Below are 56,988 nucleotides of genomic sequence, written 5' to 3' on the forward strand. Positions count from 1 at the left end.
GACCCCGCACGACGGCCCAGGCCGTCGTGCGGGGAGAGGCAAAAGCCGACGCGCCCCGCGAACCGCGCGCAGCCCGTCCCACACACGAAGGAAGGGACATGGACATGTCCGATGAGCCCTACGGCATGTCGGTGACCGACAAGGTCCTCGCGTTGCTCGGGGCCTTCACCCCCGAAAACCCCGCGCTCACCCTCACGGAGTTGTCCAGGCGGACGGGGCTGTCGTTGCCGACGGTTCATCGTCGTGCTGCCGAACTCGTCGCCTGGGGAGCCCTGGAGCGCGGGCCCGACCGGCGCTACCGGGTGGGCCTGCGGCTGTGGGAGGTGGCCACCCTCGCGCCTCGCGGCTTCCCGTTGCGCGATGCGGCCCTGCCGATCCTGTACGACCTGTACGACGTCACGAAGGAGCAGCACATCCATCTCTCCGTGCGGGACCACCTGGACGTCGTCTTCCTGGAACGTCTGAGCACGCCGGGCGCGCCGCAGGCCGACAGCCGGGTGGGAGGCCGCTTCGGCGCATTCGCCACGGGAGCGGGACTCGTCCTGCTCGCCCACGCGCCTGGCGACGTTCAAGAGGAGTATCTGAGCACCCCACCGCGTCGCTACACCAGTAACACGGTCACCTCCCCCGCCCGGCTCCGCTCCCTGCTGGCTGATGTCCGCAGGGAGGGGTACGCCAGCAGCGACAGAATGGTGGGGCCGGACGTCCACTGCGTCGGAGCGCCGATCCACGGTGCGGGCGGCTCGGTCGTGGCGGCCATTTCGATCGCCTTCAGGGCGGGCAGCCAATCCCCCCAGACGCTCGCTCCCGCCGTTCGCGCGGCGGCCCGAAAGGTTTCCCGCGCGTTGCGCGAGTGAACACGTCCCGGGCCGGTCGACGGCCCGTACGGTGCCCCGGACAAGCACCGGTTCGACTGCCGGCGGGCTCTGGGGGCCTCAACTCACCCTTCCATACCGCGATGGCACGAAAGCCGCGCCATGTTGATACGACACCTTGCTTCCAGGAAAATCCGGCCGCTCCCCAGACTCGTGATACCGCACTGCCCGCGCACTCCCGTTTCCGCGCCTGCGGCCGATGACGGAGCCCGCTTGCTCCAAGCGTCCGGCCCCGGAAGCCCTCAGCGGCCGAAGGCCCATGGCCGCGGCACCGGGCCCTTGGGCATGCGCGGCCACGCTGTGCCTCCGCTCCTGCTGATCGTGGCCGTCACCTTGGGTGCGTCGTTCGCCCCCCTTGCGGTTCACCTGTCCACACTGCTCGTGGCGGCCCCCACGTGCACGGGAACATTCGCACGGCCACGCTTCACGGCCGCCGTCGCGCTCACGGCAGCCGCGGCAGTGCTCCTCGTGGACCGCCACGACGGCCTGCTCCACTCACCGCTGCTGCCCATTCACATCGGAGCAGTGCTCATAGTCTCCGCGTTCGTCATCGCCGCCCGGGCGCTCCATGACCGCGACTTGCAGGAACTGGCCCAAGTACGGGCCGTCTCCGAAGCAGCCCAACGGGTACTGCTGCGGCCGATCCCTGGGGAGCTGGGCCCCTTCCGTGTCGCCTCGATGTACCGCGCCGCGGCGGCACACGCACTGGTGGGCGGTGACCTGTACGCGGCCGCCCGCACCGGCCGGACCACGCGCCTCCTCATCGGAGACGTCCGCGGAAAAGGCCTCCCGGCGATCGATGACGCCTCCGCCGTCCTGGGCGCTTTCCGTGAGGCAGCCCAGCAGTGCCGCACACTCCCGGAACTTGCGGCCTCCCTGGAACGCAGCGTTCGCAGGCACCTGTGCGAGGTGCCCCCCATCGTCCCCGACAGCGGCGAGCGGTTCATCACCGCCCTGCTGATCGAACTCCCCGACGACGAAGAGATCATCAGGGTGGTCAGCTGCGGGCACCCGCCACCTCTGCTGCGCCAGGGCAACCAGGTCACCCCGCTGACCGTCACCCGGCCCGCCCCGCCACTGGGGCTCGCAGCGGACACGCCCAACGCCTTTCGCCTCGACACCGTTGCCTTCGGCCCCGGAGACACGCTGCTCCTCTACACCGACGGCCTGGCCGAGGCCCGCGACTCCGCCGGCGACTTCTTCCCCCTCCTCGACCGTGCCGATACCTGGACCTGGGACTGCCCCAGCCGTCTCGTACAGCACGTCAGCCTCGATGTGGACCGGCATGTCGGCAAGAACCTCCAGGACGACCTGGCACTTGTCGCGGTCCATCACCCCCGTACCCCGTCCACGCAGGACAGCCGCCACCGTGAACATCCTCAGCCCGAAGACCCGCACACCCGCGCATTGCCCCCTCACCCATGCGCCACCGACCACACGCGCATGAATGCCACGCGCTGCGCACCACACCAGAAAGGACAGTGACGAGAATGACGAGAATGGCCACATCCAGGCTCCTCCTGCTCCGGCACCCGAGTGCACTGCTCGCCGTCTATCTCGCTGCGGCCTGCGCTCTGCAACTGAAGGCCTCCGCAGGCGGCCTGGTCCGCTGGTCGGACTACTCGGTCCTCGCACCCGTGATGGCGGCAGCCCTGCTGCCCCTCCGGCACACCCTGATCGTCGGAGCTTCCACTCTGGCGACCAGTGTGGTCATCTACGGTTTCGTCATTCCAGGCGTGTCGGAGGGCGGCCGCACGGTTGTCATCACCGCCGCCCTCCTGTCACTGGGCATGAGCCTGCTCATCTGCCGAATCCGGGGCCGCCAGAATACGAGGTGCGCCTTCGCCGCACCTGCCCCGAGCGGTGAGCAGACCGGCCGCCGGATCGCCTCTGCACCACGTCAGGCACCCGGCGATCTGTGCGCCTCCCTGCCGGCGGGTGGACCACCACCCGGGCGCCTGCCGCAACCCGCGGCCGTGGAACTCGCATACGGCGGGGCCGATGGCGGAAGGCCGCAGGCCCATTGGCTGGACGCCATCCCACTGCCCGGAGCCCGGGTGGCGCTGGTAGCCGGCAGCGTGACCGAGGACGGAGAACCGGCCCCCACCCTGGTGCACGAACTCCGCGCCGCGGTGCGAACGCTGGCGGACATCGACATGCCACCGGACGAGACGCTCACCCACCTCCAGGACGTCCTCCACCGGCTGCAACCGGACGACGCCGTCCACGACGTCATGGCAAGCTGCCTGTACGCCGTCTACGACCCCGTCACAGCAGACTGCACCCTCGCCTGCGCCGGCCACCCCGCCCCCATCGTCATCAGCCCCGAAGGTGTGACCATCGCCGTCGACCTTCCCTCCGGAACACCGCTCGGACGCGCACGAGCACAAGTCACGACCACCGAAATCCGGCTCGGCAAGGGCAGCGTGCTCCTGCTGCATGCGCACTCCGCGAAGCCAACCGGTTCCGAGACCAGGACCGATGGATCCACCGTGCCCGAACGACCCATCGGGCCGCAGTCCTCGCTCACCGACACCTGCCATACCGCCCTGCAGGCCCTTGCGACAGAGGGTGGCCCCCGTCAACTGCGTGTGCTCGCCGCACGAACCCGCACATTCGACACCACCACCGTGGCCACTTGGGACCTCACCGCCGATCCAGCGGCGGTCTCCGCCGCGCGCAAACATGTCACCGCCCAGCTGACGGCATGGGGCCTGGACGAGGCGGCATCCACCACCATCCTGATCGTCAGCGAACTGGTCACCAACGCCATCCGCCACGCGCAGCCACCGCTGCTTCTCCGCCTGATCCGCTGCGACACCAGCCTGACCTGCGAGGTCACCGACGGCAGCACCATCACCCCTCACCTACGCCGCGCCAGCACCCTCGACGAAAGCGGCCGGGGGCTGTTCATCGTCGCCCAACTCACCTGCCGCTGGGGCACCCGCCACCATCCACAGGGCAAAACCATCTGGGCCGAACACATCCCGCAACACGAAACAGCGTAGAAGGAGACACGCTTTTTCAGAGAGCCATCTCCTCGCGGATCAGGCGGGCCAGTTCCGCCGGGTGCGAGAGGAACGGCGAGTGCCCGCTGTCCATCAGACGCACGCGGTCGGCTTGCCGGGCCATGGAGTGCTGGAACGCGGCGGGAATCGCGCGATCCTGCTCGCAGACGATGTAGGAGCTCGGTACGTCGTGCCAGATGGCCCGGGTGAGAGGCTGGGTGACCGAAGCGAGGGACTGCGAGCGCAGAGATGCCGCGACGGACTCCGCCAGTTGTGGGTCGACGCCGGTGTACAGCACTTCCACCGGATCGGACACTCCGAAGTAGCCCGGACGGTCGCCTTCCTTTTCATGGACGTCCCAGTACGCGGGATGGACGCCTCCTGTCGGTGTCAGCACTGTGTCACCGACGTCCTGCATCATCGCTGCCAGGTAGATCACCCGCACGATGCCGGGCCCCGCCGGCGTCTGCGACACGGGCGCTCCCCCGTAGGAATGGCCGAGAACCACCGCCGGTCCTCCGATTTCCCCCAGGACCGCTTCGATGCGAGCCGAATCCGCGTACAGGTCCCCGAGGAGTTCGGGGTTCTCCCCGGTACTGGGCAGGCGAACGGTCCTCACGTCCACATCGGGGAGACAGGAGGCAAGGAGTTGCCAAGCAGGGGAGTCGTGCCAGGCGCCATGGACGAGGAGCAGAGCCGGAAGTGACATGAGAGAGCTTTCGGGTAGGCAGAGAGATCAGGCGGGCCGCGCCGATCACAGGGCGACCGAGGCCCATACCAGCGGGTAGTCGATGAGTTCACTTCGAATCGCTGGGCAAGCGGCACCCGTGACGAGACGTCCTGGCCACGCCCTGGCCGGGTTTCGTCAGGGGGCGCAGGTGGAGGCCCACAGGATCTGCCTCAGCGCCGCCGCGGACACCGGAGCCGCCGGCTGCTGGCGGACATCGTCCGCGCCACCCGCGCCGTAGGGGATGTGGCAGGCCGGCATTCCTGGCTGGAAGCGCCATCCTTCGCGGAGCGGACCGACGTCGACTACGTCGAAGCCCAAACGCCCGAGCAGCCACGAGACGTCCGCCTTGGCCGACTCGTCATCCCCGGCGATGGGGAGGGCAGTTCTGTTGTCCGCTGCGTGCGGCCGGGCAAGGTCCCTGAAGTGCTTGTAGTCGATGTTGTTGATCGCCTTGACGACCTTCGCCTCCCTGAAATGCCGCTGAATCAATTCACTGCTCGTCGTGGAGGCGCCGGCGATCTCGGTGACGCCCGGCAGTTGCCGCGCATAGCGGTTCGCCATGTCGATGATCGACTTTCCGGATCCCAAGTTTCCCGGAAGCGACCGGTGTTCCTCGAAAGGCATCAGCAGGGTCAGCCACTCCCCCTCCTCCGCGGCTTCCTCGGGGGTTACTATCCGGACGCGACCCGGAAAAATCTGCTCCAGATCTGTGAACGGTTCGTGATCGCCCACCACGCTGTAGGCCACATCGATTCCGGCGGTTATCACCATTTCAAGCAGAGTGCGCTCACCGACGTGGCCGCACCCGACATACCCGAATATTCGCTTGGTGCCTTTCAACAGGGATGACTCTTTCGTCTGTCACGGACCTGGCCGCCCGTCACGTATTACTCGTACAAGTCGGCGGCCGAGCCGCCCGCGAGAAAGGCGAGTCCAATCGGAATGCGAACGTCCGGATGCTACCTCCGCGACTCGGGATGCCGAGCCAAACTTTCATTCAATGAAAGTTTTTTGCTGCCCGCTGGTCCGGAGGTAGCATCCGGACGTTCGTATTGCAATGGAGAGCGGAGCCGGGCTTCAGTATGGAAAGTATCGTCGTGCAAACGATCCAGGGCGCCGTGCGAGGCGTAACGGACAAGGGTGTCAGCGTGTTCAGGGGCATTCCGTACGCCGCGCCTCTCGACGGCCCCCGGCGTTTTCAGGCGCCGCAGCAGCCGCAGCCATGGGACGGTGTCCTCGACGGTACCGCTTTCAGTGCCTCGCCCCCGCAGGCCCAGATGCCTCCCTTGCCGGCGCTGTGGCACCCGGGTGACGATGCCGACTGCCTCACCGTGAATGTCTGGACGCCCGATCCCGGGGCAGCCGGTCTCCCGGTGATGGTCTGGCTTTACGGGGGAGCATTCATTTTTGGTTCCGCGAGCCAGCCCGAGTTCGATGGCGCGAATCTGGCCCGCTCGGGCGTCGTGCTGGTGACCTTGAACTATCGCACTGGCTTCGAGGGCTTGGGCTGGCTGCCGGACGCGCCGCAGAACCGGGCACTGCTCGACCAACTCGCGGCCCTGCGCTGGGTGCAGGAAAACATAGCGCGATTCGGCGGGGCCCCGGGCAATGTGACGATCTTCGGGCAGTCGGCGGGAGGCAGCGCCGTGGCGGCACTGACGGCCGCCGAGGCCGGCCGCGGGCTGTTCGGCCGGGCCATTGGACAGAGCGTCACAGCGGCTTTTCTGCCTGAAGAACAGGCGCGCGGCACGGCAGAGCGGATCGCGGCGGCGCTCGGTGTCCCGCTCACTTCCGAGGCCTTCGCGGGCGTGGCGTCCGAGGCGATCCACGCCGTGCAGTCCAGGGAGGGCGAGGTCACTCCCTACGGACTGGTGGTGGATGGGGATGTGGTGCGCGACCAGCCCTGGCGCGGCCTGCGTGCGGAGGTCGACCTCATGACCGGGTTCACCCGCGACGAGTACCGGTTCTTCGCCATGGCGATGAGCGAGAACCTGTCCGCCGTTGACGTCGCTGGTGTCGCGGCGGCGCACGGCGTTCCTCTCGACGGCTACCGAGCCGCGTACCCCGGCGCCTCCGATGCCGATCTGTACATCCTCATCCAGTCCGACGCGTTCTTCCGCATGCCGTCGACGTGGTGCGCTCAGGAGCACTCCGGCCGCAGCTGGTGTTATGAGGTGGCCTGGCCGACCCCGGTGTTCGGCGGGGCGCTCGGCGCTTGCCACCTCCTCGACGTACCGCTGGCATTCGGCAACTTCCACGGCCCGATGGCGGCCATGCTCTTCGGCGACTCACTCCCGCCGGAGGCTGTCGGCCTGGCGGAGGAGTTCCGCAGGTCGTTGACGGCCTTCGCCGCCACCGGCGACCCCGGCTGGCCGCAGTACCGGAAGGGTGAGGCGCTCACGCGGATCTGGGACGTGCCCGTCTCGGTGGTAGCCGACCCCGTGTCGGCGTCCCGACAGATCTGGGCGGACAAAATGTGAAGCCCTCGGGAGCCTGCCCGCGGGTGTGAGTCCACTGGACCGGCATCCAACATTAAGGAAGAAGCGATGCCTGAGCGCAAGACCGCGCAGGGCGCGGACCCTGAGCGGCCCGGCAAAGCGATTGGCGTGAGGCGCCCGTGGTGGCGGGAGCTACCCATACTGGTCGGCGTTGCTCTACTTCTGTCGCTGTTCATCAAGACGTTTTTTGTGCAAGCTTTCTCGATCCCTTCTGATTCGATGCAGAATACGCTGCAGAGAGGCGATCGGGTCCTGGTGGACAAGTTCACGCCGTGGCTCGGCACGACACCGCAGCGCGGTGAGGTTGTCGTCTTCCGTGATCCTGGTGGTTGGCTTCACGAAGGAGTCCCGAAGGAGGACAATTTCGCTCTGCGAGGGCTGCAGAAGGGATTGACCTTCATTGGTCTCATGCCGTCGGTCGAAGAAAAAGACCTGATCAAGCGGGTGATCGCGGTCGGCGGTGACACCGTGGAGTGCAATCGAGGGGAACCGCTCAAAGTTAACGGAATCCCGCTGAATGAGCCGTACATCTATCCGGGTTCCACCCCGTGTGACGACATTCCCGTCGGCACGATCAAGGTACCCAAGGACCACTTGTGGGTGATGGGAGATCACCGCGACGACTCCTGGGATTCCCGCGCCCACGTCCACGATCCCACCGGCGGGTTCGTACCAGTGAAGAATGTGATCGGCCGCGCTTTCACCGTGGCTTGGCCAATCCCCCGGTGGGCAACGCTGCCGGTACCCGCAACTTTTCATCGCGAGTTCTGATTGCTGCTGCGCGCACCTGTCCATGCGTTGAATTTGGCCGGAAGCGCGGCAGGACGGGGAGTGCGATGGCTCCGGTGGCGATGAGGGCGACGGCGGCTCACAGGGCGTGGCCTCGCTGACCGGCATCCGTGCGCCCCGCAGAACGCCAGGCGCGCGAGGGAGCGCGCAGGGGGCGCGTGCGTGATGGCGTGCGCACGTCCCGGTGAAATTGTTGGGGTCGGGCGTGCACACTTGCGGGTCTCGTTCGCTTGGCTGGGACCAAGGCAAGAGGCGCTCGGTGCCGAGCGGGGGCGGCACCGGGCCGGCGAAAGGACTCCAGGCAGTGGATCTCGAAATAGCTGCGCGTCTGCTCAGTGCCTGCGTGCGGGTCGGGGCGGCCCAGTCGGCCGCGCAGCACCGCCCTTTGGAGCGCGGCTGATGAGCGGCCACCGGCCCGACCCGTGGGCCGACCAGGTCGTGCGGGACGATCTGGCGGCGGTGCTCCCGGACACCTTCACCGCGTTCTACTCCCTGCACCACAAGGTCTACCTGCGGTACGCACACCTGCAGCTCGACAGCCGGCCCGAGGCCGAGCTGGTCGTGGAGGACGTGTTCGTGCAGCTGGCCACGATGTGGCCGCACGTCCTGCAGCAGCCGACCGTGGACGGCTACGCCTGGGCGGTGTTGAAGGAGGAGGTCGCCCGGCGCCTGGAGGTGCAAGGCCGCGGTGTGGCCCTGGTGGAGACGGCGGCGTTCGCCGCGGCCCGGCGGGAGAGCCGCGGCACCTTCGCGGTGCTGGAGTCCAGCCTCGGGCTGTATGCGGCGATCGCGCGGCTTCCGGAACGGCAGTACGACGTGATCGTGCTGCGATTTGTGCTCGGCTACCCGATGCGGCAGGTCGCGGCGCTGATGGGCGTGACGTACGGGACGGTACGCAGCCACGTCCGGGGCGCCCGCCGGCGACTGGCGCGCGATCTGGGGATCGACTGGGCCGCGGAAGAGATGAACGAGGAGGACTGATGACCCGGGGGAACAAGCGGACCGATCCCATCGACCAAGTGCTCGCAGGCGCCGAGGTCCTGGCCGACGCATACGACGACTTCGACGAGCGGGCGGCCCTGGACCGGATCGCACGACGGGTGGTGTGGCACCGGGCCGTGTCCATGGAGCACCGGGCCCGCTCGATCCGCACCGAGTCCGGTGCGGGCACCCAGCCCACGGACGCCCACGACGGCCTGCCCGCCGCGTTGCACGAGCAGGCCGCCGACGAACTGGGCGTGCTGTCCTCTCACGTCGTGCGGGATCCGGCGGCGATCGCCGCCATGGCCCTGCTCGTCGACGACCGGGCCACCATCGAACCCACGGGCGCGCTCGCCTTCGCCTGCCTGCTGTATCTGGCCGACCGTCACGACGCGGCCAGGTTCTGGTGGCAGTTCGCCGCAGGCGCGGACTCCCCGACCGCGGCCCACTGCCTGTTCCTGCACCACCTGCAGCACAGCGAGCTGCGCGACGCGCAGCACTGGCGGACCCAGGCACACCTGCCGCGCCAGATCGGCCAGGACCCCTTGGCCAACACCTCGTGGTCGCCGGGGACCGACCAGGCACTGACCCACCGGCTGTGGTCCCCAGCCCGGACAGAAGGCGCTTCCACGACCGTCACGGTCGACCTCGTCCACCGCACACGCCGGCCCGCGACATCCCCGCCGCTGTCGAACTCGATCGCCAAGGCCGTGCAGCGCCTCGAGCAACACAGCGACGAGGACTTCGGCACGATCCCCAAACCCGACCCCGAACTCGCCGCCGAACTCGAGGACTGCGCCGCCTCACGGTGAGCGAGGCACCCCCCGCCGGTCGCCGGACCGGTTCGCAGGTGGCCGACGGTGGCCCGGCCGGCCACGCGGCGCGAGGCGACGGCGAAGACGGCCTTCCGAGTGACGCGCCGCGCCGCCTCCACGCGCGGCGTGCCCCGTCACCCGAACCCGTCCGCGCATCGCGCTTAGGGTGACGCCAGGAGGTGACGGATGCGAGTGGGGCTGCACGCGCTCGGCATCGGCGACGGTGCCCGCCCAGAGATCATCGCGGCGGTGGCCACCGCCGCCGAGACCCACGGCTTCGCCAGGCTCTGGTGCGGCGAGCACGTGGTACTCGTGGACGCGCCCTCCTCCCGTTACCCCTACTCCGCCGACGGCCGGATCGCCGTGCCCGCGGACGCGGACTGGCTGGACCCGCTGCTCGCGCTGAGCTACGCGGCAGCAGTCACCAGCCGGATCGAACTCGCCACCGGCGTGCTCCTGCTGCCCGAGCACAACCCGGTCATGGTCGCGAAACAGGCCGCCACACTCGACGTGCTCTCAGCCGGGCGGTTCTGCCTGGGGATCGGGACCGGCTGGTCGGCCGACGAGTTCTCCGCGCTCGCAGTCCCCTTCGCCGGGCGCGGGCGACGCACCGAGGAGTACCTCGCCGCGATGCGCACCCTGTGGACCGAGGATCCGGCCTCCTTCGCAGGGGAGTTCACCCGCTTCGACGCCATCCGCGTCAACCCGAAACCTCTGCGAGGTGGCCGGCTCCCGGTCGTCGTCGGCGGCAACAGCGACACCGCCCTGCGCCGCGCGGTCAGGCACGCCGACGGCTGGTACGGCTTCAACGTCCCGGCGGCCGACGTCCCCTCACATGTGGCCGTCCTCACCGACGAATGCGCCCGCCACGGCCGCGCCTTCGACGAACTCACCGTTGCCGTCGCCCTGAGCGACGGCACACCACGACACCTGCCCGCCCTCGCCGCAGCGGGCATCACGGAACTCGTCATCGTCGGCGCACCCCCGCCCGATCCCCACGCGGCAGCCACCTGGGTCGCCGAACTCGCCCGGACGTGGATCACCCGGAAACCGTGACCGCGGCCGGCCGGCATCACGGACTCAGCGCCCCTCAGTGCTGAAGGCCCGCCATCACGTCCCATGAACACGAGGTCCCGCCGAAACCAGGACGGCCAACCTTTCCCGCGGGGCCCGATCCGTGTCTGAAAATCGCTCAACTCCCCCTGGTTCGGGGCCCTTTCGGACGGACACGGGCGACTGTACTGTGCCCTGCGGCAACAACGGCAGTTCCCCAACCAGGAGGTCGGAGATGAAGAGCACGATCGCGCGCATCTGGCGTACGGCCCGCATTGCATCGGTATTGGCAGTGGTCGCCGGCGTCGCGCCCATCGTGATGAGTCCCGCCGCTCATGCCGCAGCCTACGACGGCCAGACGGCCAGCAGCACCAGTTGCTGGAACGACCGGCGGATCGTCGCCTCCTCCTACCTCTATGCGGGCTCGTACAACTCCGGTGCCATCATCGACCTGTACTACAGCCCGTCGTGCCGCACAACCTGGGCCCGTATCGAGCACGGCACGATCGCGGCCCCCGGGGACAACGTCGGCGGGATCGCCCAGATCATCCGCAACAGCGACGGGCGCACCTACACGTGTCATGTCACCAGCAGCAGCGGCACGTGCTACACGGCGATGGTCAACGACGCGAACGTCACCTCGTACGCATACGGCATCGAGGACGGCGGCGCCTTCTACGCCGAGGGCCGGACGAAGAACTACTGACAGGCCGGCTGCGGTCGCGGGCAGCGGGCAGCGAGCGACACCACTCCGGCGCGCCTGCAGCCACCGCACCAACCACGCCCCCACGGCTACCGCCTGAGCAATTCAGCGTCCCGGCGTCGTCACTTCCGACGGTGCCGGGACGCCTGCTTGCTTCCGACGGTCAGGACACTGTGCCCAGCCCCGCCAGAGCCGCGCGCCGGCCGGCGCTGAGCCGATGCCGGGGGCAATCAGTGCGGGTCGCCCTTCCCCCTTTTTTCCTTGCTTGACAAAGCATCTAGCGGCCTGGGCATAATCGATTCCGACCCGTCCGGCGTCACGCCCGGCACCCTCACGCCCGCCGCAGGACGACCGGGTGCCGTTGGCGCACAGTGTTTCCCACAACCGGAGGCCCGCATGAAACTCGGCATGGCGATCGCGGATTTCACCCGGCCCGATGGCCCGGCAGGCATCGCCGCTCACGTAGGCCGACTCGCCCGGACCGCCGAGGAGTTCGGCTTCACCCGCATCGCCGTCATGGACCACCTCTTCCAGATCGGGATCGTGGGCGCGTCCGAGCAGGAGATGCTGGAGGCGTACACCACGCTGGGCTTCCTGGCGGCTTCCACCGAGCGCGCGGAGCTTCTCGCCCTGGTGACCTCGGCCGGCTACCGCGAACCGGGACTGCTGGCCAAGATGGTGACCACGCTCGACGTCCTGTCCGAGGGCCGGGCCGCCTTGGGCATCGGCGTCGGAGCGGGTTTCAACATGGCCGAAGCTCGCGGCCTGGGCCTGCCCTTCCCGCCCGTCGCGGAGCGATTCGAGCGGCTCGAGGAGACACTGCAGATCTGCCTGCAGATGTGGAGCGATGACGAGAAGCCCTTCGCCGGGCATCACTACCGGCTCGAACGCACCCTCAACTCGCCGCAGGCGCTGCGGCGCCCCCATCCGCCGATCCTGATCGGCGGGTCCGGCGAGCGGAAGACGCTCCGGCTCGTCGCGGAGTACGGGAACGCCTGCAACCTCTTCCACGGACCGGACCTTCAGCACAAGCTCGACGTGCTGCGGGGACACTGCGAGCAGGTCGGGAGGGACTACGACACGATCGAGAAGACCGTTCTGCTCCCACTCGACCCCGGTCCGCGCGGCGAGCACGTCCCGCGCCTCCTCGCCGAGTTGCAGCGCCTGCAGCGGATGGGCTTCGACCACGTCATCGGGCCCGTCCGTGGAGCCGACCAACAGGCCGCGCTGCAACTGCTCGGGGAGCGCGTCGTACCCGAAGCGCTGAACTTCTGATCAGAGCCTGTCGCCATCCACATAATTGCTTGCTAACGCACATACATGGAGGAACCCGTGAGTACCGGCACCGAATATCCGGGCCACCAGGCGGACGTCATCGTCGTGGGGGGAGGCTCGGCCGGGGCGGTGCTGGCCGCCAGACTCAGTGAAAACACCCAGCGCACCGTCCTGCTGATCGAAGCGGGCCCGGACTACCAGTCGGGGCAGTTGCCCGACGGGCTCACGTCCCCGCACCTGCTGGCCGACCCGGATCACGACTGGGGCTACACCGCGCGGGCCACCGACCGCGCCCCGAGCATCCCGGCACCGCGCGGCCGGACCATGGGCGGCAGTTCGTCGGTCAACGCCGGCGTGGCGATCCGCGCGCGGGCCGTGGACTTCGCCGCCTGGGAGGAGCGTTACGGGATCAAGGGCTGGTCCTACGAGGAGGTACTCCCCACCTTCAGGGCCATGGAGAACACCCCGACCGGTGAGGACGCCTACCACGGGCGCACCGGTCCCTTCCCCGTCCGGCAGTGGGCCTACGAGGATCTCACCTCCCCGATGCGGGCCTTCGTCGACGTGTCCGCGGACCGGGGATTCAGCCGGGTCGAGGACTTCAACGGCGCCGAGCAGGCGGGCACCGGCGGCTACCCGGTCAACATCGTCGACGGGGTGCGCCAGAACACCGCCCTGGCCTACCTCACGCCTCAGGTACGGCGCCGCCCGAACCTGACGGTGCTCAGCGGCATCACCATCGACACGGTGCTCATCGAGAACGGTTCGGCGCGCGGCGTGGTGGACGCCTCCGGCACCGTGCACCGGGCGGCCGAAGTGGTGCTCGCCGCGGGCAGTTACGGCAGCCCGGCCATCCTGCTGCGCTCCGGCGTCGGCCCGGCCGAGGACCTGCGGGCACTGGGCATCGACGTGGTCGCCGATCTCCCGGTCGGCCGGAGACTGCAGGATCATCCGTTCTTCCACTCGCTGTTCGCCCTCGCCCCCGAACACCAGACCATGACGCCCGCCTTCGGGGCGCATCTGTGGTGCGCCTCGACCGAGGCCGGGCCCGGCGAACTGGACCTCGGCATCGTCGGCACCCACCTGGCGGACGTTCCCATCAGCCCCACGGGCGGCGCGATCCTCCTGGCCACGGCCGTCACACGGCCGGAGTCACGCGGCTCCCTCACGCTGGCCGGCCGCGACCCGCACGCCGCCCCGGTCATCGACGACAACTTCCTGGCGACGCCCCGGGACCGCCGCCGCTTGCTGGAGGGCGTGAAGCTGGTCCGCAGCCTCGTGCGCGCAGAGCCCCTGGCCCGAATGACAGCGGGCGAACTGGTACCCGGCGACGCCGTTCAAGGCGACGAGGAACTGGCCGAGACCATCGCCTCCACCATCGCCACCTACGGCCACCCGACCTCGACCGTGCCCATGGGCGGGCCCGAGGACGAATGGGCCGTCGTCGACGAGTCGGGCGCCGTCAAGGGGGTCGCGGGACTGCGTGTCGTGGACGCCTCCATCCTGCCCGAGGTCCCGTCCGCCCCGACCAACGCGACCACCATCATGATCGCGGAGCACATCGCCCGCCGCGTGTACCGGGGCTGACGGATCCCCCGGCATGGGCGGGGGGGGGGGGGGGGGGCCCCGCGGGGCGCGCGCGAGGGGGTTGGGGGACCCCCGCCCCCCCCCCCGCGCCCCGGGGGGGCGCGGTGCCCCCCGCCCCGCCCGGCCGTCTGTGGTCGATCGACACCTGCGCCCACGGCGCGGACCGGCAGTGCGCGGCAACGCCCTGGCCCGGCTTCGCGTTACCGCGGAATCGCACGCCGCGAGAACCTCAGGTGCGCAGCCCCTCTGCCGCGGTCGCCTCCAGAGCCGCTGTCCACCGCTGCGGCAGGTCCGCCAGTCCGGGCAGAGCCGCGTCCGTCACGAAGTGGACGCTGGTGGTGCCCGCGTAGCTGCACGAGATGAGCGACAGCGGATGGTGCGGCGGAAGCCAGGTGAACATCCGGACGGAGGTCACCGGCGCATCCCCGTGGCGCAGCGGGTGGTGGAAGGCTACGTGTGACGTGTCCACCGTCGCCCGCTCGGGGGTCGTCAGCTTCTGTGCCGCCGCGTAGAAGGCGCGCACCGGGGTGCGTTCCATCAGCGCGCGCAGGGCACGGCGCATGGGCGGCTGCTTCACGGGGCGGGTCGCCGCAACCACTGAAGCCAGTTGCTCGCCGAAGGTCGGCAGATGGCAGGGCAGGGCGATCGGGGCGAAGGCGAAGTGGTTTCCAGGCCGGTTCCACTCCTCGGAGCGCCGGCCGTCCACCATCACCACTGTGCTCATCCGCTTGCCCCTGCCACGCGGCCAGTGCTCGGCGGCCCACTCGCGCAGGGCATGTGCCAGACAGGCAAGGGAGGCATCGTTGCTGCTGCCGCCTGCCGCTGTCGCCACCTCACGCAGCCGTTCCGTGGGGGCTTGCGCCCAGCCCCGCATCCGCTCGCCGGTCAGTGGTGTGGCGGGATCGTTCCACACGTCCGCGCGGGCCAGGGAGCCGAGTTGGGCCCGCAGCGCGTGAACGTAACTCGCCAGGGTGGCGCGCGCCGAATGGGCGGCGTCCGGCACCGTGCCGCCGAAGAGGGCGTACAGCGTGTTGCGCACGCCGACACCGTCGTGTGTGGTGTGCGCGGCCCGGTAGCAGAGCGTGTAGGTGCCGACGGCGTGGCCGCGCAGGAGCCACAGATCCCACGGCGGACCCTGCTGCGGCAGCGGGAGCGCGATCAGCTCGTCCAGGGCGTCGTCCAGCCCGGCCGGTGCGACCACCCGCTCCCGGACCCGAAGCTCCAAATCCGGGAGAACGTCACGCACCCACCGGGCCCGCAAGCGGGGGCCCGCGAGGTGGTCTGTCAACGCGGGAAGCCGGGAGAGGCATGCGGCAATGTGCTCCCGCAATTCCCCCACGGAGGGCACGGCACCCGTCACATCGAGGACGGCTCCGATGGTCAGCGGGATCGACGGCATGTCGCGAGCCGACGCGTCCATGCTCAAATCCATGGGATTGGGACCGAGAGAGGGCGCCACGCTACTCCTTGGGCTGATCGTTTGACTACGCAGTCCGGCACCGGGCCGTCGGCCTTTGCGCGTCGGCCCCAACCGTCAGCCGAGCTTGTCGACCACCGATTCGAACTCCCTCACCAGCACGGAGAGCGACCGGCCGTCGAGCTGGTCGACGACCCGCTTTCGGGCGCTCGCCACGTGCACCGGGTGTGCGGCCTGAAGTCGTTTCAGCCCCTCCGGCGTCAAGGTGGCCACGTTGCCCCGGCCGTCTCCTTCGTAGCGCCGCTTGACGACCTCTCCCCGGCCTTGCAGCACCTCCACCACACGCGAGATGCGGCTTGCCGACAGGGCCGTCGCCGCGGCGAGATCCGCCATCCGGAGTTCCTGGTTCTCGGCCTCCGACAGGTTCATCAGGACGACGTACTCGGTGAGCGTCAGCCCTGTCGTGCGCAGCAGGTCATTGTCCAGTGAGCGCGGAAGGGCCACGACGACACGCATCAAGGCGCGCCAGAAGCGCTCTTCCTGAGCGGTCAGCGGGGTGTCGTCGGTCATTCGCCAACATTAGCGTGCTCAAGCAAAGAATCTCAAGAGGTGAACAACCACCGGTCGACCTCACACCGCACCGGCCGGCCGGGTGCCCCCCGTCCGCCTCGCACACGCGGGGCGGACGGGGGCACCCTGCACGCCGATCGCCGGTGATGGGGGCCGGGCTTCATCGGTGCGCGTGCAGCGGCTTGCCCGCAAGTGCGAGGAAGGCCTCTCCCAATGCCTCGTTCTGGGTCGGATGGGCGTGCGCCAAGGGGGCGACGTCGCCCGGATGGGCCTCCCACGCGACCGTGAGCTGTGCCTCCCCGATGAGCTCGCCCACTCTCACGCCGACCATGTGGACACCCACTACGGGGCCGTCCTTGTCGCGAACCAGTTTCACGAAGCCGGACGTACCGATGATCTGGCTCCTGCCGTTGCCGGCCAGGTCGTACTCGACGCACTCCACGCGGTCGGCACCGAACTTCTCCTTGGCCTGCGCTTCCGTGAGGCCGACCGACGCGACCTCCGGGTCGGAGTAGGTGACGCGGGGGATGTGGGCGTCGGCGACCGGGGTGGGGGCAAGACCCGCGATCTCCTCCGCGACGAACATCCCGTGCTGGAAGCCGCGGTGCGCGAGCTGGAGACCGTCGACGATGTCCCCCACGGCGAAGACCCCTGGCACCTGGGTGCGGAGGGTGTCGTCGACCCGGACGAATCCGCGGTCCAGTGTCACACCGATGTCCTCGAAACCCATGCCGGTGGTGCGAGGTCCGCGCCCGACGGCGACGAGCAGGACCTCGGCCTCCAGCGGCACGCCTGCCTCGAGGCTGACCGAGACCCGGCTCGCGTTCTGCTCGACGGCGTCCACCCGAACGCCGGTGCGCACCGTGACCCCGCGCCGCCGGAACGCACGTTCCAGGGCCTTGCCGCAGGACGGGTCCTCGTTCGGGACCAGGCTCGGCAGCGCCTCGACGATGGTGACGTCGACTCCGAACGACCGCCACAGGCTCGCGAACTCGACACCGATGACGCCACCGCCCAGGATGATCGCGCTGCGCGGAAGCTCGGGCAGGGAAAGCGCCTCCGTCGACGACAGGACCCGTCCGCCGAACTCGAGCCCGGGCACGCTGCGGGCAACGGACCCGGTGGCCAGGACGACGGCCTTCCTCGCGGAGCAGGTCACCTCGCCGACCCGCACGGCCGTCGGCGACACAAGGCGTCCGCGGCCGTGGACCAGCGTCACGTCACGGGCGGCGACAAGTCCTCGCAGGCCCTTGTACAGGCGATCGACGACGCCGTCGCGATACGCGTACAAGCCGGCCAGGTCGATGCCCTCGAAGGAGGCGCGGACGCCGACCGACGCGGCCTGTCTCGACACCTCGGCGACTTCGGCGGCGTGCAGCAGAGCCTTGGTGGGGATGCAGCCGCTGTGCAGACACGTTCCGCCGAGCTTGCCCTCTTCCACAAGGGCGACGCTGAGGCCCAGATCCGCGGCGCGCAGAGCGGCCGCGTATCCGCCTGATCCCCCGCCGAGGATCACCACGTCGTAGGTGCTCCCGGTCATGGTGCGCTCTCCTTGTCCTCGTCCTCGCGTTCGCCGGCCACTCACAGCAGGATCCGGAGCGGGTGTTCGAGCACGTCCGTGAAAGCCTGCATCCACTCGGCCGCGGTGGCACCGTCCACCGACCGATGGTCGACGGCGAGAGTCAGGCGCAGAACGGACGCGATGACGACCTCGCCCTCCTCGACGACCGCCTCCTGCCGCACCGCGCCGACGGCCAGGATCGCGGCCTGCGGCGGGTTGATGATCGCCGCGAAGTCCTCGGTTCCGTACATGCCGAGGTTCGTGATCGAGATCGTGCCGCCTTCGAGTTCGTCCTGCCGGAGCCGGCGCTCCTTCGCGCGGGCGATCAGGTCCTTCGTCGCCGTGGCGACGCCGCTCATCGACAGGGAGTCCACGGCGCGGAGCACCGGGGTGAGCAGACCGCCGTCGGTGGCGACGGCGACGGCGATGTCGACGTCCGAGAAGTGCCGGATCGAGGTGCCGTTCCACTGCACGTTCATCGCGGGGACGGCCGCATGCGCGGAGGCGACCGCCTTGACGAGCATGTCGTTGATCGACACCTTCACGCCCTGGCCGGCGTTGATCTGTCGCCTCAGCTCGAGCAACGCGTCGACGCGTGCGCCGCCGCGCAGATAGAAGTGCGGGGTGTTCTGCTTGCTCTCCGTCAGCCGGCGGGCGATGGCAGCCCGCATCCGCGTGTTGGGCACGTCCACAAAACGCGCATCGGCCACGGGAGTCCGGGTTGCCCGGTTCTGCGTCCCGGCGTCCTCCGGCTGCGCCGCCTCCGGCTCCGCTCGCCTGGCGGCAGCCGCCTCGACGTCGGGCCGCCGGATCCGTCCGCGCGGACCGCTCCCCGACACGGTGTCCAGATCGACTCCGAGCTCGCGCGCGAGACGTCGCGCCAGCGGGCTCGCGAAGAGGCGCACGGTCGTGTCCTGCGCCGCCCCGGCGGGCACCGGCGCCTCCGACACCGCATCCGCGGAAGCAGAAAGTGAAGCCACCAGTGCGTCCACCTCGGACGCCGGCTCGTCCGGCGCCCCCCAGACCGCGATCGGGGTGCCCACCGCCACTGTCGTGCCGGCGTCCACCAGGAGGCGCAGGAGCACGCCGTCGTTCTCGGCTTCCACGTCGACCACGGCCTTCTCGGTCTCCACCGTGACGATCGGATCGCCCGCCGCATAAGGGGTGTTCACCCCGACGTTCCAGGACTCCAGGATCGCCTCCGCGGTGTTGGCGGCGATCTCGGGCATGCGCAGCAGCTCAGCCATTGTTCTGCTCCCGCGCGAACTCGCGCAGCTTGGCGACGACTTCCTCCGTGGAGGCGAACGCGGCACGCTCCAGCACCTTGCTGATGCTCGGCGACGCCTCGCCGCCCGTCACGCGCTCGATCGGGGCGTCGAGCCAGTCGAACAGCCGTCGCTGGGTCTCGTCCGCGAGCCAGCCGCCGTAGGAGGTGCCGACGGCGCCCTGCTCGGCGATGAGCACGTTGTTGGTCTTCATCACCGACTGCGTGATGGTGTCCCAGTCCAGGCTGGCCCGGTCCAGCCAGCGCAGGTCGATGACCTCGGCGTCCACCCCTGTCTGTTCGACGGCGGCCAGGACGGCCGGCGTCATCGCCAGGTAGGTGAGGATGGTCAGGGCCGCGCCCTCACGGCGTACGGCGGCCTTGCCGACCGGCAGGTAGTGGTCGTGGTTCTCCGGCAGTCCGGGACCGGTCGAGTTGTACAGATCCACGTGCTCGAGGACCACGACCGGGTCGTCGCAGGCCAGGGCCGTGTTCATCAGGCCGACGTAGTCGAACGGCGTCGACGGGGCGACGATGCGCCACCCTGGCGCCGTCGCGAAGATGCCGGCCGGATCCATCGAGTGCTGTGATCCGTAGCCGGTGCCGGTGGCGACCTTGCTGCGCAGGACGAACGGCACCTTGCCCTCGCCACCGAACATGTGGCGGGCCTTTCCGATCTGGTTGAACAGCTGGTCTGCCGCCACCCACATGAAGTCGGCGTACATGAACTCGACGATCGGGCGGAACCGGCCGTCCAGGGCCAGGCCGCCGCCGAGGCCGGTGAACGCGTTCTCCGATATCGGCGTCCCGATCACGCGGTCGGGGAACGCCTCGCTCAGGCCGCGGGTGGCGCCGTTGGTGCCGCCGTTGAGCCGGTGCACGTCCTCCCCCATCACCACGACGCGGGGGTCGGTCTCCAGCCGGCGTCCCATCACGCCGGCGACGGCGCCGATGAACTTCACGTCGGTCATGTCGTCCGCGAAGTCCTCGGTGTCGGTGAACTCGATCCCGGCCAGCTCCGACAGGTCGCCCCGGACGCCCTGGTCGACGAACGCCGGGTCCGGCCACTCCGAGGGCACGATGCGCCGCTCCCCCGGCTTGCCGCCCGGCCGTGCCTCCAGGAGGACGTCGCCGAGTCCGGACATCAGCGCCTTGGCGCGCTCGATCGTCTCCGCGACCGCCTTCTTGGTGAGGATTCTCCGTCGCACCAGGTGCCTCACGATGGTGTCGATCGGGTCGCGGGCACGCCACTGCGCCTCCTCCTCCTTGCTGCGGTACCTGAACGCCGAGCCGGCGAAGGGACCGTTCTGGTGGAAGTAGCGGTACACATCGGCTTCGATCACCGTCGGACCGTCGCCGCGGCGCATGTGCCCGAGGGCCTGCTGCGTCACGAGGTACACGGCCAGCGGATCCATGCCGTCGACCTTCCAGCTCCGGATGCCGAAGCCCGGGCCGCGGCCGGACAGCCGTGGCTCGGCGGTCACTTCGGACACGTGGGTGGAGACGGCGTACAGGTTGTTCTCGACGAAGAAGCACATGGGCAGCGACCAGGCCGCCGCGAGGTTGAGGCTCTCCAGCGTGGATCCGATGTTGATCGCGCCGTCGCCGAAGAACGTGAAGGCGACCGCGTCGGCGCCGGTCTTCTTGTGTGCCCACGCGGATCCGGCCGCCAGCGGTACCCCGCCGCCGACGATGGCATTGGTCCCGATGGCTCCGGCCTCGTGCCACTGGAGGTGCATGCTGCCGCCCCGGCCGTGGCTGAACCCCCGGTCCAGACCGCATATCTCACGCAGGCTGCGCAGCAGCACGGCGCGCACGTCCTCGGGGAACGGCTTCGTGGGATCGATGCCCTTCGGATGCAGATGGGCGAGCACCTTGGCGAGGAACTGGTGATGGCCGCGGTGCGACCCGTTCACGGTGTCCTCCGCTGTCAGCGCGAAGCACGCACCGACCGCGCCGCCCTCCTGGCCGATGCTGGAGTGCGCGGGACCGTGGATGAGCCCGTCCGCGGCCAGCTCCAGGACGTACTCCTCGAAGGTCCTGATCAGCACCAGTTGGCTGAACATGCCCGTCAGGAGGTCCGGAGCCGCGGCGTCCCAGTCGTCCTGGGTGACGACGAACTCCGACCACGCGGCCTTCGCTTCGAGTCTGTTTTCCGCAGGCATCGGGTGCCCCCTTCCATCGACCAGAGTGGACCGACGCGGCCGACCCTGCCACATGGTTGGATCCAATTTCAAGAGTCCACTCGACTTACGGCCGTACGGAAGCCATCATCGTGAGTACTTCGGATCCAAAGGAGGAAGATCATGGCTCTGCCCGGCCTCATGCGCCTCGATCACATCGGATTCACGGTGCCGGACCTGGAGGAGGCGCACGCGTGGCTCGTGGACGTCCTGGGCTGCGAGTACCTGTATTCGCTCGGCCCGTTCAGCGCCGCGGACAACTGGATGTCGGAGCACCTGAACGTGGACGCGCGCACCGTCATGCGTCAACTGCGCTTCTACCGTTGCGGCACGCAAGCCGTGTTCGAGGTCTTCGAGTACCAGGCGGCCACGCGGCGGACGATCGCCCCTCGTAACAGTGATGTCGGCGGCCACCATGTCGCGCTGTACGTCGAGGACCTGGACGCGGCCGTGTCGTATCTGAGGGCGAGGAACGTTCCCGTGCTCGGCGACCCGACCACGAGCGCCGGACCGTCGGAGGGACAGCGGTGGGTCTACTTCCTCTCACCATGGGGAATGCATTTCGAGCTGGTGTCGTATCCTGACGGCAAGGCCTTCGACCGCACCCCGTCCCAGTTCACAGGTGACCGCCCTTGACTCCCACACACGCTCGCGATGCGGGCGGGTCGGACAGCGTCAGGAGTCAGCACATCGCGGGCGTCCTGCGCGAGGAGATCCTCGCCGGCCGGCTGACACCCGGCACGTGGTTGCGCCAGGACGAGATCGCCGCGCGCCTCGGCACGAGCCGGATCCCGGTCCGCGAAGCGCTGAGGATCCTGGAGTCCGACGGCCTCACCGAGTCGTTCCCCAACCGCGGGTCGCGGGTTCCGATGCTCAGCCTCGACGAGGTGAACACCTACTACCGGATGCGCGAGCGGCTCGAGCCGCTGACGCTGAACGTGAGCCTCCCCCATCTCACCGATCAGCACTTCGAGCACCTCGAGCGCGTCCAGGACGAGATCGAGAACCAGAGCGACGTCAATCGCTTCCTTCTCCTGGACCGCGACTTCCACATGACCACCTACGCGGGGTGCCCCAGCGACCATCTGCTGGCCATCACGGAGCGGCTGTGGAACTCCACCCAGCACTATCGCCGTGCGTTCATGGTGCTCGCCGACCCCGACCGGGCCACGATCGTCAACGCCGAACACCGGCTGATCCTCGACGCCGTGCGGCGCCGCGATCCCGAAGACGGTGAGCGGTACCTCACGGGGCACATTCGCCGCACCAGGGTCGAACTCACCGCTCACCCGGAGCTCTTCGCCTGAAAGCAGGGAACGGGCGCGGCGCCCATGTCGCGCCGGGCGCGCCGACTCTCCCGCCGTACCGCTACCGGCTCGCCGGCGGGCACACACCACACCTCGGGATGGATCCATTCTTCCGTTCCGTAAGGCATGCGCACCGCATGTTCACTGGTGCACCATCACAGCGAGTCCTACAATGGATCCAATCCCGACTCATTCGAAGCCCTCCCCCAGAGGAGAACGCCGTGCCGATCGCCACCGTGAACCCCGCCACCGGTGAACTCGTAGAAGAGTTCGCTCCCCTCACGAAGGATCAGGTCAACCGGCGCCTGACGCGAGCCGAGGCCGCAGCCGCGACGCTCCGGACAACCGACTTCGACACCCGCGCCCGGTGGATGCGTGCGGCCGCAGACCTGGTCGAGGCCGAGGCGGCCCAGACGGCGCACACGCTCACGATCGAGATGGGGAAGCCGATCGCGCAGGCCCGCGCAGAGGTCCTCAAGTGCGCGCACGCGATGAGGTTCTACGCCGACAACGCCGAAAGCCTGCTGGCCGACCAGCCGCTCGCCGACCCGAGCGCGGTCAGGGCTTCGGCCGCCTACACCTCCTACCAGCCTCTCGGCGTCGTTCTCGCGGTGATGCCGTGGAACTACCCGATGTGGCAGGTGATCCGCTTCGCCGCGCCCGCGCTGATGGCCGGCAACGTCGGCCTGCTCAAGCACGCCTCGAACGTGCCGCAGTCCGCGCTGTACCTCGACACGCTCTTCGAACGAGCGGGCTTCCCCGTCGGGTCGTTCCAGACGCTCCTCATCGGAGCGGCCGACGTCGAAGAAGTCGTCCGCGACCGGCGCGTCGCCGCCGTGACGTTGACCGGTTCCGAGCCGGCCGGGCGGTCCATCGCGGCCATCGCGGGCTCGGAGGTGAAGAAGGCGGTGTTGGAGCTGGGCGGGTCCGACCCGTTCATCGTGCTGCCGTCCGCCGATGTGCGCGCGGCCGCCCGAACCGCCGTGACGGCTCGCACGATGAACAACGGCCAGTCCTGTATCGCGGCCAAGAGGTTCATCGTCCACACGGAGGTGTACGAGGAGTTCGTGGAGGCCTTCGTCGCCGGCACGAAAGCGCTGAGGGTCGGCGACCCACTCGACGAGGAAACCGAGATCGGGCCGATCGCCACGGAGTCCGGCCGACGCGAGCTCGCCGAACTGGTCGACGACGCCGTCACGAAGGGTGCCGTCCTGCGGTGCGGTGGGTCGGCGGTCGGCACTGAGGGGTGGTTCTTCGAGCCGACGGTGCTGGAGGAGGTCACCGCCGAGATGCGGGTGTACCGGGAGGAGGCCTTCGGCCCGCTGGCCGCGGTTTACCGGGTCGATGACGTCGAACAGGCCGCGGCGCTCGCCAACGACACTGCCTTCGGCCTCAGTTCGTCGGTGTGGACCACCGACCCGGACGAGGAGCGGTTCCTGATCACCCGCCTTGAGGCCGGTGCCGTCTTCGTCAACGGCATGAGCGTCTCCTACCCCGAGCTGCCGTTCGGCGGTGTGAAGGACTCCGGTATCGGCCGCGAGCTCGCCGCGGAAGGCATCCGCGAGTTCTGCAACCTCAAGACGGTCTGGAAGAGCTGACGGGAACCGCCCCTTCCATCGGTCCGTGCGCGAGGAACTCCGCCGGCGCAAGTCGGCGCCTCGCGCACGGTCACAGTCAGCAACGCCTGCGTGACGGCGGGCCGTACGAGGACTCGGCTGAAAGGGAGTTCAGTTCTCGAACAACTCGGTGAAACGTGGCAGCGACGCGTCGAGCGCGTCGTCGTACGACATCGATGCGAACTCGTAGAGGGAGCGACGGCCAGGGGCACCCGCGCCGGCCGCCCTCAGTGCTTTGTCGAGCCACTCCCGGGCGACCTCAGCCGCTCTGCCGGGCTCGACCACCGCCTGTACGAGACCGACTTCGCGGGCCCTCTCGGCGGTGAACGGCTCGCCGGAACCTATGTTCTCGATCGCCCGGCGCGGCCCGATCCGATGGATGACGGGCACTTGCGCGATCATCGGCCACATTCCGGCGCCGACCTCCACCGTGCCGATGCGCGCACTGTCCACTGCGACGGCGAAGTCGCAGGCCGCGACGAAGGAGGCACCCCCGGCGAGCGCGTCGCCGTTGACGGCGGCCGCGACCGCCACACCGAGACGAGGGAAGATCCGGAGGGTCTCCAGCAATGCCTCGCCGAGTGGAGCCGGGTCCGCACCCGCCTTGACGGAAGCGATGTCGAGACCGCCGCAGAAGGTCTCACCTGCGCCGGTGAGCAGGACGCCGCGGATGTCCGGGTTGTCGTCGCACTCCTGCAGCCGGGCGCGGAGGTCGGTGAGGATGCCCGGGGTCAGCAGGTTCCGCTCGCCATTGTGAATGGTCAAGACGCTGACGGCACCGACCACTTCCTGCTCCACGCCACCGCTCCTGCCGCTGTCCACGCTGTGCATCGTCCGAGTCCTCTCACTTCGTTGGGGCCGCCGGCTCTGCTGCCTCTCGATGCGTCAGTACTGCGTCCTCACCCTGGCATCACAGGACGCGGAGGATGTCCTCGACGCGGTCCTTGGCGTCGCCGAAGAGCATGGCGGAGTTCTCGCGGTAGAAGAGCGGGTTCTGGACGCCGGCGTAGCCGGAGGCCATGGAGCGTTTGAAGACGATGACGTTTTCGGCGTTCCAGACCTGGAGGACGGGCATGCCGGCGATGGGTGAGGCCGGATCCTCCGCGGCGGCGGGATTGACGGTGTCGTTGGCGCCGATGACGAGGACGACGGTGGTGCCGTCGAAGTCGTCGTTGATCTCGTCCATCTCCAGCACGATGTCGTAGGGGACCTTGGCCTCGGCGAGCAGGACGTTCATATGGCCCGGCAGCCGGCCCGCGACCGGGTGGATGCCGAAGCGCACGTCGACGTTCCGGTCCCTGAGTTTGCGGGTCAGCTCGGCGACGCCGTACTGGGCCTGGGCCACGGCCATTCCGTAGCCGGGGGTGATGACCACCGAGTCGGCCGAGCCGAGGAGTTCGGCGACCCCCTCGGCGGTGATCTCGCGGTGCTCGCCGTAGTCCTTGTCGTCGGCCGGGCCCGCCTCGATGCCGAACCCGCCGGCGATCACCGAGATGAAGGACCGGTTCATCGCCTTGCACATGACGGAGGACAGGTAGGCACCCGAGGAGCCGACCAGGGCGCCGGTGATGATCAGCAGGTCGTTCTCCAGGAGGAAGCCCGACGCCGCGGCCGCCCAGCCGGAGTAGGAGTTCAGCATCGAGACCACGACCGGCATGTCACCGCCTCCGATCGAGGCGACCAGGTGCCAGCCCAGGGCCAGCGCGACGATGGTGACGGCGATCAGCGGCCACAGCGCCGGGTCGATCACGAACCACGTGGTGAGCACGGCGAAGGCGGCCAGGGCACCGAGGTTGAGATGGTTCTTGCCCGGCAGCATCAGCGGGGACGACTTGATCCGCGCCGAGAGCTTGAGGAACGCCACGATCGAACCGGTGAAGGTGACCGCGCCGATGAAGACGCCGATGAACACCTCGGCGGAATGGATCCCGAGCAGGTCCTGGGCCCGGAGTGCCGCGGCCTCGGCACCGCCCGGGCCGTCCGGGGCCGCCTCCACGTGCAGATAGCCGTTCCAGCCCACCAGCACCGCCGCCAGACCCACGAAGGAGTGCAGCAGGGCAATCAGCTCGGGCATCCCGGTCATCTCCACCACCCGGGCCCGCCACAGCCCGATCGCGGCACCGACCGCCATGGCGCCGATCAGCAGTGCCAGACCCACTCCGGAGATGTCATGGTCGACCGCCAGCACGATCGTCGCGGCCAGGGCCACCGCCATGCCCCCGACGCCGAAGGTCTTGCCGGCCTTGGCGGACTCGTGATGGGTCAACCCGGCCAGCGCCAGGATGAAGAGCAGGGCCGCGACGATGTAGGCGGCCGCCGCGCCGGTCTCGACAGTCATCAGATCGGACATCGCAGAGCCCTTCAGCTTCTCGAGAACATGGAGAGCATCCGGCGGGTCACCGCGAAGCCTCCGAAGACATTGACGGAGGCCAGCAGGATCGCGATCGTCGAGAGCACCGTGACCGCTGCGCCGTGCGGGCTGTCACCATGGCCGATCTGCATCAGGGCGCCGACCACGATGATCCCCGAGATCGCGTTGGTCACGCTCATCAGGGGCGTGTGCAGGGCGTGGTGCACCTGGCCGATCACGTAGTAGCCGATCACCACCGCGAGCGCGAACACCGTCAGGTGTCCCAGCAGGCCCGGCGGTGACATGGCCGCGAGCAGGAACAGCGCCGTGGCGCCCATTCCGACCGCGGCGAACCGCCTGCGGGCCGGCATCGGCGCCTTGGCCTGGGAGCCGGCCGGCTTCGCCGCACGGGCCGCGGAGGCGGGAGCGGCTGTCGGCGCGGCGGACACCTGGACCGGGGGCGGCGGCCAGGTCGACTCGCCGTCGCGCACCACGGTCATGGACCGCTGCACCACGTCATCGAAGTCCAGCACCAGCCGCCCGTCCTTGCCCGGGGTCAGCAGCTTCATCAGGTTGACCAGGTTGGTGCCGTACAGCTGGGACGCCTGCGCGGGCAGCCGGCCGGGCAGGTCGGAGTAGCCGATGATCGTCACACCATTGGCCGTGACCACCGCCTCGTCCCTGACCGTGCCTTCGACGTTGCCGCCGTTCGCGGCGGCCAGGTCCACGATCACGCTGCCTGCTCTCATGGACGCCACCATCTCGGTGGTGATCAGCGTCGGCGCCGGCCGGCCCGGGATCAGCGCTGTCGTGATCACGATGTCCGTCTCCGTGATCTGGTCCGCGTACAGCCGGGCCGCGCGGGTGTTGTAGTCCTGGGACATCTCCTTGGCGTAACCGGTCGCCGACACCTCCACCTCACCGGCGTCCCCGGCCTCGACCGAGAGGTACTCGCCCCCCAGCGACCTGACCTGGTCGGCGACCTCCGGACGCGGGTCGGTGGCGTACACGACGGCGCCCAGGCTTCCGGCCGCGCCGATCGCGGCCAGGCCCGCCACCCCCGCGCCGCAGACCAGCACCTTGGCCGGCGGCACCTTGCCCGCGGCCGTCACCTGACCGGTGAAGAACCGGCCGAAGACATGAGCGGCCTCCACCACCGCCCGGTAGCCCGCGATGTTCGCCATCGACGACAGCACGTCCAGCGACTGCGCCCGCGAGATACGCGGCACCGCGTCCATCGCCAGCGCCGTGATCGGCCGCTCCGCGAGATCCGCCACCAGGTCGGGGTCGAACGCCGGTCCCATGATGCCCACGACCGTCGCACCCGGCTTCAACGCGTCCAACTGCTCCGGAGACAGAGCGTTCACCCCGAGCACGACGTCCGCCGCGAGCGGGTCCCCGAGTCGCGCACCGGCCCCGGCATACGCCTCGTCCGGGAAGCTCGACGACCCACCCGCGCCCGGCTCCACCACGACGTCGTACCCCAGCTTCACCAGCTGGACCACTGTGGAGGGAGTCGCGGCAACGCGCGTCTCGCCACGGCGGGCTTCACTCACGATTCCGATCAGCATTCCCAGAACTCCAGGCTGTCGATGTTGCAGGGCACTCGCCGGACGTCCACGCAGCCGGACCAGGAACGCCGTCCAAGGTGAGGGAGCCTTGGACGGCGTCCGCCGAAGGGCCCGCGATCAGGCGACGGGCTTCGTCAACCCGCCGTCGACGCGCAGCACCTGACCGGTCATGTAGGAGGCGTCGTCGGACGCCAGGAACGCGGCCGCGGCACCGATCTCTGCGGGCTCGGCCCAGCGGTTGAGGCGGATGCCGAGCCCCTGGACCATGCCGGCCCGGACCTCTTCCGCGCTCTTGCCCTGCTGCTTGGCCATGGCCTCGGTCTTGGTCAGCCAGCCCTCGGTCTTCGTCATTCCGGGGGAGATCGCGTTGACCCGGACGTTGCCGGCAGCGGCCTCGCTCGCCAGATAGCTGGTGAGCGCGACCACGCCCGCGTTCACGATGGCCGTGGCACCGGTGTTGGGAATCACCGCGTGTGCGGTGGCGCCGACGACATTGACGATGCTGCCGCTGCCGGTTCCGCTCAGGAACGGGAGAGCGGCCTGCGAGACGCGAAGGAACCCGATGAGCTTCGTGTCGAAGGCCGACGCGACGACCTCCTCGTCGACCTGGGCCAGAGGGGACGGAGTGAGCTGCGGCCCGGCGTTGTTCACCAGGATGTCGAGGCCGCCCTGCCACGCCTGGACCTCTGCCAGCGCGCTGTTGACGGACTCGGCGTCGGTGACGTCCGCGACGACGGAAAGCACGTCCCCCGCGGCGAATCCAGCGGCCAGACGGCCGGCGGCAGCCTTGACGGCCGCTTCGTCCCTGGCCGCGATCGCCACCTTGGCCCCGCGCTCGAGCAGTGCCTGCGCGATGGCGAAGCCCAGACCTCGACTACCACCGGTCACGAAAGCCGTACGGCCCTCCAAGTTCCAACCTGCAGCCATGTTCGGTTCCTCCAGTCAGCGCCTATGTGCTTCCGCGGAGAGTGGAACCGAAGCGCTGAGGACGCTGCAATCGTGGTTAACACGTGATTCACGCGAGGGCGGTTGAGCCGCCTCGCACCTCTCGAACGGTTAACAGTGCCCGGCACACTCATGGGGAGGAGTTCCCCGGCTTCCGGAAGTCTCGTTTAGCATTACTGCACATCAGCCTCGGGCCACGTCCGACGCCGATCAACGGCCGCCCGCATGCCGCATGGCGGGCATCGAGGAGGGGACGGACCCGTGGAACCGGAAGCACGCGCTCGACTGCGCACCGCTCGCACCGAGGCCAAGCTCAGCGTCCGCGAGCTGAGTCGCCGCGCCGGCATCTCGGCGAGCATGTTGTCCCAGATCGAGAACGGGCACTGCGAACCCTCGGTCGCCACCCTCTACGCCCTGGTGTCCGAACTCTCCATCTCCTTCGACCAGCTCCTCGCCGGACCGGGGACGGAGCCCGGCCCCAGCCCGTCGGCGGCCCCCGCGTCGCCTCTCGTGACGCCCGAAGACCGGGCCGTGCTCGTGATGGACAGCGGCGTCACCTGGGAGCGGCTCACGCCCAGTCCTGACCCGCTGGTCGACGCACTGCTCGTGACCTATCCACCGGGCAGCAGCTCCTCCACGAACGGGGGGCTGATGAGCCACCAGGGACGCGAGTACGGCTTTCTGATGTCGGGGCGCCTGACCGTCCGCCTCGGGTTCGAGACCCACCATCTCGAACCCGGCTCGTCGATCAGCTTCGACTCCGCGGTCCCCCACTTGTACGTGAACGAGAGCGATGAGCCGGCGAGCGGCCTGTGGCATGTGGTCACCGTCGGCGGTGTGCCGGGAACCGAGCGCCCGGACCGGACGGTTGACGCCGCCCGCCCGACAGGTGTTAAGTCCGACTGAACACGCGGGCGCCATATCGAGTGACGGCGGTGCGCGTGCGTCTCCCCTACCCACAACTGTCCGCTCGGCAAAGGACTTGTGATGGCGATACCCACGTTTGGACCGAACGCAGTCGACTGGGAAACACGCGTCGACATGAGCAGGCTCCGCGACGAGCGGCTGGCCCGTCTGCGCACGTCGTTGGAGAAGTCCGACCTCGGCGCCGTCCTCGCCTTCGACTTCGCCAACATCCGCTACATGACGTCGACCAACATCGGCACATGGGCGATCGACAAGATGATCCGGTTCTCCCTGCTGGTCAGGGGAGGTGAGCCGATCGTCTGGGACTTCGGTTCAGCCGCCAAGCACCACCAGCTGTACAACCCCTGGCTGGACTACTCCAAGGCCCACTCGGACGGCGATCCGCACGGAGCCCACCACGGAGCCGACCCCCGCAACCCGAGCGGCGCCCGCGCCGGCATCTCGACGTTGCGCGGTGCCATCAACCCTCTCGTCGGAATGGCCGACTCCGTCGCCCGGAAGATCAAGCACGAGCTCGAGCTCTACGGCCTCCTGGACCAGCCGCTCGGCGTCGACGTCATCGAACTCCCGGTCCTGATGGCCCTGCAGAACGCGGGCATCACGGTGGTCGACGGCCAGCAGGTGTTCCTGGAGGCCCGGCGCATCAAGACCCGTGACGAGATCCATCTGCTCACCCACGCCTGTTCGATGGTCGACGCCGCCTACGAGAACCTCTACGAGTTCCTCCGGCCGGGCGTGCGCGAGAACGAGTGCGTGGGTGTGGTGGCCAAGACCCTCTACGACCTCGGCTCGGAATTCGTCGAAGGGGTCAACGCGATCTCCGGGGAACGGTGTGCACCGCACCCCCACGTCTTCTCGGACCGCATCGTGCGGCCCGGAGATCCGGCGTTCTTCGACATCCTGCACAGCTACAACGGCTATCGCACCTGCTACTACCGCACGTTCGCCGTCGGCAGCGCCTCATCCGCCCAGCGCGACGCCTACACGCGGTGCCGTGAGTACATGGACGAAGCGATCAGCCTCGTCCGGCCCGGGGCCACGACGGCGGACATCGTGTCGGTGTGGCCGACGGCGCAGGAGTTCGGGTTCGCCGACGAGGAAGCGGCCTTCGCACTCCAGTACGGCCATGGTGTCGGGCTGTCGATCTGGGAGAAGCCGGTGTTCTCCAGGCTGGTGTCCCTCGAACACCCCGAAGTGCTCGAAGAGGGCATGGTGTTCGCGCTGGAGACCTACTGGCCGTCGAAGGACGGCTGGGGCGCGGCCCGGATCGAGGAGGAACTCGTGGTGACCGCGGACGGGTGCGAGGTGATCACCAAGTTCCCGGCGGAGGAGCTTCTCGTCGCGGGCCGGCGCTACTTCTCCGTCTCGGGACCGCTGTCGACCGAGCGTGACTCCCAGTCTCATCGGAACACGCTGACGGGGTCCCGGTCCCGCCGGCCGGACGGCGCTGACGGCCTCTGACCGGCGGCTTGTCGTCCAGAGTTGAAGGACGCGATGAGCCTGCCCGAGCAGGACCCTCGAGCCAAGACTCCACCTGTCGCCTGGAGCGTGGCGCTGCGCGGCGCCGTACGAGGCAGGGCGATGGCGCAGACGACCGCGGCCGCCCTGGTGGTCGGGTCGACTCTGTTCATGGTCAACCTGTACTCCCAGGTCCGGGACGCCCCGCTCACGTGGGCACTCACGGTTCGTATCGCCCTGACGTTCCTCGTGCCGTGGCTCAACGCGACGATGGGGATCGCGCTCGGCCTCCGAAGGCCCGGCGCTGCATCGCGCCGTGAGACCGCGCCCGCGGACGAGGCCACTTCCCCGGAATCTGTCCAACCCCCACCCCCAGCTTGCCGTTTCCAGGCAGGACCCGTCGAAAGGTGACTCCCATGGCACTGGTACCGCTCCTTACATCCGATCAGTTCTCGTCGGCCGACCAACCCGCCCTCGCACAGGGGGTGAGTGCCTGGGGCGGAGTGCTGAACACCTGGGCCGGCATAGGGAACAGCCCTGGTCTGCTCGCCACGTACCTGCCCTTCCTCGGGCAGCTCAACGGGCCGGGCGCGTTGGAGCAACGCGTGAAGGAGCTGGTCGCCGTACGCGTCGCCGTACTCAACCACTGCCGCTACACGGCGAGTCACCGCTGCACGTCCGCGCTGGCCAAAGGGGTCGGTGCCGACGAGCTCGCGGCCGTCGCGAGGGGCGAGCTCGGCGGCTTCACCGAACGGGAGCGGCTGGCCCTTCAGCTGGCCGAGGAGATGACCGTCTCCCTTCCGACGGTCGCCCTCGAGGACGGCCTCACCGGCGTCTCGGCGCGTGTCCGCGAAGACGTGCAGTGGTCTTTCGACGCGGCGGAGCTGGTTGAGCTTGTCATGTGCATCAGTGTGTGGAATGCCTTGTCGCGCTTCCACCGTGTCATGGCCTTCGAGCTGGACATGCCGGAGGCGCCCGCACCTGTGGAAGCCCAGCTCTGAGGGAACCGACCCGCGCCCTGATCGAGGTGCTGCACGTCGAGCAGGATGCGTAAGCAACGAGGCTCCTCGGCAGGAGAGTTGAGATGTCAGACATCTCACTCACCCGCCGAGGAGCCTCGTCCGTTCCGCCCTTCCCCTCAGGCGGGAAGCCGGCCGGCCTCGCGTTGCAGGCGGATGAGGAGGGCCATGAAGTCCAGCTCGCCCAGGCCGGTCGAGATGCACGCCTGAAGCAGTTGCTGCACGACGCCGGTGACCGGCAGCGGAACCCCGGCGGCCGCGGCCGACTCCAGGGCCAGGTCCAGGTCCTTGCGCATGAGCCGCGAGCTGAACGTCGACGTGTAGTCGTCCGCCAGGAGGGGCCCGATCTTGTACTTCACCAACGGCGAGGCGACCGCCGAGGCGCCGACGACCTCCAGCAGCTTGTCACGCTGCACGCCGTGGCCCTCGGCCAGTGCGACGCATTCGGAGAGGAGCTCGGCCGTCCCCGCCACCATGAGGTTGAGGGCCAGCTTGATGATGCGGGCGGCTTCCCCCTCGCCGGCGTAGAACACATGGGGACCGATGTCGCGCAGCAGATTCTCCACGGCTGAGAAGACGGCGTCCTCACCGGAGGCGATGATCGTGAGATTCCCGGCGCGCACGACACCCGGATTTCCGCTCACGGGAGCGCGCAGGTACTGGACGCCGCCGGCCGCCGCCGCGTCGGCCACCTCACGGGAGACCGCCGCGGACACGGTGCTCATGTCGATGAGAGTCCGTCCCTTGCCGGACGCGGCATGGACGATCCCCCCGTCGGGCCCGAGCGCCACATCGGCCAGGGCACGGGAGTCCGCGACCATCGTGATGCAGACCTCCGACCGGACCCACGCCTCACCGGGAGCGTCCAGCTCGATCGCGCCCTTGGCCACCAGGCCGTCCGCCCTGCCCTTCGACCGATTCCAGACACTGACCTGGTGGCCTGCCACGATGAGCCGTTCGGCGATGGCGGACCCCATCTGCCCCAGACCCAGCACGGATACGTTCACATTCATCTCCTGGTTGTCGTGATCACCCGGCCCGGCACCCCGCGGTGATGCGAGCTGCCGGCCCGGGCACCTGGGCGGCGTCTGGCTACATCGATGCGGCGAGGTGCCAGTCGAAGGCGAGCTGCGCATGGTACTGGGGATCGCAGAGGCTGCCGAATCGCCCGCCGAAGTAGACGATGGGGTCCGCGTCGGCGGAGTAGCCGCAGCTGACCACCTCGCCGATGAAGATCGTGTGGTCTCCCCCGGCCACCTCTTCGTTCACGTTGCAGACGAAATACGCGACCGCGCCGTCGACAACGGCGAGGTCGTGGCCGGGTCGCAACCCCATGCCGGCGAACTTGTCGTCACACCGGCTCGCGAACCGAAGCGCGTGGTGTTCCTGGCCCCGTGCGAGGACGCTGACGGCGAAGACTCCGGAGCCGGAGATCGCGTCCCTCGTCGCGAGGTTGTTCCCGACACACACCAGCAGCATGAGCGGGTCCAGCGAGACGGACGCGACAGCGCTGGCTGTCATCCCTGCCGGTCCGTTCGGTGTCCTGGTGGTCACGATCGTGACCCCGGTCGTGAACCGCGCCATCGCTCCGCGGTAGGTGGCGGCCATGCCCTGCGTGCCCGATGTACCCATGTTGCCCTCCGTTGCCTGTAACGAGACGGCTTGAGCGTTGCCTGTGACCAAGTGGCCCGAGTGTGACCGGCGGCATGTTTATCGGCGCGAAATCGGCCGGACCTACAGGCGCAGCCGCGTCACCAGTCGGCGCACCTCGTCGGACGGCGGCACACCGAGCTCCCGCATCCGCGCGACGTACCGCTGGTAGAGCGCGAGCACCGCGTCGTCGTTGCCGCTGGCATGCGCCAGCTGGATGGCCAGTCGCCAGGCCTGCTCGCGGTACGGGTCCTCGCGAAGCACAGCGTCGACCAGTCCCTTCGCCTGGCGATACCGGTTCATCCGATAGGCGAGCCTGGCCGCGTCGACCCGGGCCGACAGGAAGGTCTCGGCCAGGGCCACGCGACGCTCGGCCGCCCACACGCCTGACACCGTCGCAAGGTAGGGCCCTTTGTCGGCACTGCTGAGGGCGTCCGACAGCGTCTGGAGACGAGTCTCCCCGTCCTGTCTCCCGGCCTGGGCGACCAGGTCGACCGCCCGTTGCGCCGAGCCCATGGCCAGCGCGGGGCCGACCAGCCGGAAGACATCGCCCTCCTGCGTCGGGCCCAGGTCGTCGGGCAGCACCTCACGAAGCCGGTAGAGCGCCTGCCTCAGATAGCTGCGGCCGGCGGCATCGTTCCGGCCACCGAAGAGCGCTCCGAGAAGCTCTTCGCGGGTGGCACTGCGGTCGGGTGTCCCGAGCAGATAGCCGAGGAGCTCGACGCTCTTCATCAACCGGGGCTGAGCCGTGTTCCCGTCGACGGTGAGGGCCGGCTCACCGAACTCCTCGAGCACGAGGCGGGGTCTGCTCACGTTCACGCGTACGGGATGCTGGCCCGAGAGGGCGGCGAGGATCTCGTGCCAGGGCGACATCCGACTGGACTTCGTGTCCGCAGCTCTGGCCGCGACCGAAGGCACGTCCGCCAGGGCGGTCAGCAGCAGGTGCTGTGATCCTTGCGCCGTGGCCGAGACGATCGCGAGGTCGGCCGTGGCGTCGGACTCGTCCTCGCGGCCGAGACGCCATTGCGCCTCGGCCAGGTACACGGCGGCCGTCGGGAGATCGAGGTGCCGGTCTCCCTTCTGCATGCTCAGGACGCATGCCGCCAGCAGTTCGTACGCCTCGGCGTCCTTGTCCTGCAGAAGCAACGACAGACCCGACCAGATCTGCGACGTCTCCCGTGTGAGGACGTACTCCGAGGCTCCGTTGGCGGCCGCCTCCGCCAGCACGCGGTCGGCACGTTGTGTGTCGCCCTCGAGCCGCAGCCACAGCTTGGCTTCGACAAGCAGGCTCATGTTCTTGTACACCTTCGAGCCGGTTGCCGCGATGAGCTCTCTCCCGCGCCTCATGGACGCACAGGCTTCCTCTCCGCGGCCGAGGTCGAGCATGAGGTCGACGGCGTCGACGGCGTGCAGCCAGACCGGCTGCGACGAACCGCTGCGCGGCTCGAACATCGACATCGCGGCATCGAGTCGCCCGGTGGCGCGCAGTGCGGCGACGACCCAGGGGCCGCCCAGTATCGTTCGCCACGGATCGAACGAACCCGGATCGTCGAGTCCTTCGAGGCGACCGCGCAAGAAGGCCAGCCGCATCAGCAGACCGTCGAGTGGTCCGGACGGCGTGGTCGAGTGCTCGGGAAACGGTGGTGGCTTCTCGCCGGTGGCCAGCGCGATCAACGTGAACGCGATGAGCCGGTTCCGGCCCGCCGGCAGGTGATCGGCGACGGACCGCGCCTCCTCGAGCCGCCCGGAGTGCCAAAGGCACCAGCAGGCCAGGACGTGGGCCTCCTCGAAATCGGGAGCCCCCGGCTCCGGGAGCCACGCGTATCCATGACGATCGACGAGTTCCACTCCGCGATCACACTGCTCGAGTGCGAACGCCACACGCAGGATGACCGATCCGATCTCCGAGGTCGGAGTCCGGACCGACGCCCCCAGTGCGTCGAGCCAGCGTGCCGCCGGCGCGAAGTCCATCCGCGCGACGAGGCTGGGAAGGACCACGGCGGCCAGCCTTCCGGCCGCCTCCAGGTCCCCGAGCCGCAGCAACTCATCGACGGCTTCCTCGCGCTCGCCGCGGGCGATCAGGAGCTCGGCGTGCCTGCGACGGACCTGGGAGAGCGTCCCGGCGTCCTGCCGTCCCAGAGCCGCGCGCAGAAAGTCGCGGAACACCGGGTGCGGCGTCATGCGCGAACCGTCCGAGCACCATGTCACCGGAAGATGCCGGGCGCGCAGGTCCGTCATGACCTGTGCCGCGTTCTCCTGGCCCATGGCGCGGGCGCCCTCGACCGATATCTCCTCCAGCAGACTGGTGTGCAGCAGGAACGTCCTCTCGACCAGGGAAAGTGAGTTGAAGACGTTCGCCGCGACATAGGACCGCAGCGAGTCCGGATCCAGCTCGCGAGACCGTGCGTGACGCCAGCCCTCGAACAGGACGCCCGTGACCCAGCCCCCTGTCGCCGCCACCGCCTGCGCCGGATGCACGTCGATGTGGCCGACGGTGCGAAGTGCCGCGCCGGCTTCCTGGGCGTCGAAGGCGAGATCGCTCTCGACCAGCTCGCCCACCCGGTCACGCTCGCTCGTCGGGCCCGAGTCGAGGCGGACGTCGACGCGCGAGATCAGCACGAGGTTCACGTCGGACGGCAGATAGCGCGCGAAGGACGACAGCACCGCGATGCACCCCTCGTCGGAGGCGATGCGTTCCACGTTGTCGCACACGAGGATGAGCCGGCTCCCCTGGAGGCTCTCGGCCAGCAGCCCCGCTGCCTCACCGATGTGAAGGCTGCTGCTCAGTGCGTCGGAGGCCACATCGGCGGCGCAGGGGACGGCACCCTCGACAGCCGCCTCGAGGTAGACGAGCAGGCGTCCCGCCGCGCGCTCCGTGCCGTCCAGCGACAGCCAGGCGACGGGCCTGTCGAGGCCGCTCACGGCCAGAGCCACCGCCGTGGTCTTGCCGGCCCCGGCTGTCGCGAAGACATTCACCACGGTGTGGCGGTCGAGCATGTCCCGCAACCGTTGATTGAGCCTCTCGCGGACGACTATGTCCTTCGACGGCTCCGGCGTCGCCAGTTTCCGCCGGATGATCGCACGAGGGTGCCGACCTGGCGCCTTCGAGCCGCTCGGCCGGTCGGAATCGGAGTCACCCATCGGTCGTCGCGCCCCCGTGGTCCTTAGTGCTCCGCCGGGAGTTTGCGCCAGTCGTCCGGGAAGAAGAACCCGTCCGAGGTCGGCGGGATCGGCGACTGCACTTCGATCCACCGGGCCGGCTCGTCGCGTTCGTTGACGAAACCGTGCGTGCCGTTGGTGCCGGCCCACACCAGGTCCCCGGTCTGGACGACTTCGTCGTTGCCGTCGAGGGTCCCCCGCATTCCGCCGGAGGTGAAGTAGTAGATCTCCTCGAACGGGTGGTAGTGGACCTTGGCGGCCTGACCCGGGCCGGACTTCGGCGCGATCTCGCACACGAAGACGGTGTGGTGCTGTGCTCCCAGGAGCTGGTCGACCATCATCCTGAGGCTGATGTTCTTCACGTTGGGACCGTGGTAGCCGGGCATCGACAACTGCGCGTAGGGGGCCATGTCCGAGTCCTCGAAGTGCCCGACGAAGCGATGCCGGGGGTCCGTCTCGGACGGGCGGCCGAGATTCTCCCCCGGAGAGGGCTTGGCGGCGATGCTGCTGCGGGCTCCGTCGAACGTCGGCGGCTTCGGTGCGCGGACCCCGAGCCACGTCAGTCCCGCGTCACCCGCGGACAGTGAGTGGGCGATGCCGACGGGCGCGACACCGTAGTCACCGGAGGCGACCTCGTAGCGCAGCCCGGCAAAGGAGGCCTCGCCGGATCCGCCGGTGATGACCCACGACTCCTCGAACGGACAGCGCGCCCAGCCCGTCGTCGCCCCGGGAGCCAGCTCGTACAGGCTCACTTCCAGGTGAGCAGCGCCCTGCTCATGTCCGACCAGGAGCGACTGCCGAAGTCCTGGGACGCCCTCGACATCGGAGAACTTCCGGTCCGCCGCACGTGCGATGTAGTAAGCCATGTCCTTCTCTCCTTTCACACGCGAGGGACGCCAGGGCCGGCATCCCCCGCTGGTTGCTGCTGATCCTCATCGGGCCTTTGCCCAGGGCGGTATGGGCGGGCGGTTCGCGGCCGACAGCCGCCGCGAACCGCCCCTGCACCGCCCCTGTGCCGCTGCCGGGCTCAGCGGGCCTGCGAACCCTCGAGCCGTGCGCCGTCGAGGCGCCGGGCATATTCGGGCTGCTCGGTGTACGCCGTCACCTCGGGGGCGTCGGCCTCCTGAAGGCCACAGACCTTCCGGGCGAGGTGGGTGAGCGGCCCGGAGGGTGACAGCTCCGAGCGCTTCATCGTGTGCATCCGAGTGCCGAGAATCGGGGTCCCGTTGAACTGCTCGAAGGTGCTCACCCGGTCGCCGAAGTCGGAGAGGAACAGGTCACGGATGACGCGCGAGATGCGCACGCGGTCGTAGGGCTCGCCGACCGCACCCGCCTGCAACGGCTCCAGCCAGTCGTGCAGTTCGGGGTTGTTCCACTGGTCCTCGGTGGGGAACAGGAGCGAGGCGCGGCCGGCGAGGTCGACCACCTCGTTCCTCATCTCCGCGAACTTCTCCAGGTAGTACGACCGGCCGAAGTCGAAGAGCAGGACGTTCGGCTTGTAGAGCCCCGAGGGCGAGATGAACCCTTCCGTCTCGGACGCGATCACGTGGGCTCGCATCGTCTGGTAGAACTCGACGAGACGCGCCAGGCGCGCCTGTACCGGCGGAATCTGGTAGGTGCCGAGGTGCTCGGTCATCAGCATCGCGAGCCCGACCATGAGTTCGGCCCGGACCATCTGCCGGATCAGCGACTCGTAGTGCGTCCAGTCGAAGATGCGCTGCGGGTACAGCGAAGCGTGCTCGGGACTTCCGAGGTGGAATACCAGGTCCCACGGAATGAACACGTTGTCGAAGATGACGGTGCATTCGAGCTCGTCACCGGCCGAAGAGATCGGGTGGTTCTCGGGGTCGTCCCGCACCGTCGCCTCGCGGGAGACGATCGTGACGCCCGGCGCGTTCGCCGGGCAGGCGCCGTAGATGACCTGCTCGCTCTCGATGCCCGGGCGGTAGAAGACGCCGATGTGGAGGTAGTCGGCGAACGGTGCACCGGTGACCACGGCTTTGACACCGTGGACCACGATGCCGTCGTCGCGGGTCTCCACGACACGCAGCGCGGTCTTGGCCGCGTGCTGCTTGGACCGGTCGATCTGAGGGTCGATGAAGGCGAAGGCGCAGTTGAGGTCGCCCTCCTTCACCAGATCCAGGAACTTCCGGATGCCCCCGGTCAGGTCACGCCCGCCGGTGCCCACGGACTGGTCACTCCACGGCTGCGGGTCCTCCTCGTAGGTGACCAGGCCGTAGTTGTTCGCGCACGGGGTCCGTCCGATCGATCCGCCGTCGAGCTCCCGGATCACGCTCTCCAGGTACACACGCTTGCGCCGCAACCCCTCGGCGTCCCCGTGCTTGAACCACATCATCGAACGACGCACTCCGTCGTCGTCGACGAAGGTCATGACGTCCTGCATCTCGGGCGCGTGATGCAGGTCGTAGAACTTCGCGAAACTCTTGGCCGCTGCCCTGGTCTTCGGGTGCTTCGTGACGTCGTCGATCCGATCGCCTCCGACCCAGACAACGCGTCCGTCCCTGAGGGACTCCAAGTACTGGTCGCCAGTTCGCATCAAATGCCACCTTCCCGCTTCACCCAAGTACCGTCGTGCATGGACTGTTCTTGCCGGGCCGTCCCGAATTCCCGATCGGCAGCACGCCGCCCGGGAATCACCGAGGACCCGTTTGTGAACCTGCCTTCGACGCCTCGGAATCCGGGACGCCGGCGTCACGGTGGATTCGCCGATCGAAGTTCCCGATCCGAATGGACGAAGGCATATCTTGCCGATCTTGCCGTGGCGCGGACACTCGCTCGGCCGTTGATTTCCTCGAGCTTAGCCAGGAGATGTTAGTGGGGCGTTAATCGCGATGAGGTGCCGTCAGCGATGCCATCGAGCAGTCCCGTTAACGGGTTTTCCGGTTTTCCGGCCCCTCGGCACTCGGGCCGCGGTGGGGCCGCCGGCGCCGGGCCCGACGGCGCCCGGTCCGCCTGCCGCGGACACCGCCAACGCCCCGCATCCCGCGGAGCCCGGCACGAGGCCATCGGTGACCCCGGCTCGTACGGCATCCATGCCACCTCCCCTTCCGCGAACGATCGTTCCGTTTCGCGTGCCCATCCTCCGGTATCGATCAGCCAACGTCTAGACGAACGTTCGTTTTTCTTGAACGGGATGTGCCCTCGGCGCGTTGGCAACTCGGAGCGTGCCGTCTCCCGTTGCTGAACCGCCTGCCGTCTCCCCGGCGGAAAATCACGGGCGCGCGGCGGCATCACGAGCAATCATGAAGCATGCGCCCGGATGACTGGCACCTCACGGAAGACCTCGACCGCCTTCTCGCCGGAGGGGGTGGCTTCCTGCACGCGCGCCCGGCACTCCACACCCTCCCGCTGACGGTGACCGAGACCCTTCGAACCCGGCTGGCAGGCCTCGGCCACTGCCTTCCGGGCGTCAGCGCCGACCCCGCCACCGCCTTCGCCGACGCCTGGCACCGGTACACGGGCCCGACGCCGACGCCCCACCAGCGGCAGTTGTACCGCCTCGGTACGCTCACGCCCCCGCGTCCGCTCCCCCGAGGGCAGCGGTGGCGTCGCGGGCGAACGGGACCGCGAGCAACTCACGCCCTGTTGCCGCGAGTTCACCGACGTCATTGGCACGCCCGCCCCCACGGACGCCGCCTCCTGGGCTGACGGCGCCGTCGAGGCACACCCGCCGCACGATTCAGCGGGTGCGCACAACTGCGCTGCGGGCGAGCCGGTCGTGCATCCCCCGCAGCTGCGCGTCCGTGCCGATCAAGGAGATGTTCGCGATCAGGATCACCGGGACAAGCCCTATCCCTACGTTGGCGAGGTGACGTATCAGCGCCCGCCCGTAGCCAAGCCGGCTGTCGCTGCCGACTCTGACCACCTTCAGTCCCATGACTCGCTTGCCCAGTGTGCGGCCCCAGCGGTAGGTACTGAAGGGCGAATATGTCAGCAAAAAGGCGACAACCCACAGGACTGCAACCAGTCGCCAGATGTTGGCGCCTTCGTCCCCGACCCCGGCAAGGACGATCCTCTCGAAGGCCAGTAGCGGCACAAGGATGACAGGCACGGCGATCGCAAGGTCGATGACAGTGGCCCCTGAACGCAGTGCCAGACTTGCGGGAGCCCCGGGACCCGGTGCGGGAGAAGGCAGGCCGAGATCGTTGCCGCCTGCCAACTGTCCGAACATAGTCTTGCCAGCTCCTTCGATCACGCGCTCAAACCCCCGCAGCTGGATGTTAGTGCTTGGGAGGTCGGAGACGCTGGGACCTTGGGTGGCCCAACCTGGCAGGCCAAGACAAATGGACATCCCGCTGTAGCGCCGCGGTGACGGTTCCCGGACGCACCTGGCACGTCCGGTCGCAACTGCGCTTGGCACGGGGTACGTCCTTGAGTTTGTCCGGGAATTCCCCCACGACCGCGCCGGTCCGACACCAATACGGCCGGCATGCAGCTCTGCGATGACGCGATTTCTTTACTTTTGCACCCGTATACGAAAGGACCGTCCGTGAAGACCCTCAGAAGGTTTACGCACGCTGCGATTCTAGGAACTGTGCTGGCTTTCGTCGCGGCTTGCGGAAGCGGCAACTCGGACGTTTCCAGCCCTGCGGATCACCCGAGTGCGATAGGCCTTCCCACCGTGAACGCCGGCGGGGAGGACCCCGGCAGCGACGAAAGCTGCAAGTTCCTCACCCAGGAGGAGGTCGCCTCGGCGATCGGCCCGAATGACGGCGGTAAGCACGACTACACGTTCGGCGGGTGCGTCTGGGTCGCCTCCAGCGCCAAGGACGGCTTCAGTGAGGCGATTTACGCGTCGGTGCTGCCCAAGGACCAGTATGAGGCCGTGGCAGAGACCGGGGAGCCGGTGAGCGGATTCGTCGAGGGCGCCACCTACGCCACGATGCACGGCGAGCTGTGGTTCCCCTGCCGTGAAGGCGACTATTGCGGTGTCAAGGTGAGAACCGCGAGCTCGGATGGCCGCGAGGAGACCGCACTGCGACTGGCAAAGGCCATGCAGGGCCGCGTATAGACGGACGCCCTTTCCCTGCCACGTGTGTTGAGCCGTCGTCGGTAGCGTCGCATCGACGACCCACACGGCTGACGGGAGGCTCCCGCGGCGCGGGCGCGGTCCGCGCCGCGGGCGAACGTATCGATGCCGGCGGGCAGTTCCCCTACGCCGAAGCGGGGATCGCGCCCTGCGTACGCAACTCCGCGATCGCGGCGGGGTCGAAACCCAGCTCTCCGAGGATCTCGTCGTTGTGCTCGCCCAGCTCCGGTGCCCGCTTCGCCGGGACCTTGTCGACGTTCCGCAGGATGACCGGGCTGTTGACGGTGTACTCCAGCGCGTCGACCCCTTCGATCGGCACGATGATGTCGTTCGCCCGCAGTTGCGGGTCCAGCGCGGCCTCCTCCGGGGTCTGGATGAGGCTGTAGGTGACGCGTTCCCGCGACAGGGCGTCCCTCCAGTGGGCGAAGGGTTGCGAACGGAACTCGGCGTCGAGCAGGTCGGTCAGCGCGGCGGAGTTCTCGAGGATGCTCTCGAAGTCCGCGTACCGGGGGTCCTCAAGCAGCTCCGGGCGCCCGAGGGCCCGGGTCAGCCCTGGCCAGTGCGGGGGTGCGGCGACCAGCATGAACCACTCGTCGTCCTCGGTCCGGTAGGGGTTGATCAGCGGATTCGCCGGTGCCGCCCGGTCGTGCAGCTCGAACGGCGTGCCGTTCGCGAGTGCGCCGGCCACCAGCGTGCCGGTGGCCCAGACGCCGGTTGCGAGCAGCGACGTCCCGACACTGGCCCCTTGTCCCGTTCGTTCACGGCGGTACAGGGCCGTCGCGATCGCGGCGTAGATGGCGACCGCTGACGTGTAGTCACCGCTGCCCCAGACCGGCACCGTCGGCGGGGCACCCGCGTCGCGGGTCGAGGCGAGCAGTCCGCTGCGCGACCAATAGGCGCTCAGGTCGAAGCCGGGTTGACCGGCGTCGGGGCCGGTGTCGCCGAAGCCGGTGAGGTCGGCGTACACGAGGCGCGGGTTCCAGGCCGAGATCTCTTCGTAGCCGAGGTGCAGCTTCTCGCGTGTCCCGTGCGGGAAGTTGGTGATCACCACGTCGGCCCACTCGACCAGGCGCCGCAGTACCGGCAGGGCCGACGGCGACTTCAGGTCGAGCACCATGCCGCGCTTGTTGCGGTTGGCCAGGTGCCAGCTGTAGTTGGCCTCCGCCTTGGGGCTGGGAGGCACGGAGGCGAGCCCCCGCTGGGGGTCGCCACGCCCCGGCGGCTCGATCTTGACGACGTCCGCTCCGAAGTCGGAGAGCATGGTCGCCGCGGCAGGTCCGGCGATGAAGCTCGACGCGTCGAGCACCTTCAGTCCCGTGAACACGGATTCGGTGGTCATGGCCATCACTTCACGAAGGCGCTCAGACCGCCGGTCACGGCGCGTCCGACGATGAGGGTCTGGATCTCGCGCGTGCCCTCGTAGGAGTAAATGGCCTCGGCGTCGGCGACGAATCGCCCGATGTTGTAGTCGAGCACGATGCCGTTGCCGGCCAGGATCTCCCGCCCCCAGCCCACGCTCTCGCGCATCCGCACGGTGCAGTAGGCCTTCGCCAGCGAGGACTGCTCGTCCTGGTACACCCCGGCATCCTGCAGCTGGGCCAGGCGCGTCACCATCCCGCACGAGGCCGTTGCGTTGCCGAGCATCTTCACCAGCAGGTCCTGCACCAGCTGGAAGCCCCCGATCGGGCGCCCGAACTGTTCGCGCTCCTTCGCGTACTGCAGGGCGATCTCGTAGGCGCCGAACATGATCCCCACCGCCTGCCACGCCACCCCGCTGCGGGTCCGGCGCAGGATCTCGGCGGTGTCCTTGAACGAGTTCGCGTTCTGCAGCCGGTTCGCCTCCGGAACACGGCAGCCGTCGAGCACGATGTCGGCGTTCTGCACGATGCGCAGCGCCATCTTGTTCTCGATCTTCGTCGCGGTGAACCCGGGGGTGTCCTTCTCCACGACGAAGCCCAGCACGTGCTTCGTCTCGACGTCACGGGCCCAGATGACGATCAGGTCGGCGAACGTCGCGTTGCCGATCCACCGCTTGGCGCCGTCGAGGATCCAGCCGTCGCCGTCCCGGCGGGCGGTCGTCTGCAGACCGCCGGCCACGTCGGAGCCGCCGTGCGGCTCCGTCAGACCGAAGGCGCCGATCTTCTCGAAGCGGCTCATCGCCGGCAGCCAGCGTCGCTTCTGCTCGTCCGAGCCGCAGCTGAGGATGGTGCCCATGGCCAGACCCGTGTGCACGCCGAAGAAGGTGGCCAAGGACGCGTCCGCGTGCGCGAGCTCCATGGCGACGAAGCCGGCCAGGAGATTGCTCGGCCGCGATTCCGAGGAGTCCGGGTCGGCCCAGTCCACCAGGCCCAGCTTCGCGAAGCCCTCGACCAGCTGGAAGGGGAACTCGGCCTTGGCCCAGTAGCCGTCGACGATCGGGGCGACCTGCGTACGGAGGAAGTCGCGGATGGACGCGATCTTCTCCCGCTCCCTGTCCGAGAGCAGTTCCTCGAAGGCGTAGAAGTCTGCGGGCAGCAGCCCGCCGTCCAAGTAGGGACCGGTCGGTGTCGGCAGGCCCGGTACGCCGCTCATCGTGTTCTCCCTCTGACGCCGTGCGGTGTGGCCCGGAGGTCCGTACCCGTGAGCGTTCCTGCGTCGACGGCCCTCCGCTTCTCTTGCGCGATTGAACGCGGCTGCCGCACCGTTTCCCGGTACCCCGCGCCGCCCGGGGATGCCGTTGTGGCCTTAGATCACTCCACTGGCCCGCCGCCCGGTGGAGGTGGCTGGGGTTGGTGGTCGCGTGGGGGGGGCGGGCATGGCTTCACGTCAGGTGACGCGACGCATCCGTCGGGGCGCGCGCCGGGCACGCGCCGCTGACGTGCCTAGACCGCGGGAAGGGAAGGATCGGGCGTCCAGGCAGATGGTGCGCTGATGGACCAACGTTCGTGGTCACGCCAGGCCCCGTCGATGTAGAGGTAGGCGGGTGACAGTCCTTCGTAGCGAAAGCCCAAGCGCTGGACCACGGCCAAAGAGGCCTTGTTCGCCGGCTGAATGTTCGCCTCCAGCCGGTGCAGCCGCAGGTCGTCGAAGGCGTACTGCAGGGCGATGGTGAGCCCTTCGGTCATGTAGCCCCGCCCCGCTGACGGGGCGAAGGCCGCGTAGCCGAGGGACGCGCCCTGGTAGCGGCCGCGGATGATCGAGTTGATGTTGACCGTGCCGGCGGCTTCACCGGTCTCCCGAACGCGGATCACGAAGCCCAGGTTGCTGCCGTCGTCGAAGCGGCGCATCCACCCCTGGAAGTCCTCCGCGGTCCCGGGCAGCTGCATCCACGGCATATGGAGCTCGACGCTGGCTCTCACGAGCTCGCAGAACTCGTCCTGGTCGGCCAGGGTGAGCGGGCAGAGTTCGACCCGTGACGGCATGTTGGACATGGGCCAATCGTAGGGCCCTCTACGGAACAGACGATCACAGGAGTGACTCGCTCAGGAGAGCAGGTCGATCTTCTGTCCGATGTCATGGTGTTCTGCCTGCTGGTAGGCGATCCACGCCAGGGCAAGGTCTTGCCAGGGAAGTCCGACAGGCGCGTAGACGGAGCGGGCCGTCGCGCTGGTGCGTCCCGGATGGGCTCCGGTGAGAACCTCCCCGAGTGTGGCCTCGGCTGCGGAGGGCGCGAGACCGGCGGCGGCCAGAGCGCCCGTGGCAGCGGCGAGGTCTCGGTCGTCGACGACGAGCAGTGCGGATTCCAGGAGGTCGGCGGAGAGTTCCTGTTTGCCGGGTTCATCGGCTCCCAGGCTGGTGATGTGCTGCCCTGGTCGCGTGTCGGCCAGCCGGAGCAGCGGTGAGCGTGACCAGGTGGCGAGCACGACGATGTCGGCGGCGGAGGCGACCTCCGCGGCAGACGACAGAAGACGGCCGCCGTGGCGTGAGGCGAAAGCGCCGGCCCGATCCGGATCCGAGTCGTGGACGACGACTTCGTGACGACGCCGCAGGGTGGTGAGACCGAGCATCACGAGCTCGGCCTGTGCGCCCGCGCCGACCACTCCGAGTACCGCGTCTTCCGTGCTGTCGGGGCCGGCCAGCACGTGGGTTCCCAGGGCCGCGGCCAGTCCGGTGCGCCATGCGGTGACGGTGGCGGAATCGATCAGCGCGAGGAGCTCACCGTCGTGACCGCTGTGAAGGCAGATCACTCCGCGCAGAGCCGGTCGGGCCCCCGGGAATTTGGCGTTGACCTTCACGGTGTACGCGTCGATGCCGGGCAGTACACCCGGGATCAAGGCCGTGGCCGTTCCGGGAAATGGCAGGTCAGTGCGGACCCGCTGCCCGGCCACCGGTGAGGCGGCGGCGCGGAAGCCGTCGCGCAGCGCGGCGATGCAGGCCACCGGCTCCAGCACGGACTGCAGGTCACTTCGAGTCAGTAGGCGGGTCACTCGCTCATGATCTCTCGTCGCATGACAGGGACAGCACCTGTGGCAAGGCCGGTTCCGGGGCCGGCGGGCTTCAGTTGGGCACTGCCATGACGAGGGCGAAGCGGGCGCCCGGGTCGGTCCACCAGTGACGGACGGTGAAGCCGCCCTCCTTGAGTTCGGCGGTGAGAACGTCGCGGCGGAACTTGCACGACAGTTCGGTGCGCAGGTCCTCACCTGCGGCCAGGCCGAGGGTGAGGTCGAGGTCGGGGATCTCGACGGTCTGGGTGGTGCGGGAGCGCAGCCTCATCTCGATGCGCTCGAACTCGGGATTCCACAGGGCGACGTGTGCGAAGAGGTCGGGGTCGAAGTCGGCGCCGAGCTCGCGGTTGAGGACGTGCAGTACGTTCTTGTTGAAGTCGGCGGTGACACCGGCCGCGTCGTCGTAGGCGCGGACCAGGACCTCGGGGTCTTTGACCAGGTCGGCGCCGAGCAGGAGGATGTCGTCGCTGCTCAGCGCGTGGGCCAGGGTGCCGTAGAAGGTGGCGCGCTGCGCCGCGTCGAAGTTGCCGATGGTGCTGCCGAGGAATGCCAGCAGGCGCGGGCCGGGCTCGTCGGACAGGGCGAGGCCGGTTTCGAAGTCGGCGACGGTGGCGGAGACGGTGAGCCCCGGGTAGTCGCGGCTGATCGCGCGGCCTGCCTCTTCCAGCGCGGGGGCGCTGACGTCCAGCGGCGCGTAGCGGCGCAGTGTGCCGGTGGCGGTGAGGGCGTCGAGCAGCAGACGGGTCTTGCGGGAGGAGCCGGAGCCCAGCTCGATCAGGGTGGCGGCCCGGGTCAGCGCGGCGATCTCCGGGGCGCGGCGGGTGAGGATCTCCTGCTCGGCCCGGGTGGGGTAGTACTCCGGCAGCCTGGTGATCTGCTCGAACAGCTCGCTGCCGCGTTTGTCGTAGAACCACTTGGGCGGCAGTGTGCGCGGCGCGCTGCCCAGGCCCTCGCGCGCGTCGGCATGGAGCCTGGAGGTGAGGTAGCCGGCGGGCAGCCGGTCGTCGAGGGTGAAGGCGCCGTCGGTCATCGGCTGTGATTCCTTGCGGTGTGGGCGTGGCGTGTGCAGGGGCAGGATCCGGACGCCCGCTGTGGTGGCCAGGAGCAGGGAGCGGTCGGGGACTTCCCGCCAGTCACCGGGCGTGTCGTCGGGCTCGGATGCGACGAGCGCCGTGGCGGGTCCGGTGCGGTACCACAGGGTGTCGCCCCAGGCGGTGGCGGCGATGGTGTGGCCGTCGGTGAGCAGGAAGTTCAGCCGGGCGGTGGGCCTGGCCGCGGCGACCTGACGCACCACCGCGGCCAGGGCGCCGGCGGGCGGTTCGCCCTGCCGCAGGCGTCGCACGATCATGGCCCACAGCAGGGCCGAGTCACTGTGCGCGTCGAGCGCCAGCATCTCCGCGGGGGTGAGGCCGGTGGGCAGTCGTGTCCAGTCGGGGACGGCGCCGTTGTGGCTGAACAGCCAGCGGTCGTCGCGGAAGGGCGCGGCCGCCGTCTCGTCCCGGGTGGTGCCCTCGGTGGCCGAGCGGACCGCGGCCAGCACCGCGCGGCTGCGGATGGTGCCGGTCAGCTCGGGGAGGTTCGCGTCGGCCCAGATGGGCACCGCACGCCGGTAGCGGGCGGGCCGGGGGAACCCGGCGTCACCGGTGGTGGTGTCCGGCTCCTCCGGGTACCAGCCGATGCCGAATCCGTCGGCGTTGACCGTCCCGTGGCGCTGTACGGCCGGCTGCCAGGACTGCTCGTACAGGCTGTGCGGTGGCTCGGTGACGAGCCGCGCCAGTGTCACGGGCGGGCCCAGGTAGGCGAGGTGACGGCACATCAGTCGCGCTCGTCCCCGGAGGTGTCCCGGGCGGTGCGGAAGCCGGCGAAGATCTGCCGCCGGATCGGGTGGTCCCAGTTGCGGAAGGTGCCCCGGCAGGCGACCGGGTCGACGGAGAAGGCGCCGCCGCGCAGCACCTTGTACGCGGGGCCGAAGAAGACCTCGGAGTACTCCTTGTAGGGGAAGGCGGTGAAGTGGGGGTAGGGGGCGAAGTCCGAGGCGGTCCACTCCCAGACGTCGCCGATCAGCTGCCGGGCGCCGCTGGGCGCGGCCCCTGCCGGGTAGCTGCCGGCCGGGGCGGGCTGGAGGTGTCGCTGCCCGAGGTTGGCCTGCTCAGGGCCGGGCGCGGCGTCGCCCCAGGGATAGCGCCGGGAGCGGCCCGTCGCGGGGTCGTGCCGTGCCGCCTTCTCCCACTCGGCCTCGGTCGGCAGCCGCCTGCCCGCCCAGCGGGCGTACGCGTCGGCCTCGTACCAGCACACGTGCAGTACGGGTTCGTCGGCGGGGACTTCCTCGATGATCCCGAACCGGCGGCGCAGCCATCTCCCGTGCTCCCGGTGCCAGAACAGCGGCGCCTCGAGCCCGGTCTCCTGGACGTGCTGCCACCCCCGGGGCGTCCACCATTGGGCGTCGCGGTAGCCGTCGGCCGCGATGAACTCCTGATATGCGGCGTTGGTGACGGGCACGGTGTCAAGCCAGAAGGCGGGGACGTCCACGGTGTGGTGTGGGCGTTCGTTGTCCAGGGCCCACGGCTCGGTGCTGGTGCCCATGGTGAACGGGCCGCCGGGGACGAGCACTTCGCGGGGCAGCCGGGCGGCGTCCGCGGGTGCGCGGGGCGGTGCGGACGCATGCAGGACGGGGGCTCCCTCGCGGAGTTGAAGCGTGGCGAGCATCGTCTCGTCATGCTGCTGTTCGTGCTGGGCGAGCATGCCGAACACGAAGCCGTCGGCGAGCAGCGGATCGGGGTTGCCGGGTGAGGTGTCCACGCCTGCCAGCACGTCCCAGGTCTCGGTGCGGACCGTGTCCAGGTAGTCGCGGGCGGCGGCCGGGTCGAGCAGGGGCAGAGCCGGGCGGTCGGCACGGGGGTGCCGGACGGCGTCGTAGAGCGGGTCGAGGTCGGGGCGCAGTCCGGGGCGGCGGCCGGCAGTACGCACCAGCCACAGGTCCTCCTGGTTGGCGATGTGGGCGAGGTCCCACACCAGGGGGGACATCAGCGGTGAGTGCTGGGCGGTGAGGTCCTTGCCGGTGAGTGGGTCGGTGAGGCTCAGGGTCCGGCGCCGTGCGGTCTCCAGCGCGGTGCGAGCGGCGGCCGACGGGGTCCCGGCCGCTCGTACGGCTGGCGCCTCGGCTGGGGAGGCGGGTGAGTTTGGGGGTGGTGCGGCGGCGGGCTCGGGGGTGGCCCCGTTCCGGGCCGTACTCGGCTCGGTGTGAGAGTTCGTCACGGCATGCCTTCTCGGTGGGTCAGATGCGGCGGAGCGCGTCCAGTCGGTCGTGGGCCGGGCATCGGCCACGGTGCGGGTAGCGCTCGGCGAAATCGGCCAGCGCATGCCGCAGGACCGCGGAGGTCCCGGGGCGCGCCAGGGCGCTGTCGGCCGCGGCGAAGCAGGCGCTGGCCGCCTTGGCGATGTCGGGGTCGGCCGGGCCGATGCGCGCCGCCCGCTGCCAGAAGTCGTCGGAGGGGACGGGCTGCATGTCGCGGCAGAGCGGCTCCGTTGCCGCATAGGCGGCATCGGCGGCAGCGGGGTCGTTGAGCAGGGTCGCGGCCAGCACCGTCGGCACGATCCAGTCGTCGCCGTCCTGTGCGTCGGTCATCCGCAGTTCGAGCCAGCCGCGCGGTCTGACCGGCGGGAACAGGGTGCTGAGGTGGTAGTCCAGGTCGGCTTGGGCCGGTCGCCGAAGTCCCGGTGTGCCGCGCAGCCAGTCACGGAAGGTCAGCTCCGCCGGCGCGGACCAGTCGCCGTTGTCGTCGCCCGGTATGCACATCACCTTCGCGTCGAGCGCGTAGCGGGTCCAGGCGAGCCGAGGGTCGGAGTGGTGGCGCGGCTGACGGGTGCGGCCGGCGTCCATCCGGGACCAGACGGCCTGCCGCGTGGACAGCCATCCGCCGGGCCGGCCGTCCACGATCGGGGAGTTGGCGAAGGCGGCCACCAGGACGGGGCCGATCCGGTGGGCGAGTTCCCAGCGGTAGCGATAGCCGGATACAGTGTGGGACTCGTCCCCGCCGTCCAGGTTGATCTGGACGGAGGCCGTGCGCCGCATCATGACGCGGCCCGCGGGGCCCTCGCGGTCGAAGAACCTCTCCATGGCCCGGTAGCGGGGATGGTCGAGGATGCGAGGCGGTTCGCGGTACGGGTCGATTCCCTGGCCGACCAGTGTCAGGCCGGACCTCTCGACCGCTTCGCGCAGTACCGTGAGATCCGCGGCCATCGCCTCGACGCACGCGGTCAGGGACAGGGCCGGAAGCGAACTCAGCTCCACCTGCCCACCTGGCTCGCGGGTGATCCTGCTGCCCCCGGGAAGGGCGCCGGCGGCTTCGACCGGCGCGAGGGCGGCGTTCAACCGGTCGACGGATACCGGCAGTCCGGGGCCGCGGCGGTCCTGGACCAGCCACTCCGTCTCCACCCCGGTCCGCTCGGGCGGGCCGGTCTTGAAGCACACGCCGTACACATACGCTTCCGCCTCCTCCTCTGTCAGTTCACTCGTCACGGTCTTTGTTCCTCTCTCCCGTCCGACGCGGCACACGGGGACGCGCAGAAGGGCGAGGCGTCAGCCCCGTACCGTCCGCAGGGCGCGGGCCCACGACTCCAGCTGGTCGAACAGGGTGGTCGCGGCAGCGTCGTGCTGCGCGCCCGGCTTGAAGACGGAGAAGTTCTCGAAGTCGGTGGACAGCGAGAAGGACAGCTGCTGACGCACGTGGGCCAGTTGCAGTTCGCTGGCCACGGCGCGCAGGTGCTCGATGGCCCGAACGCCGCCGAGGGAACCGTAGGAGACGAAGGCGGCGGCCTTGTTGTTCCACTCGCCATAGAGGTGGTCGATCGCGTTCTTCAGTACGCCGGAGGTCGAGTGGTTGTACTCGGGGGACACGAAGATGTACCCGTCGAACTCGGCGATCTTGGCCGCCCAGGCCTTGGTGTGCTCACCCTGGTACTGGCCCATGGCCGGCGGAATGGCCTCGTCCAGGTGGGGCAGCGGGTGGTCGGCGAGGTCGACCAGCTCGTAGTGGACGCCGGGACGGGCGCCGGACCGGTCCACCACCCAGTCGGCGACAGCCTTGCCGTTGCGGCCGGGCCGGGTGCTGCCGAGGATGATGGCGATCTTCAGGTCACTCATGCGGTCTTCTCCTTGACGGGCCGCCGATGCGCGGCCAGGGCCCTCACTTGAAGTTTCATGTCAAACCCTAAGACGATGACACATGAAACTTCAAGTCCGAGTCGCGACTCGTGAACGTTCATGCTCGATAGACTCCGGGCATGCCCGAACACCCTCCGCGCCCGGACGATCAGCCCCGCTGGCTGACCCCGGCAGAGCAGGAGACATGGCGGCAGTTCGGCCTCATGCTGCACAGACTGTCCACCGCCCTGGAAGCGCAGCTACAGCAGGACGCGCACCTCAGCTACATCGAGTACTACGTCCTCGCCGGACTGTCCGACCAGCCGGGACAGCGCATGCGCATGAGCGACCTGGCCGTCCTCGCCAACTCCGAGCAGTCGCGCCTCTCCCACATGATCAGCAGGCTGGAACGCCGGGGTCTCGTCCGCCGCGAGCCCGACCCCACCAACGGCCGCTACACCCAAGCGATCCTGACCGAAGCCGGCCAGGCCCAACTCGCGGAAGCCGCCCCAGGACACGTGGCCCAGGTACGCGACCTCGTCTACGACGCTCTCGACCCGGCCGAGCTCAACAGCCTGCGCACCGCAGCAGAGAAGATCAGCCACAGGATCGACCTGCGGGAGCGGCAGGCCTGACCTCGGCCGCTCCCCCTACCCGTGGGCGGCGTCGGATTCCGGCGGCTTCCCGCGAAGCCGCCGGAATCCGCTGCGTCACTCGCTGCCGGAAAGGTGTCGAAAACGTCCCCAACGGGGCGTACACGCTCTCGACCAGGGCCCGTCTGTCCTTCGGAGCGGCTGGGACGAAACCGCAAGTGGTCGACCGGGTGTGTAGAACGACGAGAGCTCCAGGCACACTTTACGTGTCGCAGCCCCGCCACCACGAGGACGGTCTACGCATGATCACGCTTAAGAAGGAAGACGGCCCGGCGGACCTGGACGGGGTGACCCATCTGTCCATCGGAGTCTCCTGGGACCCCACGGCGGGGAGCAGCGGCGGGGTGATGGGCGTCCTGCGCCGCAAATCCGGCACCGACCTCGACCTGATCGCCGTCGCGATGCAGGGCGCGGATCCGGTGCGTCTGGCGGGCCTCGACTCCCTCGACCCGATGGGCAACGGCTCACTGACTCACAGCGGCGACAACCAGACCGGCCGCGGGGACGGCGACGACGAGACCGTGACGGTCGAGTTCGCGCGGATCCCGCAGAACATCACGTCGATCGTGTTCGTCGCAGCCGCCTACAAGAAGGGCAGTTCCTTCCAGAAGGCGCGCAACATCAGCTTCAAGGTGTACGACGCCACAGGGGGCACTTCCCAGCAGGTCGCCGACATCTGGCCGAGCCTGCTTACCGCTGACAACGCCTGTGCCGTGGCCAAGGCGATTCGCGTCGGCAACAGTTGGAAGCTCGAGGTGATCAACACGACGGGGAAGATCAAACAGGGCGACGAGCACGCCCTGATGCGCTTCGCCGTCAGCAAGTAGCGGGCCACACGGCCCGGACATCCGCGTGATGTCCGGGCCCGCACGGCACAGTTCACTCGCTGGGCAGCCTGCCGATGTGTCAGTTCGGGCTCGACGGCGGCACGTCCGCGGTGCCGGGAACTGCGATTGCGCCGGGTGCGTCGGTAGAGGCATGCGAGAGCGTGGAAAACCCGCGAGTGCCGTCGGCTGCTTCGTGGCGGCCGTCAGTGCGTGCGTCGGGTTCGGGGTCTGGTTGCAGGGTGCCCGGCCCGCTCTTCAGGGGAGTTTTGAAAGCCGGCGGGACTGGAGCCTGCTGTACGTGGAGTTGCCTTTCATGCTGCTCGGGGTGCCGGCGCTCACCCTGCTGGTCTGGGCTTTGGCGAGCGCCGTGTTCCGCCGCCGGGCCGGGAGAGGCGTACGGATGGTCGTGCCGGGCGGGGCGGCCGCGGTCGCGCTTTTCGGGCTCGCGTGGGTATGTCTGGCGTGGCTGGACATCCGGGTCGACGCCTTCATCCAGGGCGATGCGTGACCGATGACGCCGGCACCTCGGTGTTGCGGTCGGGCGTTGCTGCTCGATGACCTGTCGGCGATGGGCCCGGCGGAGACCGGTGACACCCGCGGTCGTCTCGCAGTCCTCGTGAAGATCCGGAACAGCAGGCGGGCGGCCGCCTTGTTCGGATGCGAGTGGCCCACATCCGTAGTGGCAGTGAAGGCCGGCCTTCCGCACGACAGATCGACCCGCACCGGCAAGGTCAGAGCCCGCGTGGAAGCCGCTGTCGGCCCGATGAAGCTCACGCCCTTCCGCTGCCCCCTGGGGTCAGGGATGCGTTCCGGGAGTGACAAAGACGCGACAAGGAAGCCCGCAAGCCGCGGAAGCGGCTGCCAAGCTCCTCCCACGGTCTGAGACGACCGCCCGTCTTACCGAGCCTGGCTCGGCTACACAAGAGGTGAAAATGGAACTCCCCGAGGCTCTCAAGAAGGTTTCCGACGCCAAGCGTGTCGCGATCGCCATCGCGGCCGCCGCTGTCGTCGGCGGCGCGATCCTCGCGCCCGCCGCCGCGACCGAGGGCCCGCAGAAGAACGAGGCCGGCTACTGCTCGGCCACCGAGGGCTGCCAGCTGCACTACCTGTGATCGGCGCTGCCTGATCAATGGTGCCCGCCGGTCTCCGGCGGGCACCGTCCCCGCACGACCCGAGCCCTGCGACGGCGATCGACGGCAGCCGGGCCGCACCGCAAACAAAGGCGTGGCGACAGGCGCCCCGGGACCCACGCCCCATGCGGCCGGCGGACGCGCTCGCGTGCAAGCAGGACATCTTCTCTGGAATTTCTCGTGGAACCTGGGCATCGCGCGGGCCCTGCCGGTGACGGCGGCACCATCACGCGATTCAGGAGGGGCCGGACGCCCCGCTGGAATGAAGGCGCTCAACAATCATGGAACTCCCCCGATACCGGACGGTGGACGACGGTCCGGCGCTCGCCCAAAGGCTGCTGGCACTCACGCAAGCGCGGCAGCCGGCGGCCTGCCCGGTCCACGTCGGCCTCGGTGATCCCGTCGCGCTGTCCAACAACGACGCGCACATCACCCACACCATCGCGCGGCACCTGGCCGAAGGGACGGCGGACGAGCTTCCCCCCTTCAACAGCGTGCCGCACCCGGCACTACGCGTACTGACCGCGGCCAGCTGGGACCGCGTCGACGCCATGACCGCCGACTTCGCCGACATGCCCGCGGACCTCACCAGCAGCCTGTGGGCGCAGGTCGCCGACGTCTGCCACCACGGCGTGCCCCTCGCCCCCGCCGAACGCGCTGCCGCCGCCGAACTCCTGCTGCGCCTGGGATTCCCCCTCAAAGCCGGCGAGATCCTCGGCCTCCTCGACGCGGACATCGCCACCCACACCTTCCGGCCCGGCATGGTCCGCGCCGAACTCCAGACCTTCATGCGACTGCGCCCGCAAGCACGGTCCGCTCTTGAAGGCCGAGCCCTGCAGGCGGCGGCCGACCCCGCTCTGGCGCCCGCCGTCCGCCTCAGGCTCGCCAACTACATCGTGGTCCTCGACGGCAAACGCGGCGCCGCGACACCGCAGTTCCACCAGGCCGTACAACTCGCGCGCCGCGCGGTGCAGGACATGCCCGGGACCGGGATGGCGAACCACCTGGCCGAACACACCCTTTACCGCGCGATCGCCTTCGAACCGTACCTGCGCGGCGACCGGGAACAGACCCTGGAATACCTCGATCTGGCCGCCCGCGCCCTGGACAAGGCCCGCCCCGCCCCAGGCACGTTGGACCACCTGTCCTGGCGCGACCACGCCTTCCCCATGTTCGAAACCCTGTCCAAAACCCTCCTCGGCTACGGGCAGTTCACCCAGGCACTGGACTCGACGGCCAGGCTCATCGAGATCAACCCTCACGACCACCGGACCTGGGCCGTCCGCGGACACGCGCTGGCCCACACCGGCGACCTCAGCGCGGCCATCCACGCCTGGCAGCAGATCCTCCCCCTCGGTGGACACCCTGTCGCCGCCGCCGCGTACTTCCTCGGCTGGGCCCACGACCAACTCGGCGACACCGACCAAGCCCGCCGCTACCAGCGCCTCTCACACTCCGTCGACCCCACCGCCGTCCCCGCCCCCGCCCCCTGACAACCGCACTACTGAGGCTTTCGTGTGCCTCGGGTCGTGACGGGCGGCCGAGGTCACCCGCTCGCGCATGGTGCGTGTTCGGCGTTCAGGATCTCCCGGATGCGTGATGCGTAGGCCCGCGGGTGGGTGGTGTTTCCGTTGTGACCGCCGGGCAGTTCCTGCACTTCACGGCCGAGCAGCGCGGCCAGGGCTGTAGCGGCCTGGTAGTCGAAGACGTTCCGCGCGGTGGTGCGCCCGGCAGCGGGCACGATGCGTGTGGCCGCATCCTTCAGCGCCGTGATGTCGAGAGTGTCGTGAATGACAGCGGTGAAGTCGTGCCGGAAGAAGTAGTCGAAGTTCGCGGCGCGCAGCGCGTTGATCGGCTGGGGCGTCAGATCGGGTTCCGCGTCCTTGGCGGCGAGGTCGATGCCCAGGGTCCTGGCGATCTCCGGGAGTGCCGCGGCCAGACCCTCGCGGAGGTAGAAGTCCTGAAGCGCGGCGAGTTCACGCTCGTGACAGGCGCGTTCGCCGTCCGGCAGCAGGCGTGGGGCGACGGGCTCGTGGGCGATGAGGGTGCGGATCTGCCCGGGATGCCGGATGGCTGCGTGCATGCCGATGACGGCTCCGAGACTGCAGCCGAGCATGAGCGCGGAGGTGTCGGTGAGAGAGGCCAGCAAGCGGTGGACGTCGTCGGCGTGCTCGGCCAGCGTCGCGCCTTGCCCGGGGGTGTCGAGCCGGCTGCGGGACAGGCCGCGGCGGTCGTAGGTCACCACGGTGTAGGAATCGGTGAGGTGGGTGAGCAGGTCGGCGGTGCGGTCGGCGTCACCCTCGCCGCTCTGCGAGATGAGCAGCAGCGGGCCGGTCCCGCGGACCTGGTAGTGCAGAACTGCGCCAGGAACGGCGAGCGTGCCGGTGGTCTCGAGCATGACGGATCCCCCTCAAGGATGGCGGGCCCTCCGCCGCGCCTGTCGACCAACA

The 56,988-nt window shown here is 69.2% G+C and carries 49 protein-coding genes and 1 pseudogene; 23 read left to right on the top strand and 27 right to left on the bottom strand.

The features are described from left to right. Nucleotides 1-98 precede the first annotated feature (98 nt). The 3 genes from ACFWVC_RS21205 to ACFWVC_RS21215 all read left to right on the top strand — a co-directional run bounded on the left by ACFWVC_RS21205 (nucleotide 99) and on the right by ACFWVC_RS21215 (nucleotide 3,883). On the top strand, nucleotides 99-857 hold the full coding sequence (locus ACFWVC_RS21205) for an IclR family transcriptional regulator (protein WP_384288021.1): 759 nt from the start codon (nucleotides 99-101) through the stop codon (nucleotides 855-857). 486 nt (nucleotides 858-1,343) lie between these two features. Next, nucleotides 1,344-2,360, top strand: coding sequence for a PP2C family protein-serine/threonine phosphatase (locus ACFWVC_RS21210; protein WP_384288023.1), 1,017 nt, complete (start codon nucleotides 1,344-1,346; stop codon nucleotides 2,358-2,360). Nucleotides 2,361-2,515: 155 nt separating this feature from the next. Continuing rightward, entirely contained in the window at nucleotides 2,516-3,883 is a 1,368-nt protein-coding gene (locus ACFWVC_RS21215; RefSeq protein WP_384288277.1) for a SpoIIE family protein phosphatase, read from the top strand. Nucleotides 3,884-3,899: 16 nt separating this feature from the next. On the opposite strand, the gene ACFWVC_RS21220 is transcribed toward ACFWVC_RS21215, so the two are convergent. Together ACFWVC_RS21220 and ACFWVC_RS21225 are read right to left on the bottom strand one after the other, a co-directional pair. Beyond that, nucleotides 3,900-4,592, bottom strand: a complete 693-nt coding sequence (locus tag ACFWVC_RS21220) for an alpha/beta hydrolase (RefSeq protein ID WP_384288025.1) — start codon at nucleotides 4,590-4,592, stop codon at nucleotides 3,900-3,902. Between the two features lie 156 nt (nucleotides 4,593-4,748). Then, nucleotides 4,749-5,453 carry an NADPH-dependent F420 reductase gene (locus ACFWVC_RS21225; RefSeq protein WP_384288030.1) on the bottom strand — a complete coding sequence of 235 codons (705 nt, stop codon included), beginning with the start codon at nucleotides 5,451-5,453 and terminating at the stop codon, nucleotides 4,749-4,751. A 242-nt stretch (nucleotides 5,454-5,695) separates the two neighbouring features. On the opposite strand from ACFWVC_RS21225, the gene ACFWVC_RS21230 reads away from it, so the two are divergent. The 8 genes from ACFWVC_RS21230 to ACFWVC_RS21265 all read left to right on the top strand — a co-directional run bounded on the left by ACFWVC_RS21230 (nucleotide 5,696) and on the right by ACFWVC_RS21265 (nucleotide 14,314). After that, complete coding sequence (locus ACFWVC_RS21230) at nucleotides 5,696-7,093, top strand: carboxylesterase/lipase family protein (protein ID WP_384288031.1); 1,398 nt, start codon at nucleotides 5,696-5,698, stop codon at nucleotides 7,091-7,093. Between the two features lie 66 nt (nucleotides 7,094-7,159). Further along, on the top strand, nucleotides 7,160-7,882 hold the full coding sequence (lepB, locus tag ACFWVC_RS21235; protein ID WP_384288036.1) for a signal peptidase I: 723 nt from the start codon (nucleotides 7,160-7,162) through the stop codon (nucleotides 7,880-7,882). Nucleotides 7,883-8,299: 417 nt separating this feature from the next. Further along, on the top strand, nucleotides 8,300-8,881 hold the full coding sequence (locus ACFWVC_RS21240; protein WP_384288041.1) for an RNA polymerase sigma factor: 582 nt from the start codon (nucleotides 8,300-8,302) through the stop codon (nucleotides 8,879-8,881). Then, entirely contained in the window at nucleotides 8,881-9,693 is an 813-nt protein-coding gene (locus ACFWVC_RS21245) for a hypothetical protein (protein WP_384288044.1), read from the top strand. The genes ACFWVC_RS21240 and ACFWVC_RS21245 overlap by 1 nt, the downstream gene beginning before the upstream one ends. 189 nt (nucleotides 9,694-9,882) lie before the next feature. Beyond that, complete coding sequence (locus ACFWVC_RS21250; protein WP_384288047.1) at nucleotides 9,883-10,752, top strand: LLM class F420-dependent oxidoreductase; 870 nt, start codon at nucleotides 9,883-9,885, stop codon at nucleotides 10,750-10,752. Between the two features lie 232 nt (nucleotides 10,753-10,984). Further along, nucleotides 10,985-11,455 (top strand): DUF2690 domain-containing protein, encoded by a 471-nt coding sequence (locus tag ACFWVC_RS21255; RefSeq protein ID WP_384288052.1) that lies wholly within the window; start codon nucleotides 10,985-10,987, stop codon nucleotides 11,453-11,455. A gap of 393 nt (nucleotides 11,456-11,848) precedes the next feature. Further along, nucleotides 11,849-12,727, top strand: a complete 879-nt coding sequence (locus ACFWVC_RS21260; protein WP_384288055.1) for an LLM class F420-dependent oxidoreductase — start codon at nucleotides 11,849-11,851, stop codon at nucleotides 12,725-12,727. Between the two features lie 57 nt (nucleotides 12,728-12,784). Beyond that, nucleotides 12,785-14,314, top strand: a complete 1,530-nt coding sequence (locus ACFWVC_RS21265; protein WP_384288057.1) for a GMC family oxidoreductase — start codon at nucleotides 12,785-12,787, stop codon at nucleotides 14,312-14,314. 229 nt (nucleotides 14,315-14,543) lie between these two features. Here ACFWVC_RS21265 and ACFWVC_RS21270 read toward each other — a convergent pair whose 3' ends face one another. The 5 genes from ACFWVC_RS21270 to ACFWVC_RS21290 form a co-directional block, all read right to left on the bottom strand. Continuing rightward, nucleotides 14,544-15,734, bottom strand: a complete 1,191-nt coding sequence (locus ACFWVC_RS21270) for a wax ester/triacylglycerol synthase domain-containing protein (protein WP_384288059.1) — start codon at nucleotides 15,732-15,734, stop codon at nucleotides 14,544-14,546. A 114-nt stretch (nucleotides 15,735-15,848) separates the two neighbouring features. Next, entirely contained in the window at nucleotides 15,849-16,301 is a 453-nt protein-coding gene (locus ACFWVC_RS21275; RefSeq protein WP_384288062.1) for a MarR family transcriptional regulator, read from the bottom strand. A gap of 160 nt (nucleotides 16,302-16,461) precedes the next feature. Continuing rightward, on the bottom strand, nucleotides 16,462-17,841 hold the full coding sequence (lpdA, locus tag ACFWVC_RS21280) for a dihydrolipoyl dehydrogenase (RefSeq protein ID WP_384288065.1): 1,380 nt from the start codon (nucleotides 17,839-17,841) through the stop codon (nucleotides 16,462-16,464). Between the two features lie 41 nt (nucleotides 17,842-17,882). Beyond that, nucleotides 17,883-19,109, bottom strand: a complete 1,227-nt coding sequence (locus tag ACFWVC_RS21285; RefSeq protein ID WP_384288067.1) for a dihydrolipoamide acetyltransferase family protein — start codon at nucleotides 19,107-19,109, stop codon at nucleotides 17,883-17,885. After that, a complete protein-coding gene (locus ACFWVC_RS21290; protein WP_384288069.1) occupies nucleotides 19,102-21,291 on the bottom strand; it encodes a thiamine pyrophosphate-dependent enzyme in 2,190 nt (729 codons plus the stop codon). Before ACFWVC_RS21290 ends, ACFWVC_RS21285 begins: the two co-directional genes overlap by 8 nt. A 141-nt stretch (nucleotides 21,292-21,432) precedes the next feature. Here ACFWVC_RS21290 and ACFWVC_RS21295 point away from each other — a divergent pair, with 141 nt between their 5' ends. From ACFWVC_RS21295 to ACFWVC_RS21305, 3 genes are all read left to right on the top strand, one after another. Next, nucleotides 21,433-21,945, top strand: a complete 513-nt coding sequence (locus ACFWVC_RS21295; RefSeq protein ID WP_384288071.1) for a VOC family protein — start codon at nucleotides 21,433-21,435, stop codon at nucleotides 21,943-21,945. Continuing rightward, on the top strand, nucleotides 21,942-22,616 hold the full coding sequence (locus ACFWVC_RS21300; protein ID WP_384288075.1) for a GntR family transcriptional regulator: 675 nt from the start codon (nucleotides 21,942-21,944) through the stop codon (nucleotides 22,614-22,616). The genes ACFWVC_RS21295 and ACFWVC_RS21300 overlap by 4 nt, the downstream gene beginning before the upstream one ends. 221 nt (nucleotides 22,617-22,837) lie before the next feature. Continuing rightward, nucleotides 22,838-24,214, top strand: coding sequence for an NADP-dependent succinic semialdehyde dehydrogenase (locus ACFWVC_RS21305; RefSeq protein WP_384288077.1), 1,377 nt, complete (start codon nucleotides 22,838-22,840; stop codon nucleotides 24,212-24,214). A 129-nt stretch (nucleotides 24,215-24,343) separates the two neighbouring features. Here the strand turns inward: ACFWVC_RS21305 and ACFWVC_RS21310 are convergent, their stop codons facing one another. From ACFWVC_RS21310 to ACFWVC_RS21325, 4 genes are all read right to left on the bottom strand, one after another. Beyond that, a complete protein-coding gene (locus tag ACFWVC_RS21310; RefSeq protein ID WP_384288080.1) occupies nucleotides 24,344-24,997 on the bottom strand; it encodes an enoyl-CoA hydratase/isomerase family protein in 654 nt (217 codons plus the stop codon). A gap of 145 nt (nucleotides 24,998-25,142) precedes the next feature. Further along, a complete protein-coding gene (gene pntB / locus ACFWVC_RS21315; protein WP_384288280.1) occupies nucleotides 25,143-26,570 on the bottom strand; it encodes a Re/Si-specific NAD(P)(+) transhydrogenase subunit beta in 1,428 nt (475 codons plus the stop codon). A 23-nt stretch (nucleotides 26,571-26,593) separates the two neighbouring features. Beyond that, complete coding sequence (locus ACFWVC_RS21320) at nucleotides 26,594-28,153, bottom strand: Re/Si-specific NAD(P)(+) transhydrogenase subunit alpha (RefSeq protein WP_384288082.1); 1,560 nt, start codon at nucleotides 28,151-28,153, stop codon at nucleotides 26,594-26,596. 117 nt (nucleotides 28,154-28,270) lie between these two features. Further along, a complete protein-coding gene (locus ACFWVC_RS21325) occupies nucleotides 28,271-29,080 on the bottom strand; it encodes an SDR family NAD(P)-dependent oxidoreductase (RefSeq protein WP_384288085.1) in 810 nt (269 codons plus the stop codon). Nucleotides 29,081-29,359: 279 nt separating this feature from the next. Here ACFWVC_RS21325 and ACFWVC_RS21330 point away from each other — a divergent pair, with 279 nt between their 5' ends. The 3 genes from ACFWVC_RS21330 (at nucleotide 29,360) to ACFWVC_RS21340 (ending at nucleotide 32,484) form a co-directional block, all read left to right on the top strand. Continuing rightward, a complete protein-coding gene (locus ACFWVC_RS21330) occupies nucleotides 29,360-30,004 on the top strand; it encodes a helix-turn-helix domain-containing protein (RefSeq protein ID WP_384288087.1) in 645 nt (214 codons plus the stop codon). A gap of 81 nt (nucleotides 30,005-30,085) precedes the next feature. Beyond that, on the top strand, nucleotides 30,086-31,486 hold the full coding sequence (locus ACFWVC_RS21335) for a M24 family metallopeptidase (protein WP_384288089.1): 1,401 nt from the start codon (nucleotides 30,086-30,088) through the stop codon (nucleotides 31,484-31,486). A gap of 413 nt (nucleotides 31,487-31,899) precedes the next feature. Continuing rightward, nucleotides 31,900-32,484 (top strand): carboxymuconolactone decarboxylase family protein, encoded by a 585-nt coding sequence (locus tag ACFWVC_RS21340; RefSeq protein ID WP_384288091.1) that lies wholly within the window; start codon nucleotides 31,900-31,902, stop codon nucleotides 32,482-32,484. 137 nt (nucleotides 32,485-32,621) lie between these two features. On the opposite strand, the gene ACFWVC_RS21345 is transcribed toward ACFWVC_RS21340, so the two are convergent. The 6 genes from ACFWVC_RS21345 to ACFWVC_RS21370 form a co-directional block, all read right to left on the bottom strand. After that, nucleotides 32,622-33,509: an NAD(P)-dependent oxidoreductase gene (locus tag ACFWVC_RS21345; RefSeq protein ID WP_384288094.1), complete on the bottom strand. Its 888-nt coding sequence runs from the start codon at nucleotides 33,507-33,509 to the stop codon at nucleotides 32,622-32,624. Nucleotides 33,510-33,594: 85 nt separating this feature from the next. Further along, nucleotides 33,595-34,134: a flavin reductase family protein gene (locus ACFWVC_RS21350; protein ID WP_384288098.1), complete on the bottom strand. Its 540-nt coding sequence runs from the start codon at nucleotides 34,132-34,134 to the stop codon at nucleotides 33,595-33,597. Between the two features lie 102 nt (nucleotides 34,135-34,236). Continuing rightward, the gene (locus ACFWVC_RS21355) at nucleotides 34,237-37,293 is read right to left on the bottom strand and encodes a BTAD domain-containing putative transcriptional regulator (protein WP_384288284.1); all 3,057 of its coding nucleotides are present in this window, start codon (nucleotides 37,291-37,293) and stop codon (nucleotides 34,237-34,239) included. Nucleotides 37,294-37,316: 23 nt separating this feature from the next. After that, the gene (locus ACFWVC_RS21360) at nucleotides 37,317-38,177 is read right to left on the bottom strand and encodes a cupin domain-containing protein (protein ID WP_384288101.1); all 861 of its coding nucleotides are present in this window, start codon (nucleotides 38,175-38,177) and stop codon (nucleotides 37,317-37,319) included. Nucleotides 38,178-38,338: 161 nt separating this feature from the next. Then, the gene (locus ACFWVC_RS21365; protein ID WP_384288105.1) at nucleotides 38,339-39,868 is read right to left on the bottom strand and encodes a 4-hydroxyphenylacetate 3-hydroxylase N-terminal domain-containing protein; all 1,530 of its coding nucleotides are present in this window, start codon (nucleotides 39,866-39,868) and stop codon (nucleotides 38,339-38,341) included. A gap of 1,143 nt (nucleotides 39,869-41,011) precedes the next feature. After that, nucleotides 41,012-41,527 carry an RDD family protein gene (locus tag ACFWVC_RS21370; protein ID WP_384288109.1) on the bottom strand — a complete coding sequence of 172 codons (516 nt, stop codon included), beginning with the start codon at nucleotides 41,525-41,527 and terminating at the stop codon, nucleotides 41,012-41,014. Between the two features lie 294 nt (nucleotides 41,528-41,821). Here ACFWVC_RS21370 and ACFWVC_RS21375 point away from each other — a divergent pair, with 294 nt between their 5' ends. Further along, complete coding sequence (locus tag ACFWVC_RS21375) at nucleotides 41,822-42,343, top strand: hypothetical protein (RefSeq protein ID WP_384288114.1); 522 nt, start codon at nucleotides 41,822-41,824, stop codon at nucleotides 42,341-42,343. Between the two features lie 142 nt (nucleotides 42,344-42,485). On the opposite strand, the gene ACFWVC_RS21380 is transcribed toward ACFWVC_RS21375, so the two are convergent. The 9 genes and pseudogenes from ACFWVC_RS21380 to ACFWVC_RS21420 all read right to left on the bottom strand — a co-directional run bounded on the left by ACFWVC_RS21380 (nucleotide 42,486) and on the right by ACFWVC_RS21420 (nucleotide 51,928). Then, nucleotides 42,486-43,700: a CaiB/BaiF CoA transferase family protein gene (locus ACFWVC_RS21380; RefSeq protein WP_384288117.1), complete on the bottom strand. Its 1,215-nt coding sequence runs from the start codon at nucleotides 43,698-43,700 to the stop codon at nucleotides 42,486-42,488. A 5-nt stretch (nucleotides 43,701-43,705) separates the two neighbouring features. Beyond that, nucleotides 43,706-44,932 carry an acyl-CoA dehydrogenase family protein gene (locus ACFWVC_RS21385; protein ID WP_384288120.1) on the bottom strand — a complete coding sequence of 409 codons (1,227 nt, stop codon included), beginning with the start codon at nucleotides 44,930-44,932 and terminating at the stop codon, nucleotides 43,706-43,708. A 290-nt stretch (nucleotides 44,933-45,222) separates the two neighbouring features. Next, nucleotides 45,223-45,771, bottom strand: coding sequence for a GNAT family N-acetyltransferase (locus tag ACFWVC_RS21390; protein WP_384288123.1), 549 nt, complete (start codon nucleotides 45,769-45,771; stop codon nucleotides 45,223-45,225). A 51-nt stretch (nucleotides 45,772-45,822) separates the two neighbouring features. Continuing rightward, a complete protein-coding gene (locus ACFWVC_RS21395) occupies nucleotides 45,823-46,767 on the bottom strand; it encodes an ornithine cyclodeaminase family protein (protein WP_384288125.1) in 945 nt (314 codons plus the stop codon). Between the two features lie 70 nt (nucleotides 46,768-46,837). Then, a complete protein-coding gene (egtD, locus tag ACFWVC_RS21400; RefSeq protein WP_384288288.1) occupies nucleotides 46,838-47,815 on the bottom strand; it encodes an L-histidine N(alpha)-methyltransferase in 978 nt (325 codons plus the stop codon). A gap of 96 nt (nucleotides 47,816-47,911) precedes the next feature. After that, nucleotides 47,912-48,601, bottom strand: a pseudogene (gene egtC / locus ACFWVC_RS21405) (ergothioneine biosynthesis protein EgtC); the annotation flags it as partial. Next, the gene (gene egtB, locus ACFWVC_RS21410) at nucleotides 48,601-50,040 is read right to left on the bottom strand and encodes an ergothioneine biosynthesis protein EgtB (RefSeq protein WP_384288127.1); all 1,440 of its coding nucleotides are present in this window, start codon (nucleotides 50,038-50,040) and stop codon (nucleotides 48,601-48,603) included. The pseudogene egtC and the gene egtB, both read right to left, overlap by 1 nt. A 19-nt stretch (nucleotides 50,041-50,059) precedes the next feature. Continuing rightward, complete coding sequence (gene egtA, locus ACFWVC_RS21415; RefSeq protein WP_384288129.1) at nucleotides 50,060-51,304, bottom strand: ergothioneine biosynthesis glutamate--cysteine ligase EgtA; 1,245 nt, start codon at nucleotides 51,302-51,304, stop codon at nucleotides 50,060-50,062. 60 nt (nucleotides 51,305-51,364) lie between these two features. Then, entirely contained in the window at nucleotides 51,365-51,928 is a 564-nt protein-coding gene (locus ACFWVC_RS21420) for an NADPH-dependent FMN reductase (protein ID WP_384288131.1), read from the bottom strand. A 140-nt stretch (nucleotides 51,929-52,068) separates the two neighbouring features. Between ACFWVC_RS21420 and ACFWVC_RS21425 the strand changes: the two genes are divergently transcribed. The 5 genes from ACFWVC_RS21425 to ACFWVC_RS21445 all read left to right on the top strand — a co-directional run bounded on the left by ACFWVC_RS21425 (nucleotide 52,069) and on the right by ACFWVC_RS21445 (nucleotide 56,031). After that, a complete protein-coding gene (locus ACFWVC_RS21425) occupies nucleotides 52,069-52,563 on the top strand; it encodes a MarR family winged helix-turn-helix transcriptional regulator (protein WP_384288133.1) in 495 nt (164 codons plus the stop codon). A 260-nt stretch (nucleotides 52,564-52,823) separates the two neighbouring features. After that, nucleotides 52,824-53,408 (top strand): TerD family protein, encoded by a 585-nt coding sequence (locus tag ACFWVC_RS21430; RefSeq protein ID WP_384288135.1) that lies wholly within the window; start codon nucleotides 52,824-52,826, stop codon nucleotides 53,406-53,408. A gap of 193 nt (nucleotides 53,409-53,601) precedes the next feature. Continuing rightward, a complete protein-coding gene (locus ACFWVC_RS21435; protein ID WP_384288137.1) occupies nucleotides 53,602-53,916 on the top strand; it encodes a hypothetical protein in 315 nt (104 codons plus the stop codon). Between the two features lie 424 nt (nucleotides 53,917-54,340). Next, nucleotides 54,341-54,520 (top strand): hypothetical protein, encoded by a 180-nt coding sequence (locus tag ACFWVC_RS21440; protein ID WP_384288139.1) that lies wholly within the window; start codon nucleotides 54,341-54,343, stop codon nucleotides 54,518-54,520. A 299-nt stretch (nucleotides 54,521-54,819) separates the two neighbouring features. After that, complete coding sequence (locus ACFWVC_RS21445; protein ID WP_384288141.1) at nucleotides 54,820-56,031, top strand: hypothetical protein; 1,212 nt, start codon at nucleotides 54,820-54,822, stop codon at nucleotides 56,029-56,031. Between the two features lie 53 nt (nucleotides 56,032-56,084). On the opposite strand, the gene ACFWVC_RS21450 is transcribed toward ACFWVC_RS21445, so the two are convergent. Further along, complete coding sequence (locus ACFWVC_RS21450; protein ID WP_384288143.1) at nucleotides 56,085-56,936, bottom strand: alpha/beta fold hydrolase; 852 nt, start codon at nucleotides 56,934-56,936, stop codon at nucleotides 56,085-56,087. Nucleotides 56,937-56,988 lie beyond the last annotated feature (52 nt).

The organism is Streptomyces sp. NPDC058691 (assembly GCF_042714775.1).
Classification (GTDB): Bacteria; Actinomycetota; Actinomycetes; order Streptomycetales; family Streptomycetaceae; genus Actinacidiphila.

Excerpts from the sequence above, each read along its gene's own strand:
- ACFWVC_RS21240 (WP_384288041.1), top strand. The coding sequence starts at position 8,300 with ATGAGCGGCCACCGGCCCGACCCGTGGGCCGACCAGGTCGTGCGGGAC.
- ACFWVC_RS21360 (WP_384288101.1), bottom strand. The coding sequence starts at position 38,177 with ATGGCTTACTACATCGCACGTGCGGCGGACCGGAAGTTCTCCGATGTC.
- lpdA (WP_384288065.1), bottom strand. The coding sequence starts at position 17,841 with ATGACCGGGAGCACCTACGACGTGGTGATCCTCGGCGGGGGATCAGGC.
- ACFWVC_RS21245 (WP_384288044.1), top strand. The coding sequence starts at position 8,881 with ATGACCCGGGGGAACAAGCGGACCGATCCCATCGACCAAGTGCTCGCA.
- pntB (WP_384288280.1), bottom strand. The coding sequence starts at position 26,570 with ATGACTGTCGAGACCGGCGCGGCGGCCGCCTACATCGTCGCGGCCCTG.
- ACFWVC_RS21430 (WP_384288135.1), top strand. The coding sequence starts at position 52,824 with ATGATCACGCTTAAGAAGGAAGACGGCCCGGCGGACCTGGACGGGGTG.
- ACFWVC_RS21230 (WP_384288031.1), top strand. The coding sequence starts at position 5,696 with ATGGAAAGTATCGTCGTGCAAACGATCCAGGGCGCCGTGCGAGGCGTA.
- ACFWVC_RS21440 (WP_384288139.1), top strand. The coding sequence starts at position 54,341 with ATGGAACTCCCCGAGGCTCTCAAGAAGGTTTCCGACGCCAAGCGTGTC.
- ACFWVC_RS21250 (WP_384288047.1), top strand. The coding sequence starts at position 9,883 with ATGCGAGTGGGGCTGCACGCGCTCGGCATCGGCGACGGTGCCCGCCCA.
- lepB (WP_384288036.1), top strand. The coding sequence starts at position 7,160 with ATGCCTGAGCGCAAGACCGCGCAGGGCGCGGACCCTGAGCGGCCCGGC.
- egtD (WP_384288288.1), bottom strand. The coding sequence starts at position 47,815 with ATGACCGACGGCGCCTTCACCCTCGACGACCGGCTGCCCGCCGGCTAC.
- ACFWVC_RS21205 (WP_384288021.1), top strand. The coding sequence starts at position 99 with ATGGACATGTCCGATGAGCCCTACGGCATGTCGGTGACCGACAAGGTC.
- ACFWVC_RS21325 (WP_384288085.1), bottom strand. The coding sequence starts at position 29,080 with ATGGCTGCAGGTTGGAACTTGGAGGGCCGTACGGCTTTCGTGACCGGT.
- ACFWVC_RS21425 (WP_384288133.1), top strand. The coding sequence starts at position 52,069 with ATGCCCGAACACCCTCCGCGCCCGGACGATCAGCCCCGCTGGCTGACC.
- ACFWVC_RS21275 (WP_384288062.1), bottom strand. The coding sequence starts at position 16,301 with ATGACCGACGACACCCCGCTGACCGCTCAGGAAGAGCGCTTCTGGCGC.
- ACFWVC_RS21450 (WP_384288143.1), bottom strand. The coding sequence starts at position 56,936 with ATGCTCGAGACCACCGGCACGCTCGCCGTTCCTGGCGCAGTTCTGCAC.
- ACFWVC_RS21380 (WP_384288117.1), bottom strand. The coding sequence starts at position 43,700 with ATGACCACCGAATCCGTGTTCACGGGACTGAAGGTGCTCGACGCGTCG.
- ACFWVC_RS21445 (WP_384288141.1), top strand. The coding sequence starts at position 54,820 with ATGGAACTCCCCCGATACCGGACGGTGGACGACGGTCCGGCGCTCGCC.
- ACFWVC_RS21260 (WP_384288055.1), top strand. The coding sequence starts at position 11,849 with ATGAAACTCGGCATGGCGATCGCGGATTTCACCCGGCCCGATGGCCCG.
- ACFWVC_RS21335 (WP_384288089.1), top strand. The coding sequence starts at position 30,086 with ATGGCGATACCCACGTTTGGACCGAACGCAGTCGACTGGGAAACACGC.
- ACFWVC_RS21255 (WP_384288052.1), top strand. The coding sequence starts at position 10,985 with ATGAAGAGCACGATCGCGCGCATCTGGCGTACGGCCCGCATTGCATCG.
- ACFWVC_RS21385 (WP_384288120.1), bottom strand. The coding sequence starts at position 44,932 with ATGAGCGGCGTACCGGGCCTGCCGACACCGACCGGTCCCTACTTGGAC.
- ACFWVC_RS21420 (WP_384288131.1), bottom strand. The coding sequence starts at position 51,928 with ATGAGTGACCTGAAGATCGCCATCATCCTCGGCAGCACCCGGCCCGGC.
- ACFWVC_RS21285 (WP_384288067.1), bottom strand. The coding sequence starts at position 19,109 with ATGGCTGAGCTGCTGCGCATGCCCGAGATCGCCGCCAACACCGCGGAG.
- ACFWVC_RS21390 (WP_384288123.1), bottom strand. The coding sequence starts at position 45,771 with ATGTCCAACATGCCGTCACGGGTCGAACTCTGCCCGCTCACCCTGGCC.
- ACFWVC_RS21290 (WP_384288069.1), bottom strand. The coding sequence starts at position 21,291 with ATGCCTGCGGAAAACAGACTCGAAGCGAAGGCCGCGTGGTCGGAGTTC.
- ACFWVC_RS21355 (WP_384288284.1), bottom strand. The coding sequence starts at position 37,293 with ATGGGTGACTCCGATTCCGACCGGCCGAGCGGCTCGAAGGCGCCAGGT.
- ACFWVC_RS21350 (WP_384288098.1), bottom strand. The coding sequence starts at position 34,134 with ATGGGTACATCGGGCACGCAGGGCATGGCCGCCACCTACCGCGGAGCG.
- ACFWVC_RS21270 (WP_384288059.1), bottom strand. The coding sequence starts at position 15,734 with ATGGACGCGTCGGCTCGCGACATGCCGTCGATCCCGCTGACCATCGGA.
- ACFWVC_RS21215 (WP_384288277.1), top strand. The coding sequence starts at position 2,516 with ATGGCGGCAGCCCTGCTGCCCCTCCGGCACACCCTGATCGTCGGAGCT.
- ACFWVC_RS21365 (WP_384288105.1), bottom strand. The coding sequence starts at position 39,868 with ATGCGAACTGGCGACCAGTACTTGGAGTCCCTCAGGGACGGACGCGTT.
- ACFWVC_RS21295 (WP_384288071.1), top strand. The coding sequence starts at position 21,433 with ATGGCTCTGCCCGGCCTCATGCGCCTCGATCACATCGGATTCACGGTG.
- ACFWVC_RS21320 (WP_384288082.1), bottom strand. The coding sequence starts at position 28,153 with ATGCTGATCGGAATCGTGAGTGAAGCCCGCCGTGGCGAGACGCGCGTT.
- ACFWVC_RS21340 (WP_384288091.1), top strand. The coding sequence starts at position 31,900 with ATGGCACTGGTACCGCTCCTTACATCCGATCAGTTCTCGTCGGCCGAC.
- ACFWVC_RS21220 (WP_384288025.1), bottom strand. The coding sequence starts at position 4,592 with ATGTCACTTCCGGCTCTGCTCCTCGTCCATGGCGCCTGGCACGACTCC.